Here is a 53612-nt window from a genome sequence, read left to right on the forward strand (position 1 = left end):
CCATTGGTGGGACATCACCGATCACCAAAACTGAGGAGTAGGGAAGCTTATTTAAATCCTTCGACAGGTTGGGCTGTCCATTGGCCTCTAAAAGGCACGAGGTCATCAATTTATTCAAAAACCGCCCAAAATTCTTCAGTTTCTAGTCATTATAACAAACAAATATCCAAAAACGTTATCTGGTGATGTAAAATGCACGCCGGTGATATGGCAGGGAGTATCGGTGGAGCCGTTGCAAGGGCCCTGAGTGAGGCGGGGCACGAGGTCATAGCGACGCGCAGAAACATCAAAAAGGCGGTGGTTTGAGGATGTAAACGGCTGGGTCCCTAACGACGGCCGAGACGTGCAGGCCCGCCTTGTGGGTGAACGCGTTTTCACCGACTATCGGCCAGTTCGGTGGGTTCTCACGCCGGTTATCTCCTCCACGAGCCTGCTGAGGGGGTAGAGCTTCTCGACCTCGTAGTGGTAGTGGAGAACCCTAAGAGTTGCGCGAGGTCAGCTATCCAGTCCACTCCCCGATGCCGTTCACGGTCGCATCGACGAGGGTCACGCCGACCTCGTCGAGGGCACCCCTATCTTCAGCCTGTTCTCAGGCGAAAAGTTCACTCCCGGTGTCTGCTCCCCTTCCCTCAGCGTTGAGTCGAGCACCATTATTTTCACGCTTAATAGGCATCACCCATCACCGCGGGTGTTATATAAATTTTTCAATGATTTACCTTGTTTATCGAATAAACCTTTAAAATCAAGAAATTTTAAAAATATTTTTTAGTTTGTTACTAATTTTTTCGAATAATTCTGGAGGGATGTAAAAAAAGTGGGGGCCGGGTAAAGGACGACCTTTCCAAATAGAAAGGTTCAGGAGAGGAGCCCGGCGAGAAGCTTTACGCCCTCGCGTATCCTGTCAATCTGCTCAAACGTGAAGTTCAGCCTCATCTCGTCCCTCCTCGGGTCGAGGGCATAGAACGCGCTCCCCGGGACGTAGGCCACTCCCCGCTTTACCGCCTCCTCGAGGAGCTCGTCCGTGTTCTTCCCCGTCCTCAGCCACACGAACATCCCACCCTCGGGCTCCGTCCACTCGACGTTTTCGGGCATGAACTCCTCGAGCGCTTCGAGCATCGCCTCCATCTTGGGCCCGTAGGCCTCCCTCAGCCTCTCTATCTGCCGCTCGAGGAGGCCCTTCTTCATGAAGAGGAGCGTCACGTACTGGCCGAAGCTGTTGGTGCAGACGTCGGCGGTCTGCTTGGCCACTTCGAGGCGCTCCATGAGCTCTTCCGGCGCGTTCAGCCACGCTATCCTGAAGCCGGGCACGAAGACCTTGGAGAAGCTCCCGAGGTAGACGGTCCTGTCGGGCGCAAATGCCCTAACGGCTTTGACGGCCTTTCCTCTGTATCTCAGCTCACCGTAGGGGTTGTCCTCCACGATGAGGAAGTCGTAAGCTTCGGCGAGCTCGGCAAGGGCCTTTCTGCGCTCCTCGCTCATCGTAACCCCGGCAGGGTTCTGGAACGTCGGCACCGTGTAGAGGAGCTTAACGGTTTTTCCTTCGGCCTTCAGCCTTCTCAGCAGGTCTTCAAGCCTTTCAACGTCAATCCCCTCCCCGTCGAGCGGCACCTGCTGGAAGGCCGGCTCGTAAATCTGGAACGTGTTGAGAGCCACGAAGTAGGTCGGCGCCTCAACTATAACCACGTCGCCCTGGTTCACGAAGGCCCTCGCGACGGTGTCAATCCCCTGCTGGGAGCCGTGGGTCACCATGATTTCATTCGCGGAGGTTCTGACGCCCCACCGCTCCATGTAGCGCGCTATCTCGTCCCTGAGCTCCCTTAGCCCGAGGGCGGAGCCGTACTGGAAGGCGAGGGGATTTTCACTCGCCTCTGCCACGAGCTCCCTCAGCTCCTCCATTGGGAACAGCTCCGCGCTCGGCACTCCACCGGCGAAGGATATGGCTTCCCCGCCGCTTACAAGCGACAGAACCCTCCTGAGGGCGCTCGTATCAACATTTTGAATTCTCTGTGAGAACATAGCATCACCTAAAACCCGAATTTATACCTTAAAATGATAAACCTTTTCGGCATTCCTCTGTCGTTTTGACAAACTACTGTCGGAATCACGTGAAAAATTAGTCAAAACATCAGAACTCGTTGAAGCTCACGACCTCCTCAAGCTTTTTCCTCTCGTACTTTGGCTTCGGGTCCGCAGGGTAGCCGACGGGCAGAATCGTCTGGAGCTTGTAATCTTTCGGGACGTTCAGGAGCTCTTCGACCGGCTTGGGATTAGGGGGAGTATAGGTTACCGTTCCGAGGCCGAGCTCTTCGAGGGCGAGGAGTAGGTATCCGACGGCAATCCAGGTCGATTGGAGCCAGTACGGCGCTTTGGTGTGGCCGAAGACGAGGATTAAGTAGGGCGCCTCGCTCAGGAACGGCTTCTCCGGTTTGAAGCCCTTGGCGTTGAGCCACGCCATCAGGTCGCCTTTCGTTCGGGAGTAAAACTTCTCCTCTTCCCTCTCGCAGAGCTCCCGTATTTTCCCCTTCAGCCAGTCATCGTCGATAACAACAAACCTCCAGGGCTGGGCGTTCATTCCGCTCGGCGCTTCCTTTGCAGCCTTTAGGGCCTTTAGGATGTCTTCCCTCGGCGGTTTATCCGGAAGAAAACTCCTCACGGTCTTCCTTCGCCTCGCCAGCTCAAGGACGTGCATGGCATCACCGGGATAAAATAGGGGTCGGCAGTTTTAGGGGTTTGGGTGTCCTGGCAGAATTCAATTCAAGGTGCCTTTCCCTCGGCCTCACCGGGATTTTAATCGGCCTTCACTACTCGGACTCCCCTCCTCCCGGCGATACTCCTCAGACACAGGTAGAGCACCGCTAGGGGGTAGAGGGGTTTTGGAACAGCGTAAAAGATAACACCCTCCGGAGTCCTTCGAGAGATGAGCTTGTAAAACCTCGGGTCGAGCCCTTTCGCCCGCAGGAGCTCCTTTTCGTACTTCAGGTGAACCTCGATGACGGTATCGAGGGCGTTCTCCGAGGCCTCGCGGCGTTTCCTCAGGGTCTCAACGAACTCCTCACAGGTCTCCGCGTTCTCGTCTTCGAAGAGAAAGTCCTCGAATACGAGCCGTCTCTCCCGCCATCTTATCTTTCTGCAGAGCTCTAGCATCAGGTCGTAGTATTCGAGGTCGTGAACCCTATAGAGAACCTCTGAAAGAGTGTACGTTCTCCAAGAGCGTCCCCTAACTCGAAGGGCCCATCCGAACGCTTCAGCGAGAACCTTCCTCCTCTCTTCTTCGCCATCCAGACAGTCCAAAACTCTCAGCAGAATCTCGACCTTCCTTCTAGGCTCGGGAATAATGTATGCCCTTCTCCACACTCTGCGGGCGCGCTCGGATGTGCACTCCCCTAGGTATTCCTCAAAAATCCGCTCGAGTCCCCATGAAATGTCATCGGGGGCATCGATGAGTGATAGAACCGTATTGACTGCCCTGTTAAGCCCGTCCCTCTGAAGGAAAGCGAGTGCAAGCTCCACAACGTTATGGGTGTAGTTGAGCAGCTTCATTTCATCAAGCCCCGTTCGGTTCACGCTCCGGAGCATTGTCTCCGCATCTTCGAGCCTTCCTGCGGTTATAAGCTCCCCAACCCCCATCCTCGTCACCCGGATTTTGTGGATTCCCCGTAGTACTTTAAAAAGTGTTATTCACACATAGTTCTGCGGTAGTTAATAACCTTTTGGTCGTGGTGTAAAGTCAGCGACCGCAAGCCCTATATTCTCCCACCCCAAGTGCCTTTGATGACCCGGAAGCTTGCTCTGCTCGCGCTCTTATTCATCCTCCTCGTTGCCATCCCCCTAATCGAGCCCCCAGCCCGAGCTCCCACTCCCGATGCCTCCGCGATGAGGGCCTTCCTCCAGTCCCAGTACGTCCCCGAGGCGGGCCTCCTGAGGGCTTCCGTGACCTCCTATCCGGATAACGAGACGATATGGCTCGCCAACGACAACATTCTGGCCGTTAGGGCGCTGAAACTCCTCAACTCAAGCCTCTGGAGGAACGTGAGCCGCTCGCTCGCGGCCTACGGCGTCTCTTACAATGGCAGGGTTGACCCTCTCCTCGGCAGACCGCTCGACGGCTTTTACTGCCCCGAGGTCAAAACGCTCGGCAGGGTTAATTCGAAGAGGTTCAACGCGACCTTCACGTTGAAGCTCGAAACCGCGAACCGCTCGTGCGTTATGCGTGACTGGCGCTCCTACGCCGATTTGGTCGTTTACGGTGCCTTGAGCGACCTCCTTCGGGGGAAGAGGGATGAAGCGTTTCGCCTCTACTCCCGTCTGCTCTCCATGTGGGACGGCAACGGTTTCAGGGACAAAGCCTTCTCCGGCGTCTACCAGTCCTACAAGTGCGCCCTCTTCGTCTACCTCTACCGGGCCCTTGGAGAGCCGGGGGAGGGAAGAAGCGTTTACCTATCCTGCTCCCGGATTCTGACGGCGCTCCAGTCGAAGGACGGCGGGATTGTGACGGGCTACGAGGTCAAAGATGGGAGAATAATTCCCGTCGGAGACCCGAACACCGAGACGACTTCCATGACTGTAATAGCCTTCTGGGCACCGTTCCCGGAGGGTTAGCTAAACGTAGAAGACCATACCATCGTAGGCGACGAGAACTTTGTTCCCCCATCTCTTCCGCACGTAGTCGGTTAGCTCAAGGAACGGCAGGTTCTTGTGGGAGATGTGGCTCAGAACGGTTCTTTCAGCTAATCTAAGCCCGAGCTCGGCCGCTTCGTCAACGTTGTTGTGATAGGGGTCATCGAAGCCGGGTGGATAGGTGGCATCCACAATCGCCAGCCTGAGCGGGGCTTTCTTTTCTAAGAACTCCCGTGTCTCCGCAGGAAGGCCCTTGGTGTCATAGAGCAGAGCCACGCCCTTCCCGTCCTCCTCGATGAGGTAGCCGAGGGTTTCAACGCCGTGGTTCAACTTCAGTGCCGTAATCCTCAGCGTGTCGAGCTCGACCGTTTCGAAGGGCCTGAGCGTTCTCGGGCGGAGGTTCTTGGGGTCCTGCAGGATTAGCGCGTCGGCGCTTCCCTCCGGCGCATAAAGGACGGTCTCCCTCGCCATCCAGCGGAGCTTGTAGAGCCCGTAGATGTGGTCGTGGTGCCAGTGGGTCAGGAAGATGGCCTCCAGCGGGACGTTGAGGAAGTCCCTTATATCGGTCCCGACGTCGAAGAGAACGGCTTTCCTGTTGTCAGTAATGACGGCGAGCGTTGAGGGCCTTCTCTGGGTGAAGCCGAACTTTCTCGCCTCGCTGCAGGTCGGGCAGGTGCAGAGGTGGGCCGGAATCCCTTCGCTTCCGCCGGTGCCGATGAAGTAGACGAGCATAAGGACCACCAAAGTATTTTACAGGCATAAAATAGAGGCTCCTTTTATAAACGTTCCTCGACTTTAACCGGTTTCACCTTCAGAACCTCAACGTACCGTTTAAAGCCGGCCTCGTCAACGATGTGAAACTCGAAGGGATGATAATCCGGGAGGCCAGCGAGCTCCTCGATTCTGACCTCGAGCTCAGCCCTCTCGCGCAGGTTCCGGGGGGCTTCCTTCACCTTTATGAGCAAATCGACGTCGCTTCCGGCCGTGAACTTGCCTGTAAGGACGCTTCCGAAAACGTAGAGCTCGCACTCTCCGAAGACTTCCTCGCAGGCCCGTTTTATGGCTGGAAGATACCTGCGGTAGTTTTTAATCATGAGGTAACGCCTTCTCCCCATTCTGATGAGACTACTTTGAACTTCCTCTTTCGAACGCATCCACGAGCCCCTCCACGAAATCCATAACCTCAAGAACGAATCCCATCAACTCCTCGGCGTCTTCCCGGTGATAAGCCCTCGGCTCGTAGCGGGCGCCCGTGTAAGCTTCCTCCAGTTCCCGTAGAATTCTCCGATTCTGCCTCACGAACTCCGCAACCTCATCCTCCGCGCCCAGTGCATCCCCTACCCCCTTGAGCAGCTCCCTCACTGAGTGGGTTCTCAGCCTCACGTCGGAGTATTTTACTATAAGTGCCTTGAGGTAAAGCTGGAGGGCCTGCTCGGCCAAGAAAACGGCGGTGTCGTACTTTTCACGCTCGAACGCCTCATTGGCCAGTTCAAGATAATCTTCCGAGCGCCTCAAAAGGGTCTCGACTTCCTCGTAGTGCATCCCACCACCGGAACTACTTTAACGGTTCCGCCTTAATACCTTTCGTTATGAGGTTCATCGCCGACATGATGCTCGGAAGACTCGCCCGCTGGCTCAGGCTCTACGGCTACGACACGCTCTACGGAATCGAGGACGACGACGAGATAATCGAGGTTGCCCGGAAAGAGGGTAGGGTAATCCTCACCAAGGACGTCGCCCTCGCAAAGAAAGCTGAAAGGCTCGGCGTCAAAGCTTTCCTCCTTCGCTCCAACTCGCTTGAGGGGCAGGTTGGAGAACTGAAGCGCCTCGGCGTCCAGTTTGAAGAGCTCTTTCCAGCTAACGCGCGCTGTCCAAAGTGCAACGGACCCATAAAAGCGGTTCCAAGGGAAGCCGTTAAGGGCAAGGTCCCGCCGGGGGTCTATGAGAGCTACGACGAGTTCTACGTCTGCCAGAACTGTGGACAAATCTACTGGCCGGGAAAGCAGTGGAGGGAAATGCTGAAAATGGATAAAAAGCTGAGGGGATTAAAATGAGGTGGGAGGACTGGAAGCCCTTCTACCTTCGCATCGTGAGGGAGATGGGCTACTCAATCGAGGAAGACCGGAAGTCAGCCGAGCTACTACGCTCGCTCCTCCTTGAGAATGATGAGTACCTCCTCCGAGAGGAGTTTGAGGTGGTAATCGGTCGGAAGGTTTACGTTTTCGGTGCGGGTCCAAGCCTTGAAAAGGCCTTGAAGGAGTTCGAATTCTCGGACGGAACGCTCGTATCTGCCGACGGCGCGACGACTGCTCTGCTCGACTTTGACCTCGTCCCGGACGTAATCGTTACCGACCTCGATGGAAGGATTTCGGACATAAAGCTCGCCAACGACAAAGGTTCCTTCCTCGTCGTCCACGCCCACGGGGACAACAGGGATAAGCTCGTCTCCTACGTCCCGTTCCTGTCGAGAATCCTCGGCACCTGTCAGACCGAGCCCCTTGACATAGTTTACAACTTCGGGGGCTTCACAGACGGCGACAGGGCGGTCTTTCTGGCTGAAGAGCTCGGGGCCAGGGAAATACTCCTGGTCGGCTTCGACTTCGGCGAGACCGTTGGAAGGTGGAGCAAACCCTCGCTGAGGGAGCACTCGCCGGTTTGGGAGAGCAAGCGCAAGAAGTTCGAGTTCGCGAAGGAACTGCTGGAGTGGCTGGAGAAAAACGGGAGGGCGAGGATTGAGTATCTTTTCCCCGAGGTTGGGGATTAAAATCCTGCCACAAACATCTGCCAGGGATAAAACGCTATCCTATCGCCCACATCATACTTGCTACCCAATACGATGCCTTTCTTTGCCTTTAGCCGCTCCATACTTCTTTCAACTTGGTCTTTCCTGACCTTGCCGAGGCCAACTTCAACGACGACCCTTTCCCCGCCCAGCTCGAGAACGAAGTCTGCCCCGCCCTTGCCGGGTTCGTAGCAGAGTTTGCCGTTTCTGGACTTTGCGAGGAGGAACAGATAGAATGCCACGACATCTTCGAGCAACGAGGCAAAGACTTCCTTCTTCCCGAGACTGAAGCCGGAGCCAAAGAGCAGGGCCGACTTTATTGGGACCGCTGTAAACTTTATTTTCGGGCTTTTCCGTCTTGCTTTTGAGAGCGAACCGCAAGGGGGAATCCTCTGCACGAGACCGGCCTTCTCAAGGGCATCAATCAGCTTCATAACGGTTCCTTTGGCCAGACCGAGGGTCTTTGAGAGCCTCTCGTAGCTGAAGCGTTCCCCTTTTGGCGTTGCAAGCAGGTGGAGGAGGTCAAGGGTTTTATCAAGTGTTTCTGCATCGAACTCGTGCACGTCCCTGAGGTCACGGTAGATAACCCTGTCGAGCATCGCGGTCAGGCGTTCGTAGACTTCCCACTCCTCCATTTCGAGAATCAATGGCATCGAGCCGGCCCTTACGTAGAGCTCCACATCTTCCGTTATTGGGGGCATTGAAACACCCTGCCCCTGAAGGATTCTCCCAATTAGTTCGGGAAGTTTGTGACCGGTTTTGAGGAGGTGGTATTCCCTGAACGTCATCGGGAAGAGCTCCCTGTGCAGTGCCCGTCTCGCGAGGTCGGGGCTTTCTCTGAGCTTTATCGCCGATGAACCGGTGGCAATTATGAGAAACCGCCTCTCATCGTGGAGGAGTTTGAGCTTTAAATCCCAGTCCCTTTCGTATTGGACCTCATCAAGCAGGAGCACCGCGTTCTTGGGTTGAACAAGACGCCGGTAAGCTTCAATTACCTCCAACAGTTCCAGACCAAGGGCCTTCAACCTGTCGAGCGAGAGGTAAAGGACGTTGTTCGGGCTCGTTCTCTTCAGGGCCTCAAAGTACAGCTGGGCGAGAAGGGTCGTTTTCCCAACTCCCCGTATGCCGAGCAGAAGAACAGTGTCTGGAGTTCCCTTTTCAAGATACGCGTTCAGTTTTGAGGAGAGCCAGCGATACAACTCCCTTTTGTGGGGCTTGTTGTACGGAGCGAGCAGGTTTTGGGTGTTGAGGAAGTGCTCTAAAATAAAGTCATCAGGTTGAACCATAACATCACCATTTTGGTTATTTGAATGACCAAATTTATAAAGGTTGCCCAAGGGAACAAACGTCGGAGTGCTGAAACAGGGGCAAAAACGGGAGAGGACGTGGTTTTACTCTAAAATCGGAAATGGGAGAATCAGCTCAAATCCTTGAGCTTCCTGACCTTTCCGCCCTTTATCTCGACGTAGCCGAGCCTCTTGAGGAGCCTGAGAGTCTCCTCGAAGGAGTCGCGCGAGTAGTTGATGACGAGCGTCCCCTTTGGTGTTGGCACCGCTATCGGCGAGGCCCTTAGGAAGCCCCTGACGAGCTCCTCCTCAGGGATTTTCTTGTCGCCGAGGGCCTTTAGGATTTCTTCAGCGAGGATTGCCCTACCGACGAGGGCGAAGTAGACCTTCAGCAGGTAGTCCTCTGGGAAGTACTTGCTCGCTATCTTTCCGAGGGCGTTCACCTTGGCGATGTTCAGCTCAAGGATTTCGAACTCGTGCTCTATGACGAGGTCAACGAAGGCGAACTGCTTCACCTGTTTTTCCACGGCCTCTGGATTGTGGACGAGGTTGAAGGGGAACTTGAACTCGAACTTCAGTTCATCGACGCTGATTCCCTCCTTGAGCCTGACGTTGACGCCGTCGTACTCTATCGCTCCGTTGCGGTAGAGCTGGTCGAGAAGCTCAGCCACCCAGAGGCCCTCCTTGAGGAGCTCGTCGGCCTTCTCGCCGGCCTTGAGGTGCTCAAGGACGTGGTTGAGGCTCTCCCTGAACGAGAGGAAGCCCTCTTTTATCGCCTCGACGTCGGCCCCCTCAAGGTTCTCAATCTTCTCCTCGATTTCCCTGAGCGTTCCCTCGATGAGGTAGCCGACGAAGGCCTCGTAGCCCTCCCTTGAGCGGACCTCGAAGCGTATCCCCTCCTTCCTGAGCTCTTCGATGAGCGACCTTCTGATGGCTTCGTTCTTCGTGACGAGTCTCATACAACCACCTGAAGGGGGAACGGTGGTTTGTTTATATCCTTTTTGAAACCTGTCTTTCACGGTAGAAATGGCAGGGAAAAGAAAGGGGAGGCGGGTGACGGTACCTGGCCGCGGCCTTTAGTATCACTGACAGTGATACCATATTATTGGCGACCATTGAAGTTAATAAACTTTTCCGTTCTTCTCTCGTCATAGTGTCTTGTTACCGTGTCTGGCACCCGGGAAAGTATTAAAAGCCCCCAACATAGCAACGGCGGGGGTGGCTATGAGCGAGAAGCAGTACCTGCTCGACAAGACGCTGGAGCGCTGGAAGGGTAAGAGAGTAGCGGTCGGCGTTGGGAGCGAGACCAGCTTTTCGGGAATCCTTGAGGATTTTGACGAGGAGGTAATCCTCCTGAGGGACGTCAACGACTACGCCGGCAACAGGGCCAAGGAGCTGATAGTCAAGATAGACGACCTCAACTGGATAACCCTGCTGTGAGGTGGGAGCATGAGGGGAGTTGCCTTCGTCGGCTTCAAGAAGAGCGGGAAGACAACGACGGTTGAGGCCGTCGCGAGGGTTTTGAAGGAACGTGGCTACCGCGTTGCGATAGCGAAGAGCATGCACGCCGACTTTGACAGGGAAGAGAGTGACACCTGGCGATTCTCGAAGGTGGCCGATGTGGTTCTCGTCAGGGCCAACGACACCGACGCGCTCCTGTTTAAGGCCAAGGACATAAACGCGCTCTTCTCAATGGTTTCGGCAGACTTCCTCCTGCTTGAGGGATTCAAATCGATACAGCACGTCCCCAAGGTGATATGCGCGAGGAGCGAGGAGGACGTTAGGGAGCTCACCGACGGCCTCGCCATAGCGGTGAGCGGGGTTATATCCTCGACGGGTGTTGAGGAAATTGACGGCCTCCCCGTCATTGACGCGACGAAGGAACCCGAGAAGCTCGCCGACCTCGTCGAGAAAAGGGCCTTCATGCTCCCCAACATAGACTGCGGCCTCTGCGGCTTCAAGTGCGCTGAGATGGCGAGGATGATAATTAGGGGCGAGAAAACGCTCAAGGACTGCGTTGTGCTGAGCTCGAAGCCCAAAGTCACGGTCAAGATAGACGGGCAAATTCTGCCGATGAAGGACTGGGTGCAGGAGCTGGTAGAGAAGACGATAAAGGGCATGCTTTCGGCCATGAAGGGCTACCGCGAGGGTAGGAAGATAGAGATAGTGATTAGGGACGAGTGAGCTCGATTTATGATTCTAAGTGACCTCAATCTCAACCTCCTCCACATCTCCCTCCCCCAGAATCCACGCCCTAACGTCCCCTCCCGGGGTGACGATAAGCCAGGGAACTCGCCAGTTCCTCATTCCCTCCAAGTCACGCTCACTCGGCACGGGCGGGCATTTGAGATGGGAGTGGAAGATTCCGACAACTTCGAGGCCCCTCGCTTCGGCCTCGTCGAGAACTTTAACCATCTCCTCCGGTTCCATCTCGAAGGCGCTCGGTGAGTCGAGCCGGTTCCTCACCTGCTTGGCCTCAAGGACCAAAAAGTTTATTTTCTCTGGCCCCTCCTTTCGTCCAAGCAGGAAGCCGCAGACCTCAACGTTGGTGTTTTTGGCCATCTTGATGAGCATTTTGATAATCTCACGCCTTATGATGAGCCTCATGTGACAAATCTGACCCCAATAAACTTATAAAGTTTGACAATATGACAAACCTTGCGGTGATACCATGAGGTGGGCCCTCACCCTCCACGGCGGGGAGGAGAGCGGGAAGACGATAGTGTTCGAGGCCGAAACGGCCGACGAGGCGAGGAGAATAGCCGTTCGGGAACTCAAGCGGAAGGACGCTGTGGTTTACGAGCTTGAGAAGCTCGAGTGACTTCTATTTCTTAACTTCCCTGCATACCTCAGCACATTGGTTCTCATGTTTTTAAATGTTCTCTGATGCACTTTTTTGTTCGCACTATTATGTTCACTAATGTTTTATTATGGTCAATAATGTTTTTAAAACCATGCATCAACTCCTCACTGTCAGTGATACATAGGGGTGATGGCATGCTTGTGAGGATTGTCTACTACATGAACAACACCCTGCCCAAGGAAAAGATAGTCGTCACCAACGACATAAAGAAGGCCGAGAGAATAGCGAGGGAAGAGATGGTAAAGCTCCGCGCGAGGGGCTACGAGCTCGAGTGGGTTGCTTAATCAACCTGTTGAACCGGCCGTCCTTCATGCCCCTTGGTCTAGCCAAAACTTTTCCCGTTCTCTTTCCTGGATTGCCCAAAAAGAAAACGAGCGCAATAAAAAGTAGGGAGCAAATCAGCTCTCGCCCTCAATCTCAATGACCTTGACGTTTATCGGCAGTTCCTTGAGCTCGTTTACAACCCTCTCTGCGGCCCTGTTGGAGCGGGCGAGCATCACGAAGGCGACGTCGCCCTTGTAGCGGGCCTCGGTGAAGCTTATTATGTCGCCCCTCGCTATGCCATAGCCGATGGTCTTCCTGACCTCGTCCTCGTACTTGGTCACGAACTTCTCGGGTATGCTCAAGAGCACTCCGTAAATCATCCTATCACCTCCTTTCTCTTTTCAAGACCGAGCAGGAACAGGAGCAACCCGGTCCACGTGAGGATGAAGTAGAGCTTGAGGCTGAGCAGGTGGAGCGGGACGGCAATCAGCATTACGAGCCCACCGGTTCTCGCGTAGTCGCCCAGCCCCTTTCCAACGCGGTAGACGTAGTAAACTGCCAGCGTTTGGAGCGCCGTGAAGGCCAGATAAACCGCCCACCAGACCGCCGGCGAAACGTGAACCGGCGTTATTCCAAGGGTTTTGGCCCAGCCGGAGATGCCGAGGGCAATCTTCGCCCCGTAGAGCGGTATCGAGAGCCCTATGAAAAGGGCCGACCTCCTCCACTCCTCCCGGAATTCCTCCCACTCCCTCGCGAGGAGCAGGAGCGGGACTATCGAGAGGGGGTAGAGGTACATCATCAAAATTAGAGTGAGTATAAAAAGAAATTCGAGTCTTCTGATGCTCATAAAGTATCACCTTTTAGCAAAAGAACTTCTCTATTATTTTTATTTGTGATATGAAAGGCGAAAAATACAACTCATCATATCTACGCTGAGCATCTGCATAGTTATCATAAATTTCCTGCTTAATATCGCCAAATTCAGTTTCATATACGATAATCCAACACACCATCAAAACCTAGTCCCCTTGGAAATTTATAAAGATTGGGGCGGAGAGCCCCCCAGTTCAAATATTCGTTCGCTGGGTCTCGCGGTCACCCACGAGACTGCTTGAACTGCTCCTGTATCTTTCTGTAGTACTCCATCGTCTCCTTGCTGACGCTCGGTCCAATCTTCTTGAGGGCCTCCTCGAAGTCCTTCATGGTGACCTTGACCTTCCTCCTGATTTCGTCGGCCTTCATGCCGGGCTTGATGATGCCCTCCTGGAGCGCCCTCCTCATGGCGAGCATCGCGGCCTCTCTGACGATGGCCTCTATGTCGGCACCGGTGTAGCCCTCTGTTCTCTTGGCGAGCTCCTCGAGGTCAACGTCCTCGGCCAGCGGGACCTTCCTGGTGTGCACCTTGAATATCTCCAGCCTGGCCTTCTCGTCCGGAGCTGGCACGAGTATCAGCCTGTCGAACCTTCCTGGCCTCAGCAGGGCCGGGTCGATGATGTCCGGCCTGTTGGTGGCACCGATGACGACGACACCGCTGTTCTCCTGGATTCCGTCCATCTCGGTGAGGAGCTGGTTGATGAGCCTGTCGGTGACGCGGTTGACGTCGGTTCCCCTGCGCGGAGCTATTGCGTCAATCTCGTCGATGAATATCACCGTTGGAGCCGCCTGGCGAGCCTTCCTGAATATCTCCCTGATGTTCTTCTCGCTCTCGCCGACCCACTTGCTGAGCACCTCTGGGCCCTTGATGGCGATGAAGTTTGCCTCGCTCTCGTTCGCTACAGCCTTGGCGAGTAGCGTTTTACCCGTTCCAGGCGGGCCGTAGAGCAGGATTCCCTTTGGTGGGGTGATTCCAAGTCCCATGAAGGCCTCCGGGTACTTGAGTGGCCACTCCACAGCCTCGCGGAGCTCCTGCTTGACGTCCTCAAGGCCTCCGATGTCCTCCCAGCGGACGTTCGGCACCTCGAGGAGAACCTCCCTGAGTGCTGACGGCTCGACCATCTTGAGGGCCTCATAGAAGTCCTTCCTGGTGACCTTGAGCTCCTCGAGGACTTCCCTGGGTATGTGCTCGGCCTCGAAGTCAATCTTGCCCTCCTTGATGAGCCTCCTGAGCGCCGCCATCGCCGCCTCCCTGGCCAATGCCGCGAGGTCCGCTCCGACGAAGCCGTGGGTGACCTCGGCCAGCTCCTCCAGCAGGGCGTCGATGAGCCTCGCCTTGACCTCATCGTAGAGCCTCTCGTCGAGCTCCCTGAGGGCCCTCTTTATCTCCTCCTCGTCCTTCGCCTTCTCTACCTTCTCAATGGCCCTGTCTATAACGTCCCTGAACCTCTCGTCACCGCGGAGCTTCTCGAGTATCTCCAGCACCTTGTCCCTCCTGAAGTCGGGCTCGATGGGCATTCCCCTGGTGTGTATCTGGAGTATCTCCTTCCTGCCCTGCTTGTCGGGAACGCCGACCTCAAGCTCCCTGTCAAACCTTCCGGGCCTCCTGAGGGCCGGGTCTATAGCGTCTGGCCTGTTGGTGGCACCTATGACTATGACCTTGCCCCTGCTCTTCAGACCGTCCATCAGCGTCAGGAGCTGGCTGACGACGCGCTTCTCAACCTCGCCGTGGGTTTCCTCTCTCTTCGGTGCTATCGCGTCAATCTCATCGATGAAGATTATCGCCGGCGCGTTCTCCTCGGCCTCCTTGAAGACCTCCCTGAGTCTCTCCTCGCTCTCGCCGTAGTACTTGCTCATAATCTCCGGGCCGTTGATGGCTATGAAGTGGGCGTTTGCCTCGTTGGCGACGGCTTTGGCGAGTAGGGTCTTACCGGTTCCCGGCGGACCGTAGAGCAGGACACCCTTCGGGGGCTCGATGCCGAGCTTCTCGAATATCTCCGGGTGCTTGAGCGGGAGCTCAATCATCTCCCTGACCTTCTGGATGACGTCCTTCAGGCCACCGATGTCCTCGTAGGTAACGCCGAGCGTGGCGGTCTTGGCGACCTCCTTGACGGGCTTCTCGCTGACCTGGAAGTCGGTGAACTCGGTTATCTGGACTATTCCGGCTGGAGTCGTCGCGGTAACGACGAAGGTGAGCTCCTGACCGAGGATTCCTATCTTGATGTAGTCTCCCCTGACGACAGGCCTGCCGACGAGCCTGCTGTGGAGCCACTCGACGAAGTCTCTTCCAAACCTAATCGGCTCGGTTGGAGCAACAATGACTTTTTTCGCCTCCTTGACGTCGGCCTTCCTAACCGTAACCTCGTCGCCGAGTCCGACGCCGGCGTTCTTCCTTATGGTTCCGTCCATTCTGATGATGTTGAGTCCCTCGTCCTCTGGATAGGCGGGCCAGACGACCGCGGCCGTGTTCTTGGTTCCGATAATCTCGACTATGTCGCCGGGCTGGACGTTGAGCTCGCGCATGGCCTTCCTGTCAATCCTAACGATTCCCCTTCCAACGTCCCTCTGATAAGCGGACGCGACCTTAAGCTTGATTTCCTTCCTCTCGCTCATATACATCACCTCCGTTTGTGAGCGATGATTGTGACGGGCTTTATTTTACCTGAAGGGCAGAGCCCATTCAAATGAAAAACAACGAAAGAGTCAATATTCACTCAATCTTGACCTCAAAGCCCTCGCCCTCGGGCTTCTTCGGGGCCTTCTTGGGGAGCTCGATTTCGAGGACACCGTTGTTGTATCTCGCTTTCGCCTTCTCGGGAATGACCTCCTCTGGAAGCCTGATGACCCTCCTGTAGCCGCTGTAGTAGCGCTCGATTCTTATCGCGCCCTCCTCCTCGAGCTCCTTCTCGCGCTTTATCTGGGCCTCGATGTAGACGGTGTCCTCGGTAACCCTGAGCTTGATGTCCTCCTTCCTGACTCCGGGGAGCTCGACGGTGATGACGAACCTGTCTCCCCTGTCGAAGATGTCCACGAAGGGCTCTCTCCAGGTCTCGCTGATTTCAATGCGCTCCGGCTCGCGGTAGCTCCAGAGCCTTGGGCCCCTCATGAAGTCGCGGAATATGGCGTCAATCTCCTCCTGGATTTCCCTCATTATGTCAAACGGGTCCCAGTAGCGGTCCCTCCTCCAGACCATCGGGCATCACCTCCCGACGGTCTTTATTTTGGTTACCGATAGTTACTAAAAAGTCAACCCTTTATAAACTTTTCGATTTTAGTTCCATGAGGTTAGTTAAACTGTGAGCTCTGATGTTCTTTCCGCGGGTTCGGCATCGTAGCCGAGCCCCCGGAGGATTCCCGCGAACTCCCTGGCAAAGCCGTAGACGGTGAAGATTCTCTCAGGCTTGACCCTCTCGACTATCCTCACCAGCTCCCAGAAGTCGGCGTGGTTGCTGAGTCTCAGCCTCCCGAAGCCGGAAACAGTCAGCTCCCAGGGGCTTAAAGAGTTCTCGACCCTCGGCGAGCGGTAGGAGCGGAGGATTACCTCACCGTCCCTCTCGATGTTGCCAAAGCGAACTCCGAACTTGGAGTAAATCCGGGCAACCTTCAGCATCTCGCGCGAGGGCCTTACGGTTATCTCGTGGACGTCGAGTATCTTCATGACCTCCTGCGCCTTCCCAGTCTGGTTCACGTAGAGAACCGGCCTCTTTCCCCTGTCAATGGCTTCCTCGACGAAGGCGACCAGTTTCTTCTCCGCTTCCCTCGGCGAGGGGAACGTGAAAGCTGGAACGCCGAAGGTGGCCTCGATTATCAGGAAGTCCGCCTTCGGGAAGCGACTCTTCTCTGCCGTTCTCAGCTTGAACCACTTGGTGTCGCCGGTGTAGAAGAGCGTCCCGGCCTCGAGCCAGAGCTTTATTCCGGCCGAACCGAGCATATGTCCAGCTGGATAGAGCTTCGCCTTAACGTCGCCGATGTAGAACCTCTTCCCGAACCCGACCTCGTGGTAGAACCCGCCCTTGCGGAGGTGGCTGAGGAACTTAGTTGCCCTGGTCGCGAATATAACTTCCCCGCTAACGAAGTGGTCGCTGTGGGCGTGGCTCTGGAAGGTGAAGCGAGCCGAGCTGTCGAGGCCGATACCTTTGACGAGCATCAGAAAAACTTGGGGAGGGAGCTTAAAGCTTTAGACCCTGTTGAGCATGCCCATCAGGGGGTAGTAGACGTCGTCAAGACTCTCCCCCTTCTCCACGGGGAACTTGAACGTCACGATTCTACCCGAGACCTCGAAGGACGGCCCCTCGGGCTTTCCTGGGACGAGCTTTATCTCAACGACCTCCAGCATGTCGAGCCCCTTAAGCTCGGCCCTTCCGATGAGGGTCCCTTCGAAGGCCCCGCGCGAAAAGGCTTCCTCCAGTCGGGGTCTCAGCCCCGTGACCCACTTGGAGCTGGCCCCCCTTGCCACGGTCTGCACGCCACCACCTCCGCAAAGTTTTTCGAAATTTGAGGTAGTACTCGAAGATTATTAGAATTTCGGGAGGGTTTTTGTAAAATGTTCAAGAGAGGAAGTGCCTTCAGCTGGCTCTTCGTCAAAATGCTAAGCAAACCCGTTAATTTTGTCGGGACGTCGGCACAAAGCTTATTAGCATCGCTTCGATTTCAATTTAGGTGTTAAGATGGCCGACTACGCCATTGAGACCCTCGGGCTCACCAAGTTCTTCGGAAAGCGCAACGTCGTCTACAACCTCAACCTCAGGGTTCCGAAGGGGGTCGTTTACGGCTTCCTCGGGCCGAACGGGGCAGGAAAGACGACGACAATCAAGATGCTCACCGGCGCGCTGAAGCCGACCTACGGCGAGATTAGGATTCTGGGCCTTGAGATGCCCCGAGAGAGGGTTGAAATCATGAGGAAAGTCGGCTACATGCCCGAGAAGCCCTTGGCCTACGAGGACATGACTGTTTTCGAGTTTCTGGTTTATATGGGCAGGCTCTCCGGCCTTGGGCGAGAGGAAGCGAGAGCGCGGGCGAGGGAGCTGATGGCCTACACCGGCGTCGGAAGGCTCGCCTTCAACAGGGTGAGGGAGCTCTCGAGCGGGCAGAGGCAGAGGGTTTCCTTCGCGTCCGCCCTAATCGGCGACCCCGAACTGCTCATCCTCGACGAGCCGACCAGCAACCTCGACCCCATCGGCAGGATAGAGTTCATAGGAAAGGTCCTCGAGCTGGCGAAGGCCGGGAAGACGGTCTTCCTGTCGAGCCACATAGTCAGCGAAATCGAGAGGACGTGCAACTACGTGGGCATAATCAAGGACGGCCAGATGATAGAGCAGGGGCGCGTCAAAGACCTGACGAGGTTCGAGAGCAACGACTACGACGTGGTCGTCTCGGACAACGCCCTGCTGATGGAGTTCCTGCGCGACAAGGTTTACGTGCGTGAGGTCTGGGAAGAAGAGGGAATCCTGAGGGTTCGCCTCGACGAGCGCTTCGCGGAGAGGTTCTTCACGGAGGTCCCGCGGTTCATAGGTGAGAACGGCCTCGCACTGAAGCTCTTCAAGCCCCACACGAGCCCGCTGGAGAGAATCCTCATGAAGCGCTTCAACGCGGGGTGGGAGAAATGACGCCGGTTTTCGAGACCGAGTTTCTAAGGCTAATCCGCTCGCGGAAGTTCAAGCTGCTCTTCCTTGTCACGATTTTCCCGGCGGTAATCTACCTGCTCAGCCCCAACGCGAGCGGGACGGGGGTTGAGGAACTTAAGAAGGGCTTTGAGGACCTCTTCGCAGACCTGCTTCCAAACTACTGGCTCGGGATAATCGGCCAGCTCATAGCGGTCATAATAATGAGCGACCTAATCGCTGGAGAGATTGACAGGGGCACGATAAGGCTAATCCTCGCGAGGCCCATCGGAATCGGCGAGTTCCTTGCCGGGAAGTTCCTCGCGGGTTTATCGGCGCTCCTCGTGCTCTTCGGAGTTCCTTACGCAGTAATCTGGCTCTACGCCCCCCTTCCCTACCATACGGACTTGGCCGGAGTTAAGGCCCTCGCCGTTGACTTTGGAGCGGTCCTCGCTTCGACCGCCGTAATCCTGGCCTTCCTCGGGGCGCTCTCGATGTTTTTGGCGGTCCTCGTCAGAAGGCCCCTCTACGCAACCCTCGCCACGTTCGGGATACTCTTCCTCGGCCAGTTCCTCCTTCCCCAGGTTCCCTACTTCGAGCACCCTGAGAGGCTGACCCTCGGCTACCAGGCCCTCGTGATGTTGAAGATGGGCTTTGAAAGCCTGAGCGTGGCAGGGACGCCCTGGAAGACTGCGGTGGCCTTTGCAGTCGCCTCCGCCGGCCTGCTCTCTGCCACGTGGCTCCTCCTCGTCAAAGGGGAGTTCCCGGACTGATGGACTTTTTATCCAATGCCAAATGCTTCCTTTCGCTATGTAAAAGGTTTTTATAGTTCCCCGCCCTACCCTAAGCGGTGGTTGATATGACCTTCGATAAGGAGAAGCTCGCCAAGATTCGCGAGGAGGAGAAGCGCTGGGAGGAGACCACCGTCAAGAAGTTCATCGAGAAGAGGCCCGAGAGAAAGGAAAAGTTCATGACGGATGACGGTTTCGAGATTAAGCGCCTTTACACTCCCGCTGACCTCGGCGAGGACTGGGACTACCTTGAGAAGCTCGGATTCCCCGGCGAGTATCCCTTCACGCGCGGCGTCTACGCAACGATGTACCGTGGCAGATTCTGGACTATGAGGCAGTACGCGGGCTACGCCACCGCCGAGGAAAGCAACAAGCGCTACAAGTACCTCCTCGAGCAGGGGCAGACCGGTTTGAGCGTCGCCTTTGACCTGCCGACCCAGCTCGGCTACGACTCCGACCACCCGATGGCCGAAGGTGAAGTCGGAAAGGTCGGCGTTGCCATTGATTCGCTCTGGGACATGAGGATTCTCTTCGACGGCATTCCGCTCGACAAGGTCTCAACGAGCATGACGATTAACTCGACCGCCGCTAATTTACTCGCGATGTACATTCTGGTTGCCGAAGAGCAGGGCGTTCCGCAGGAGAAGCTCCGCGGAACGGTTCAGAACGACATCCTGAAGGAGTACATAGCGAGGGGAACCTACATCTTCCCGCCCGGGCCGAGCATGCGCCTTACAACGGACATCATAATGTACTGCGCCGAGAACATACCGAAGTGGAACTCGATAAGCATAAGCGGCTACCACATCAGAGAGGCTGGAGCCAACGCGATCCAGGAGGTTGCCTTCACCCTGGCCGACGGTATAGAGTACGTCAAGGCCGTCATCGAGCGCGGTATGGACGTTGACAAGTTCGCCGGAAGGCTGAGCTTCTTCTTCAACGCCCACAACAACTTCCTCGAGGAAATTGCTAAGTTTAGAGCCGCGAGAAGGCTTTGGGCCTACATCATGAAGGAGTGGTTCAACGCCAAGAACCCGCGCTCCATGATGCTCCGCTTCCACACCCAGACGGCAGGTTCAACCCTTACGGCTCAACAGCCGGAGAACAACATCATCCGCGTTGCCATTCAGGCCCTCGCGGCGGTTCTCGGAGGAACCCAGAGCCTGCACACCAACTCCTACGACGAGGCCCTTTCACTCCCGACCGAGAAGAGCGTGAGAATAGCCTTGAGAACCCAGCAGATTATCGCCTACGAGAGCGGTGTCGTTGACACCGTTGACCCGCTCGGAGGTGCCTACTACATCGAGTGGCTCACCGACCACATCTACGAGGAGGCCCTGAAGTACATCGAGAAGATTCAGAAGATGGGCGGAATGATGAGGGCTATAGAGCGCGGTTACATACAGAAGGAGATTGCCGATGCCGCCTACAAGTACCAGAAGGAAATCGAAGAAGGAAAGAGGATAATCGTCGGCGTCAACAAGTTCCAGACCGACGAGCCCCTCGAGGTCGAGATACTCAAGGTCGACCCGAGCATCCGCGAGAAGCAGATTGAGCGCCTCAAGAAGCTCCGCTCCGAGAGGGACAACAAGAAGGTCGAAGAAGCCCTCGACAAGCTCAGGAACGCGGCCGAAACAGACGATGAGAATCTCATGCCCTACATCATCGAGGCCCACAGGCACCTCGCGACCCTCGGCGAGGTCACCGACGTCCTTCGCGAGGTCTGGGGCGAGTACAGGGCGCCGTTGATATTCTGATTTCCTTTCCTTTTGGTCTCTTTCTATTCTGCGCTGGAATGCCTATGTGATGTCCAACAATCGATGTTAAACGTGATTATCCCCCGGCAACGTTTTTAAATCCCTCATCCAACTGGAACTCGATGGTTGATTACCACTCCTCCGGGCCACTCTGTGTTAATCTATCCTTCCAATACGAGGGGAGATGGGAGAATGCGGAAGGCGATTCCACTCATCGCGCTCCTGCTGCTCGCGGTTCCCGTCTCGGCGTATCACGTGACGGTCTGCAGAAGCGCCAGCGTTAAGTTCCCCCATCACGGCGATTCAGGTGGACGACGTTTACAGGGGAGGAAAAGGCGTTATCCTCGTGGTCGATTACGAGGTTCTCAGTCCGGGAATGTGTCCGGGAAATCCGCTCAACTGCACCCTCGTTCCCGACATGGTTTCCAGCTACCTCTTCTACGTCTCCTCCAGCGGACCGTACTTCCTCGGCGCCTATCCAGAAGAGCCGGTGGTGAAGTTTGAAGACGGCCTCTGAAGGTTTAAGCTCTACCCCTGGAACGGTAGCGTTGAGAACGCGACCTTTAATCCTGCCTGTCTCAACGACTCCAACGTGAGTCCCGTTGAAGTGCCGAACGTTCCCATTGAGTGGACTTCCGTGAAGGTGGGGAACCTCACGGTGAGCTATCCAGCGGAATTTCTGGGTTTTTCGAACAACCACACGGTCATAATCCTGAACGGGAAAATTTCAAAGGTCCTTCCCCACGTTCCCTTTGCCGTAAAAGTGAACGGAAAGTTCTACCCCCTGTTCCGTTCCGTCAACGGCACGCTCCTTCCGGTTCCGCCGAAGGTTGGCCCCGACCTTAACTGCACTTCTCTAACTCCTTCGGAAACGTCTACAGCGAGGGGAGAAAACCGGGAAATCTGCGGTCCCGGAGCCGTTCTGCTTCTGTCTGTGTTGGCCCTTATTTTTTGGAAATCTAGCAGGAGATGACCTTTCCAAACCCCGCCGTTTTCCCGATTTTTCTCGAAAAACCTTCGAAAGAGTCCATCTTCATCCGACCGGCATGGAAGGGTTTTTAAACCGTTGCTTTGAGCGTCCCTTGGTGATGGGGGTGAAGTTCAAAGGCAAGGCCTTCGGAGACGTCGTGAGGATTGAGTTCGACATACTCACCCTCGGCGAGCTTAAGATTGATGATTTGAGAGACTTTGACGTTGATTCCCTCAAGATTGAGCTCAAGCCGACCTCATCCGGTATAAAGGTCATCGGCATATGGGAGGGGCCCGTTGAGAAGGCTGGGGAGGGCATAAAGAAGGCCCTGGAGGAGAGCTACAAACTCCGCGAGAGGATACTCAACAGGATTAGGAGCAAGACCGAGGCGATACGCTCGACCATGCTCCAGCTCGGCTTCAAAGAGGCCGTCGAGGGCTACGGAAGCGTCCTCCGCTTCGTCAAGAAAGTCGGCCCCTACGAGATTGTCGTGGTAGCTTCAACGACCGACGATGTGGTTCGCGTCGAGGTCTACGGCAACGAGGGCAAAATCCTTAGTCCAGAGCTTGAGAGCATCTTCGAGGACGTGGAAGTCGAGGAGCTTGAAATTTACGACTTCGACGACGGCAAGGAGGAGAGGCTCGTCATAAACCTCGAAATACCGCGCAACGAGGACAAACCGGAGAAAAAGATAGTGGAAGCAATAAAGATGATAGAGAACATGCTGATGGCCTAATCACTTGTACTTGCTCTCCAGCTGAAGCTGTTTGAGCTTCGCCGTCAGGCCCTTCGCCGGGGCCCTGTCCTCGCTTATTATCTTCCCCGTTCTCGTGTCAATCCTCGCGTAGTAGAGGTAATCCCTCCCGGCGACCTTTATGTGAATGTAGTTCTGCTCCTTGTAGTGGGTCAGCCTCTCGGTCCTCAGCTCGGTTTCGCCGTAAATCTTCCGTATGTGCTCGTGGAAGCTGTTCTCGAGGGCAACTTCTGTGAAGCGGACGTCCTCTTCCTTGACCTCCCCGGTCTTCCTGTCGAGGATTAGCTTTCCAACCTTCGTTCCGCCCTGGAACTCCGCGACCCAGTCGTTTTCAAGCTTTAACGACTTGAGCTCCGCCGTCTCGTCGATTCCCTTTATCCGCTCAACCGCTATCTCCCTCGCAACGTCCTCGAGCAGAACGCGGTCGGTTTCCTCTATCAGCTTGCCGTCCTTGCTGACCTTGACCTTTATCGCGTGCCTCCCGTTCTCGGCGGTGACGAGGTAGGAAGCCTCTTTCTCCTCAACGCTCTTTACCTCGAAGTCGGGATACTTCTCCTTCACCAGCTCTTTAGCCTTCTCCGGGGTTATCTCGACGATGTAGTCCAGAACGTCCCTCGTCGCGCCGTCGACCTTTACGAGGGCCTTTCCTCCCTCGCCCTCAAGTTCCAGTTCAAGGAACTTGTGCTCTATGACCCTGCTTCCCTTCATCTCAAGGTTTCTCAGCGGGAAGTTCTCCTCGATAATCCTCTTCGCGTTGTCGAGGGCCTCCTCGGGCGAGGGGAGCTTTCTGACCTCCCTCAGGCTCCCGTCCTCAAGGTTGACCTCGACGACCGCTATCCCGTCCTTGAGCTTGACGTCGGCAACTGCCACCTTCTTGCCCTTCTCAAGGCTCAGGATTTCGCCTTCCGGATATGTCCTTTCGAGGAGCTCCCTGAGGGCCTCGTCGGTCATTACAGTCTCGGCCATCAGGGCCTTCCCTGTGTAGGCGTTGAACTTGAACTCGAAGGTGAAGCGCCTGGTTCTTCCTGTTACCTTTACCTTCCAGCCGTCGCGGGTGAGGTTTATCTCCTCTGGCCTCTCTCCGAGGCGCTTTTCCACGATTTCCCTTACCTTTTCTCTGAAGAACTCCTCCGGCAGGGGCTCCATCTCGAACTCCACTTCGCCCGTTACCGGGTTCACCCTCGCTTTTCCCTCGTTCTCTCCAATCTGAAGCTCTACCTCAACGCTCTCCGGGACGTAGACCTTCTTCCTCTCCTGTATCCTGACGTCCCCCTCTGGAACGCCGAGTTCCTTCGCGAGCCTCTCCTTGAGGACTATCACGGATTCGCTCGGGCTTATCCTGTTGATTACCTCCCGCTCGGTGGCCTTTATCCTTGAGCTGTCGTTGAGAAGGGCCTTCTTAACAGGGGTGGCGAGCTCACCCGAGAGTGCCTTTGGAACGACCTTTTCCTTCGAGAACACAACCGCCTTATCGCGCTCGCCCTTCTCGTCAACACTCCAGGAGAGTATGTAAGCGCTCGTGAGAACGACCTTCATTGATTTTATCCTCAGCTCTGCCGGCTTGACGGGGTACTCTGCGCTGGCTTTCTTGGCTATGAGCCTCGTTATCTCCTCGGGCGAGAACTCGTAGAGAAGGGGCGCGTCGAGCTCGAACTCTTCGAGAGGGCTTTTCTCTTCTTCCTCCTTCTCCTCTTCAATCTTCGGAGCCTCTAGGCCGTAGTTTGAGAATGTAACAGCTAGCTTGTCGGCGTCCCACATGACGATTCTCCCGCGGTACTCCTTCGCAACGGTGCTCCTCGCGTCCTTCGTAAAGCCTATTGGGGCCACCAGGATTCCTCTGTCGGCTTTGTACTTGTCAAGGAGGTCGCCGAAGACGTTGATGTCCTTGGCAGAGGCAAGGGAATCCGTGTGGACCTTTATGATGAGCTTTTCCATCCCCGCTATGGGGTCGTCTCTAATTGCGACTATGTCTATACCCCACCGTCCTCGGTCGCTGACGCGTTCGTAGTTCTTGAAGCCCATCCTCCCTAGAACTTCGATTATGTAGTCGATGAGCGTCTCGCGGGGAAGCTTTCTCACGAGTTCAGCCGTCCAAGTCATAGCGTTCACCTTCCCATACCGAATAAGGGGTTCCCCTTAAGAACTTACTTGAGCCCTATTATTCACTGTGAGTGTCCAAATAAGCTTTATTAATGGCCATATTTAACATTTTCCCGGTGATGCAATGTTCAGGCTCACCGACTTCAACTTTCACGGCAAAACGGTGTTTCTGAGGGTGGATTTGAACTCTCCGGTTGAGAACGGACGGATTACAAGCGATGCCCGCTTCAGGGCAGTTCTTCCGACGGTGAAGCGCCTCGTCGAAGACGGGGCGAAGGTCGTAATAGGAACCCACCAGAGCAGGCCCTACAAGGGCGACTACATAACAACGGAGCAGCACGCTCAAATCCTCGGCGAGCTTCTCGGGGTGAACGTTGAGTACGTCGAGGACATCTTTGGGAAGCTCGCGAGGGAGAGAATAAGGGCCATGAAACCCGGAGAAGTTCTAATGCTTGAAAACCTCCGCTTCTCGGCAGAGGAGGTCTTCTACAGGCCCCTTGAGGAGTGTGAGAAAACCTTCTTCGTGAGAAAACTTGCCCCGCTCATAGACTACGTCGTTAACGACGCCTTCGCCGCGGCACACAGGAGTCAACCCTCGCTCGTTGGCTTCGCCCGGCTGAAGCCTATGGTGATGGGCCACCTCATGGAGAATGAAATAAACGCCCTCAGCAGGGCCTACGAGAGCGACGAGAGGCCGAGGGTTTACGTGCTCGGCGGTGCCAAGGTTGACGACTCGCTCAGAGTGGCGGAAAACGTCCTGAGAAAGGGTAAGGCCGACTTAATACTCACCGGCGGTCTCGTCGGCCACGTCTTCACCCTCGCGAAGGGCTTCAACCTCGGCGATGCCAACCTTGAGTTCATGGAAAAGAAGGGCCTCCTTGAGCTTGTTGACTGGGCCGAGAGAATACTCGACGAGTTCTACCCCTACGTGAGAACCCCCGTTGACTTCGCCGTTGACCACGACGGAGAGCGCGTTGAGGTTGACCTGCTGAGCGACGAGAAATGGCTCTTCGACCGCTACTCAATCCTCGACATAGGCTCCCGGACGGTGGAGAAATACCGCGAGATTCTCCTGAACGCGAAAATCATAGTTGCCAACGGTCCGATGGGCGTCTTCGAAAGAGAGGAGTTCGCGGTTGGAACCGTCGGCGTCTTCAGGGCGATAGCCGAGAGTCCTGCTTTCAGCGTTGTCGGGGGTGGCCACTCGATAGCGAGCATCTACCGCTACGGTATAACGGGCATAAGCCACGTCTCGACCGGCGGTGGGGCGATGCTCAGCTTCTTCGCAGGGGAGAAGCTACCGGTCCTTGAGGCCTTCAGGATAAGCTACGAGCTCTTTTTCTGACCTTTTGTTTCCCCGAGGAGAATCAGCCTGACCCTCTTGGTAAAGTCCATGAACTCTCCTGCGAGGGCCCTCTTCTGCTCCTCGCTCAGCTCGTTAATAGAGTTGAAGACGTCTTTTAGGGCGCGGGCAAGCTCGACCCCACCTATTTTCCTGAACTCGATGAACCTCTCGGTTAGCTCAAGAACGCCTCTGAGTTCCTCCTCGTGCTCCCGCAGGTATTCCTTTCCCTTCTCAGTGGTCCTGTAAAGCTTCTTTTCCCTCTTGCCCGAGCCGACGGTCTCGATTAGCCCGGCTCTCTTAAGCGATGCGAGTATTGGATAAACGGTTCCGGGGCTGGGGTGGGGGACGCCGTATCGGCTCTCCAGTTCGGCCATTATCCCGTAGCCGTGCATCGGCTTCTCGTCGAGCATCTTAAGGATTAGGAGCTTGAGCTGACCCCTGAAGCTGGGCCTCTCCATCTAATTCACCGATATATCGTTCGACATATTGGTTTAAAAGCTTTCAGTTGTTCTTCCTGAACCTTTCTCCGTGCTCCTTCCGGAACACGAACTTGACGCCGTACTTCTTCTTGAAAGGCAGTTTTAGGGTGTTGTAGAGCAGAACGAGGGCTGGATGCCTTACAGGCTTTTCGACGGGCCTCAGCGCTCCCGTTGGGCAGGCCTGAACGCAGATGTAGCACTTCCTGCAGTTCTCGGGGTTGCTCATGAACGGCCTTAGACGAACTTTGTACTTGAAGCCGAATAGACTTACCTTCATCGGGACGACTTCCCAGATTTTATCGCCGAACGGACATACGAAGATGCATTCCTCTCCCCCACCGCAGATTGGGTAGTGTATCACGAGCGGGGCAGTTTCCTTCATCCTCTCATAGTACTCCTTCCAGTCCGGTGCGTTCTCGGGTTTGCCTTTCTCCATGGCCTCAACCTCCAGATATTCATTTTTTGGACATGTTTAATTTCGACATATCGGATGATATGTTGTTTAAAAGCATTGTGGTTCCCCCTTCATGAGGCCATTGGGAACTTTTCTCATTGAGCGATTTTGCCTTCAACCCGTTGAGATTATGTCCACAAATCTAAGAAAATTTCCAAGTTTTGACAAGATTACAAAAACCGGGAAATTTATAAAGTGTACGTTGTTGATAAATAATGAGCACCCATGGGGAGGTGACCACATTTGAACCGGAGGCAGTTTTTGAGCATGGCCGTCGTGGCCGTTATGCTGTTGGCGGTGGTGCCTGCAGTTGTGCCCTTCTTTGGGTTTGTTTCGGCATCGTCTCAAATCCAGCTGAGCGGAAAAGCGATTGCTTGGGATGTGGTTAACCTAACTTGGACACCGGCTGAGAATGCCAAGGCTTATGAAATCTACCGCTCCACGGACCCGACGAACATCATCAGCCCTGACAACCTCCTCGTTGTCGTCAACTGGAGTAGCTACCCTCCATATGAGCCGGGTAAGACTTATCTCCAGGGTGACATGGTTGAGTACAACGGTAAAATCTGGCGCGCCAAGTACTGGACCCAGAGCGCTCCGGGCGGGGATGCATGGGAGCTCGTTGGCAATGCAACTCCCACGACCCACTACCTTGACCAGTACCACCTTAAGGCCAATACAACGTACTTCTACGCGGTCGTTCCGGTACTCAAAGATGGTTCCACTGGAACCCCCTCCGGCGTGCTCCAGCTAAGAACTCCCGAGCAACCGTACCGCGTCGTAGTTTACTACATCTCCTGGGGTCGCTACGCGAGGAAGTTCTACGTGAGCGACATCCCCTGGACCAAGGTTACCGACGTTCTCTACGCCTTTCTGAAGCCGAACGAGAACGGTAGCGTCACATTCTACGACACCTACGCTGACCCGCTCAACCTTGAGGAGCTGAAGAAGTACAAGCAAAAATACCCAGCGGTTAAAGTCCTCGTCAGCGTTGGCGGCTGGACGCTAAGCAAGTACTTCTCCGACATAGCCGCAGACCCTGCGAAGAGGCTCCGTTTTGCCGAGAGTGTCCTTAAGATAATCCGCCAGTACGACCTTGACGGAGTTGACATCGATTGGGAGTACCCCGGTGGGGGCGGGCTTACCGGCAACCACGTCAGGCCCGACGACGGGAAGAACTTCGTTCTCCTCCTCAAGACCATAAGGGAGGTCTTTAACAACGCCAGCAAGCACGACCACAAGGATTATCTTGTCACCGTCGCGGCCCCCGCGGACCCAGTCAAAGCGGCCCGCATTAACTGGACCGAGGCCAGCAAGTACCTTGACTTCATAGACATAATGACCTACGACTACCACGGTGCATGGGACAACGTTACCGGGTTCCTCGCCCCGCTCTACGCCGACCCGAACGCCCCTTACAAGGACCCCGTCGTAAAATGGGAGTTCAACGTCAACTACACCGTCCACTGGTACCTCAAGCACGTTCCCGACAGGACAAAGCTCGTAATCGGCCTGCCCTTCTATGGTAGGAGCTTCGCCAACGTTCCGTCCACCAACAATGGACTGTACCAGCCCTTCAAAGGTACTCCCGACGGTACCTGGGGACCTGCGAGCGAGACCTACGGCGTCATGGACTACTGGGACATAGCCGACAAGATAGCGAGCGGAAGCTGCCATCTCTACTGGGACAACGTTACAATGGAGCCCTACGCGTACTGTCCCTCAAGCAAGGTCTTCATAACCTTTGACAATCCCAAGAGCATCGGGATAAAAGTCGATTACATGCTGAAGAACCGCCTTGGGGGCGTCATGGTCTGGGAAATCACCGCGGACAGGAAGCCAGGAACCAGCAACCACCCGCTTCTCGACACAATCCTCGAGCACCTGGGGGAGAAGCCGCCGGCATGGATTCCCGACACGTACTACATAGGCTCAAACGTTCCGTCAAACCTCACCGTTCCCGTTCCAGTTTACAACGGGACAACTCCAGGCAACAACCAGACGAACACTACACCGAGCAATGAAACCCCCTCTCAGGGCAACCAGACCAACTCGACACCTTCCCAAAACCAGACGAATCCCGCTCCCTCCCAGAATCAAACAAACACCACCCCGACTCCTGCTCCCTCAAACGGCACCAACGCCACCCCTCTGAAGCCGGGCGCAATCGAGGTTCACCACTCCAGCTGGGGAACTGGCGGCGAGTACGACATTACGCTCAACCTTGGAGGCCAGTACGACTGGAAGCTCTACGTTAAGCTTGACGGGGCAACGGTCGCCAGCTACTGGAGCGCCTACAAATCAGCCAACGGAAGCTGGGTGGTCTTCACACCGCGGAGCTGGAACAGGGGACCAACGGCGAGCTTTGGGTTCACGTACACCGGAAGCGTTAAGAGCGCCGTCATGGTTCTCGTCGTCAACAACGCCGTTTGGGACGTTTGGCCCAAGGGGACCCCCGTCCCATCCGAGTTCCGCGGATTGGCCGGTGGTTCGACCGACAACTCCCCAACAACACCGACGAACTCCAAGGTTGCCGTTGCCTCGAAGGTTCAGTGGCCGAACCGTGTATTCTCGCCCTACGTGGACATAACCCTCTGGCCAACGCCCTCGATAAGTGAAATGATGAAGAAGACAGGTGTAAGGTTCTTCAACCTCGCCTTTATCATTGCCTCGAACAACGGCACCTGCACGCCGGCTTGGGCGGGTGCTTACCCGGTTAGCAGTGGCTTCTACGTTGATGAAATCAACAAGGTTCGCGAGATGGGCGGCGACGTCGAGATAGCATTCGGCGGTGCCAACGGGCCGTACCTCGCGGAGAAGTGTTCAACCCCAGAGGAGCTCGCGAAGGCCATAGAGGAAGTCATCAAGACGTACAACGCCACGTGGCTCACCTTCGACGTCGAGGGTGCCTACCTCCAGAACGCCCAGGAGAACGACAGGCGTGCCAAGGCTCTGGCGATAGTTCAGAAGGATTTTCCGAACGTCCACATAGGTTTTACCCTTCCCGTTCTCCCGAGCGGTCTTACCCAGCCTGGAATAGACCTCCTCAAGGACGCCATCAAGAACGGCGTCAGGATTGACAGGGTTGATATAATGGCCATGGACTACGGCGACTGGGCGGCTCCAAATCCGGACGGCAAGATGGGCGACTACGCCATTCAAGCCGCTCAAAACACCTTCAAACAGCTCAAGGAGCTGTTCCCCAACAAGAGCGACGCCGAGATTTGGGAAATGATTAGTATAACGCCGATGATTGGCGTTAACGACGTCACCAGCGAGGTCTTCTACCCAAGTGATGCCTGGAAGCTCCTCACGTGGGCGAACAAAACCGGGGTCGGAATGCTTTCAATGTGGTCAATGACCAGGGACCACCCGGGAAGCGGTGGCGTTTCACCCCATCACTCGAGCCTGCCCAACATCCAGGACTACGAGTTCAGCAGGATATTCAACAGGTACACAAACCAGAGCGGCCTTCCGCCCTTGAACTTCACGCCCGAGCTCGGCCCGATTCCGATGCCCAGCAACGTTACGAACCCGGGCGTTGGCAATCAGACAAACTCGACCCCCTCTCAGAACCAAACGGCCCCGAGCAACGGAACCGCTCCCACCCCGGGTAACCAGACCAACACCACTCCAACACCCGCTCCGTCTCCGAGCAACGGTAGCGTGCTGAAGCCCGGTGCGATAAGCGTTCGCGTTACGGATTGGGGAAGCACCGAGTACGATGTTACCCTGAATCTCGGCGGTCAGTACGACTGGGTCGTCAAGGTTAAGCTCAGGGATGGCTCCAGAATAACAAGCATATGGAGTGTGAATAAAGCCGAGAAAGACGGCTGGATAGTCCTGACACCCGTGAGCTGGAACCGCGGTCCTACAGCGACCTTCGGCTTCATAGCAAGTGGGAGCAAGCCCGTTGAGCAGATGGTCCTCGAGGTAAACGGCAAGGTCTGGGACGTCTGGCCAGAGGGGAGTTCCGTTCCGGCGCAGAACCAGAGCAACTCAACCCCCGCACCATCACCAGGAAACGGCACGCCGAGCAACAACACGACTCCGACCCCTGCTCCGGGCAACAACACCTACGTTCCTGCAGGTCCTGGACTTCCGGAGCACTTCTTTGCGCCCTACATAGACATGACCCTCACCGGCGTCCACAAGCCGCTGGTCGAGTATTACAAGCTCACGGGAACTCCATACTTCACCCTCGCATTCGTCCTTTACGGCTCCGCGTACAACGGTCCGAGCTGGGGAGGAAAGCTACCGCTTGACAAGTACGTTGACGAGGTCAAACAGCTCAGGAAGGCCGGTGGCGACGTGATAATAAGCTTCGGCGGTGCCGTTGGTCCCTACCTCTGTCAGCAGGCCCAGAGTGCCGAACAGCTCGCAAAGTGGTACCTCCAGGTGATTGACACTTACAACGTCAGCTACATTGATTTTGACATTGAATCCTCGATAAACGCGGACCTCCTCGCGGATGCACTGCTCATCGTTCAGCGCGAGAGGCCGGGGATAAGGATAAGCTTCACCCTACCCACAGACCCCGGAGCTGGTCTCGTTGGAAGCGGCTACTCAATAATCCAGACGATGGTTGAGAAAGGCGTCAGAATTGACCGGGTGAACGCCATGACCATGGATTACTACTGGACCCCATCGAACGCAGACAATGCCATAAAGGTGGCCGAGCACCTGTTCAGCCAGCTTAAGAAGCTCTATCCAAACAAGAGCGACTCGGAGATTTGGGGCATGATTGGCCTCACCCCGATGATAGGAACAAACGACGACCACAGCGTCTTCACTCTCAGCGACGCTAGGAAGCTCGTGGAGTGGGCCATAGAGCACAAGATACGCTCCCTCTCCTTCTGGAGCGTCGACCGTGACCATCCCGGGCAGGAAGGGCAGGTTTCGCCGACCAACAGCGGTACCAGCAACCCGGACTGGGCTTACAGCCACGTCTTCGTGGAGTTCATGAACGCCTTTGTCAAAGTTCACTCGGGAGCCGCAGAGGCGGCCGTGGTTCCCGTTTGAGTCCTTTTCTTTTATCCTCTCCTCGAGGTGAGATTCATGAGGCGGATTCTCGTGCCCTTTCTCGTTATCCTCCTCATCGGCGTTCTTCCCATGACCAACCGTCCTGTCTATGCCGGGTCGGGTCCCTCCCTGAAGGCTGGGATACTCGGTTGGGATGCAGTGAACCTCACGTGGAGTCCTGTTAAAGGTGCAATAGCGTACCGCGTTTACCGGAGCACTTCCCGAGACAACGTAACTGATAGTCCCATAGTGACCGTGAACTGGAGCAACTACTCAAGCTTTACGCCGGGCGAGGCGTACCTTAAGGGTGAGGTCGTTCAGTACAACGGCTCACTCTGGAGGGCCAAGCGCGTCACGTCCAGTCCTCCTGGGAGCGGAGACTGGGAGAGGCTCGGTCCGATAATCCCGGCCACTAATTTCGTTGATGACTCCCTCCACGGAAACACGACCTACTACTACTTCATCCGGCCGGTTTTCGAGGGTGGCAAGCTTGGAAAGCCCTCCAACATCCTCGTTGTTCGAACCCCACCTCAGCCGTACCGCATCGTCGTCTACTACATCTCCTGGGGCATCTATGCGAGGGCGTTCTCACCCTATGACATTCCCTTCGAGAACGTCACCCACGTGCTCTACGCCTTCCTGAAGCCCCTTCCGAACGGAACAGTTACTTGGGCCGACCCGTATGCGGACCCAATGAACTTTGAGGCCTTTAAGAGACTCAAAAAGGAGTATCCGGCCGTCAAAATCCTTGTCTCCGTCGGTGGCTGGACTCTGAGCAAGTACTTCTCCGACATAGCCGCCGACCCCGTCAAGCGTGAGAACTTCGCGAGGAGCGTCGTAGGGATACTCAAAAAGTACGGCTTCGACGGCGTTGATATCGACTGGGAGTACCCTGGAGGTGGAGGTAAGGAGGGTAACCACGTCAGACCCGACGACGGAAAGAACTTCGTCCTCCTCCTCAAAACCATCAGGAAAGCCCTTGACAACGCGAGCACGTGGAAGCATTACCTCCTAACGGTCGCCGCCCCTGCCAACACGACCATAGCGTCCCGGGTGAACTGGGAGGAGGTTTCCAAAATCGTTGATTTCATAGACGTCATGGCCTACGACTACGCGGGACCCTGGCTGAACGTTACCTACTTCAACGCGCCCCTTTACCAGGACCCCAACGGGCCCGGGCTCGGGAGCGTCAATGAAACGATAAGCTGGTACCTGAAGAGGGTTCCCGGCGAGAAGCTCGTCCTCGGAGTTCCCTTCTACGGTAGGGCCTTTGCCAACGTTCCGCCGGCAAATCACGGCCTCTACCAGAGGTTCAGCGGCACCCCCGCCGGAACTTGGGGACCCGCGAGCGAGACGCACGGCGTCATGGACTACTGGGACATAGCCGACAAGATAACGAGCGGAAAGTGCACCCGTTACTGGAGCAACGTCTCAAAGGTACCCTGGGCCTACTGCAATGGCGTTTTCATAACATACGACGACCCTAAGAGCATAGCCATAAAAGTGAGCTACGCCCTCAACCACACTCTGGGGGGTGTTATGGTCTGGGAAATCACCGCGGACAGGAAGCCTAAGACCAAGAGCCATCCCCTTCTCGCCGCGATTCTCAGAACGCTCGGCGAGAAACCTCCGGCGTGGATTCCGGATGAGCATGTCCTTGGGGTCAGCGGGCAGGTTCACGTCGAGGTTCAGCGGCCGACGACGGCCTCGCCGCCAGAGACGTCCAGCGGAATCTGCGGACCCGGTGCAGTTCTGCTCCTTGCCCTTGCAGTCCTTCCGCTAACCACGCGGAGGCGCTAATCTTTTTTCCTCCCTTCCCAATCCCTTTTTGGTGGTTCCATGAAGGTCGTTCTAAAGCCGCTCTTCGAGGCTGAACTTCCAGCCGGTTTCGAGGAGATAGTTCGGGAGAAGCTCAGGGGCAGGGAGCTGAAGGCGGGCGAGACAGTTGAGGTTGAACTCCTCGGAAAGCCCCTACCGTTTAAGGTCCTCTTAGCGGAGCCGAGCCCCCTGAAGGTGAGCAAGGGAACCAAAATCGAGTTCTCAACGGGAGAAGTTGGGGAGTTCACGCTTGAGTTCGAGGGGGAGGTAGATGATGCAATTCCATTCGAGAAGGGACTCGTTCTCATCATCGGAAGCGAGGTTCGAATCTACAACTGGAGCGGGCAAAAGGTTTATAGCAGAGAGTTCGAGAACCTGAAAAGAGTTAGAGTGGCCGAGGGAAAGGTGGTGGTAGTGCATGGCAGGAAAGTCGCGGTTGTTGAGCCTTGAGGGTTTCACTTTCAAGGAGAGCTGGGAGGAGAAGAGAAAGAGGGCCGAGAAAATCGTCGAAATCCTGATGAAGGCCCACCCGAGGGAGAAGCTCCTAATCGGCGACCCCTACAGGACGCTGGTTCACTGCATAATCTCGCAGCGCATGAGGGACGAGGTTACCTACCGTGTCTGGGAGGAGCTTTTTGAGAAGTACCGGGACATCGAGACGATAGCGAGCACATCGGTTGACGAGATGCGCGAGTTCCTCAGGAAGAGGGGCGTCGGCCTCTGGAAGACGAAGGGCGAGTGGATTGTGAAGGCATCGCGGATAATCCTCGAGAAGTATAACGGAAAAGTGCCCGACGATATCAACGAGCTGATGAAACTGCCGGGCATAGGCCGGAAGTGCGCCAACATCGTTCTGGCTTACGGCTTTGGAAGGCAGGCCATTCCCGTTGACACTCACGTGAACAGGATAAGCAAGCGCCTCGGCTTAGCTCCGCCGAGGGTTCCTCCTGAGAAGGTCGAGGAGTACTTGATGGAGCTGATTCCGAGGGACAAGTGGATTTACGTGAACCACGCGATGGTTGACCACGGGAGGAGCATATGCAAGCCGATAAGGCCGAAGTGCGATGAATGTCCTTTGAGGGAGCTCTGTCCCTACGCGAAGGGACTCGTCAGGGACGAGGATATAAAATGAGAAACGGGGTTACTCCTCCTCTTCCACTTCCTCGCCCGCCAGCTTTCTCAGCTTGTCCATGTCCGAGCTGACCGCTATGAGGACGTCACCTTCTTCAATCGTGTCCTTCCTTCCAGGGTTGTAGATGTAGCGCTCGCCGCGCTTTATTGCCAGAATCCTCGTGCCTATCTTGCTCGGTAGCTTGAGCTGTTCGAGGGTCTTGCCGATGAGAACCGAACCGGGCCTGACGGTTACCCTTCCCAGCTCCTCCTCGGTGTCCTCCATTATCTTCTGAATAATCGGGTGGGGCTCGATGTCGCGGAGGATTATGTCCGCTATTCCGTAGGCGGCATCGCTTATGCGCTCGTTGATGTCCGCCAAATCTATTATGCTCAGCAGGCTCTCGGGGTCCTCCTCCTTCTTGGCGAGTCTCAGGGCGAGCTTCTTGACCTTCAGCGTGAGGTCGTCCATCTTCTCCTCCAGGAGATAGACTTCCTCCGCTATGTCCTCGCTGTTGTACATGACTGACGAGAAAGCCAAATCAATCATGAGGGCGGATAGGTCCTTCATCTCAACGAGACAGTTGCGGATTTCTTCCTCACTCATTGGGCATCACCTTGATGTTGCCCCTCGCTATCTCCTTCAGGTAGTCCAGGGCCGTCCTCGTTCCCCTGCCGATGAGGATGTCGTTTGGAAGTATCTTTGTGTCCTCGTCGGGGTCGAAAATCCACCGCTTGCCACGCCTTATCGCTATCACCCAGACCCCAGTGTTGGTTGCAAGGTCAAGTTCTTCAAGGGTCTTTCCAACGAGGGCGGACTCGGGCGAAACAACGATTTTGCCTATCGTCTCCTCACTCTCGAGGATTACCTCGGTAATCAGCGGGTGGAGCTTCTCCTCAAGTACCATCTTAGCCAAATCGCCCGCCGCGTTTGAGATGTCATCTATGGAGCGGGCCATCTGGAGGATGGAAGTTATCTGCTCCGCCTCCCTCATGTTTCTCGCAGCTAAAACAGCCCTCACCGCGAGGTTGTAGTTGAGTATGTCGAGATACTCTTCGAGTTCGAGAACCTCCTCAGCCATCTCTTTCTCCTTGAAGAGAACGGCTGAATAGGCCAAATCAACCATCAGCTCTGCAGTGTTCTTCATTTCGATGAATATGTCCTTGACGTTGTCTGGAACCTCTACCTCATCCCACTCCTCCACCTCAGCGTCACCGTTTAAAGCTTTGAAGAAAGCCTATTTAATTTTTCGGCCAAAGCATTTAAGTAGAGTTGCCTTTTGGTGTGGTGGATACCACTGCAGTGGTGGGAACATGATAGGGCTCTCGATGACGTCTTACATGGGTAGGACTCCTGAGGAGTTCGAACGCTGGCTTGAGGAAGCGGAGGGGCTCGGCTTCGACTTCGTCGAGCTGGTTAGCGAGTGGCCCAACTTCCTAACGAGGGAGACGTGGAAAACCTACGCCGACGTTCTCGGGAGCTTTGGACTTGGGGTCACCGTCCACGCCCCGTTCAGCGACGTCAACATCGGCTCGCTCAACGAGAGGCTCAGGAGGGCTTCCATAGAAGTCTTGGAGGAGACGCTTGACGTCGCCTCCCGTCTGAACGCGCTCGTGGTTACGGTTCACCCCGGCCACTGCTCGCCGGCGAGCAGGAAGTACCGGGAGGACTACAACAGAGTTCACCGCGGTTCCCTTCGCGAGCTTGAAAAACTCTCCTGGGAGTTCGGCGTTAAGGTTGGCGTTGAGAACATGCCGAGCTTTCCGATACTCGACGCCCAAACGCCTGAGAGGCTGGCCGAGCTTTTAGAGGGGACGGAACTGGGTGTTACCCTCGACGTCGGTCACCTCAACACCGTCGGCTTCCCCTTCGAGCGCTTTACGGAGCTCCTCGGAGACCGAATCGTTCACGTCCACCTCCACGACAACTCTGGGAAGAGCGACGAGCACCTGCCCCTCGGAAAGGGAACCGTTCCCTGGCGGAAGGTTCTGCCCCGGCTTATGAAGTTCAGCCGGGCCCTGGAGGTCTCGAGCCTCGACGACGCCCGGGTTAGTCTGGCCTTTCTCAGAGACATTGGTGAGCTTTGAAGTTCATTGAGGCCCACTTTTACAAAACGCAACCCTTTTATACATCCCCACCTAAAGAACTCTCGGATAACTTCTGGAGGGACGAGCATGGCTGAGAAGATAGTGGAGGAACTTAAACCCTTCTTCGACCCGAAGGCGGTCGCTATCATCGGTGCAACCAACAAGAAGGGGAAGGTTGGTAACGTCATCTTCGAGAACTTCAAGATGAACAAGGAGAGGGGCATTTTCAAGGGTAACATCTACCCCGTGAACCCCAAGCTCGATGAGATTGACGGATACAAGGTTTACCACACTGTCAAGGAGCTTCCCGATGACACTGATTTGGCCGTCATATCGATTCCAGCTCCCTACGTCCCGGCCACGATGAGGGACATAGCGGAGAAGGGCATAAAGGCAGTCATCATCATCACCGGCGGTTTTGGAGAGCTTGGCGAGGAAGGAAAGAAGCTCGAAAGGGAAATCTACGAGATAGCCAAGGCCAACGGCATACGCGTCATCGGCCCGAACTGTGTTGGCGTTTACGTTCCAGACACCGGCGTTGACACCGTCTTCCTGCCGGAGAGCAAGATGGACAGGCCCGAGAGCGGGCCGATAGCGTTCGTCAGCCAGAGCGGTGCCTTCGCGGCAGCTATGCTCGACTGGGCGGCAGGAGCGGGCATAGGAATCGGCAAGATGGTCAGCTACGGAAACAAGCTCGACGTCGACGACGCCGATTTGATGGACTACTTCCTCCACGACGACGAGATAAACGTCGTCACCTTCTACATCGAGGGCGTCAAGGACGGAAGGAAGTTCATGGAGAGCGCCAAGAGAATAACGAGGGTCAAGCCCGTTATCGCTCTCAAGAGCGGAAGGACCGAGTACGGAGCCAAAGCGGCATCGAGCCACACCGGTTCTCTTGCCGGGGCGGACACGATTTACGACGCCGTCTTCAAGCAGACCGGCATAATAAGGGCCGAGGACTTCGAGCACATGTTCGACCTGGCCAAGGCCTTCGCCCAGCTCAAGGACAAGCTTCCAAAGGGCGACAGGATAGGCATCATCACCGACGGCGGTGGCGCTGGGGTTATGGCCAGCGACGCGGTAGCGAAGTTCGGCCTTAGGATGGCCGACCTCAGCGAGGAAACCGTCAAGTTCCTCAAGGAGAAGTTCCCACCGCACGCGGTCGTTGGCAACCCCACTGACGTCGTGGGAGACACCGACGCGGAGCGCTACAGGCTTGCCCTCGAAGCCTTCACCAAGGACCCGAACGTTGACGCGATACTCGTCATAGTGCTCTTCCAGGTTCCGCTCCTCGAGGAGAAGAAGGTCATCGACATCATAGCGGACTACCAGAAGAAGAGCGACAAGCCGATTGTGGCCGTTGCGATGGGTGGTAAGAAGACCGACCGCTACGCCAAAATGCTGGAGGAGAAGGGCGTTCCAGTTTACCCGACCCCGGAGAGGGGAGTTCGTGCCCTGGCAGGCCTCGTTAGGTACGCCCAATACGTGAAAAAAGTTAAAGAGGAATGATGTTTACTCACCGGTGGTGATACCATGAAGGAGGAAGCCCTCAAAGTTATTGAGTCCGTCCTGTCCCAGGGCAGGACGGCCATGGTTGAGTTCGAGGCCAAGCAGGTTTTAAAAGCTTACGGCCTCCCAGTGCCGGAGGAGAAGCTCGCCAAGACTCTCGATGAGGCTTTGAAGTACGCGGAGGAGATAGGCTACCCCGTTGCCCTGAAACTGATGTCGCCTCAGATACTCCACAAGAGCGACGCGAAGGTCGTCATGCTGAACATAAAGAGCCCCGAGGAGCTCAAGCAGAAGTGGGAGGAGATACACGAGAACGCAAGGAGATACCGCCCCGATGCAGAAATCCTCGGCGTCCTGGTCGCCCCGATGCTCAGGCCCGGCAGGGAGATAATCATAGGCGTCACCGAGGACCCGCAGTTCGGCCACGCGATAATGTTCGGTCTCGGCGGAATCTTCGTCGAGGTCCTCAAGGACGTGACCTTCCGCATTATCCCGATAACCGAGCGCGACGCGAGGAAGATGATTAGAGAAATCAAGAGCTACCCGATTTTAGCTGGGGCGCGCGGAGAGGAGCCGGCAGATATAGACGCCATCGTTGACCTGCTCCTCAAGGTCAGCCAGCTGGTTGACGAGCTCAGGGACTACATCAAGGAGATGGACCTCAACCCCGTCTTCGTCTACGAGAAGGGTAAGGGCGCGGTTGTGGTCGATGCGAGGATAATCCTCAAGGAGCCGAAGGAGAAGAAGTCCTAAATAAGCTCGGAGTAAAAGGAGAGGTGCGCTTAATCGTTTTCTGCCTTCTCTTCTCTTTCCTCGGCCTCTTCTTCCTCCTTGTAGACGAGCTCGATGTAGCTCAGTATGTCGTGCATTATGAAGAAGCTTATTGCCGCGTCCACCGCCGAGTATATGTCGCCAGAGATGAGGTAAAACAGCGCGAGGAAGAATTCTATCGCTATGTAGACCAGCGCAACCTTTATCGCCCTCCTGTTCTCCCGCCCGACGCCGTAAGCCAAGACGAGGTTGAGCAGGCCGAAGAACAGGTATGTAACCGAGCCCCAGTAGTAGGCGTATCCGAGGAGGAGTATTCCGTTTATCGTGAGCAGGTACGTGGCGAGCCTCGGTGGCTTGAGATTGAGCATGGAAAAAGTTGGAGGGGGCCTTTAAAGCCTTTCCTCCCTCAGGAAAACCTCTCAAAAATCTCGACGTACTTGAAGCCATCGTCCGGGAAGATTAGGACCGTCGTTCCTTCCGGCTTTAGCTTCTTCATCGCCCGATAAACTGCGCCGGAGCTCAGCCCCACGAGGATTCCGTTGAGCCTTGCCACTTCCCTGACCCCTGCAACCGCTTCCTCGAGGGTTACCTCGACGACCTCGTCAACATAGCTTATCCATTTCGGGCCGGTGTCGAGGCCCTTTATCCCGGGAATCCTCTCGCCCTTCGCAGGAACGACGCCCACAACCCTCGTTCCGTAGCGCTCCTTCAGGTAGCTCCCAATCCCGGCGATGTGTCCGGAAGTGCCAACCCCTGCTATTAGCAATTCTGGCATCTTCCCGATGCTCTCCAGTTGCTCTGCTATCTCCCTTCCCGTTTCCCTGTGGGCCAGGAAGTTGTTCTCGTTCTCGTACTGGTTCAGATTCAAGGCCCCACTTCTCCCGGCCTCTTCCCTGACGGACTCCACCATTTCCCGGTCTATCGTCTCGAAGTCCGTTAAGACAACCTCCGCCCCGAGAACGCCGAGCAGAACGCGCGTGGCTTTCGGCGTTGGCCTCGGCAGGTAGGCCCTGAACTTTACACCGAGCACGTTGCTCAGCGAGGCGAGTGCTATTGCCGTGTTGCCGGAGCTTGCCTCAAAAACGCTTCCAACGTTTCCTTTTTCAAGGGCCGAGAAGAGCAGTTTGTGGGCCGTTCTGTCCTTTATGCTCCTGCTGAACGGGTTAAAGAACTCCAGCTTGGCAAAAGACATCCCCCCTCGTCCTCAGTCTGAGGAGGGGCGTCGGCTTGTACCTCTCGAACAGCTCGATACTGTTCTCGAACACGTTCATGGCCGTCACCGGTGAGAGTTTGGGAGTTTTCCTTAAAAACCTTCCTAAAACGTTCAGTTGTGGACAAAAATGGGTAATCACAGCAGGCCCCTAATCCTCTCAAACTCGCCCGGCGAGCCCCTCACTATCGGATACCTCGGCGTGAAGGGACAGCCAGGCTCCTCGCGGGCGCTTATCTCGAAGGTCCCTATCTCCCTGGCTATTCTGACGATTTCCTCCTTGTCGAGTCCAATCAGGGGCCTTAGAACCGGTAGGTCGCTGGCAGAGCTTATTATGAGCAGGTTGTCGAGCGTTTGTGAAGCGACCTGTCCGAGGGAGTCGCCGGTTATTATCGCGCTCGCCCCGACCTCGTGCCCAATCCTGCAGGCCCTTCTAAGCATCAGCCACTTGCAGAAGACGCAGGTCCAGCGCTCCTTCTTGAGCTCCTTCAGCCTCTCAAACACCGGGACATGCTCCTCCGTGAAGTCCACCGTGATTAACTCGTCGAGCTTGCCATACCCTCTCAGAACCTCCCAGAGCTCGTGAACCTTCTCCTCCTTGATGGAATCCTGCCTGAAGTGAACCGGAACTACCTCGACTCCCTTCCGGAGCATAAGGTAGATTGCCACGGGTGAGTCGATGCCCGAGCTGAGCAGTGCGACGGCCTTCATGACCGGAACTTCGGGCGGGCTTTTATGAGGCTTTCTTCAACTCAGGGTTTCAAACCTTTGAGGAGAAGACCGATGTAAACGAACCACGCGAGGATTAGCGATGCCCCTATGAGTTCTGGAATCGCCAGCCCCTTGAAGACCCTCGCCCTAATCAGGTAGAGCATCGTGAGGAACACGACAACCGCGAGAACGCTCCAGACGTAGTTGATAGGGGTTTTCCGCCCGAGCTTTATCCCGACGAGCGCTATATCGGCTAAAGCCAGAACGTAGAACAGAATCGCCGAGGGGGTGTGGTAAGGAAGCTCCTCGGGAAAAACTCCGACGAGGAACAGGAAGACCAGCGCGAGGGGCATCAGGTAGGAGAAGCCGTGCTTGAAGGCTACAACGGACGGAACCATCGCCACGACCGCGAAGAGCATCAGGAATCCGTTGAAGAGCCAGCGGTTGGGGTTCTTGAGCGAGCCCATGTCGCTCAGCGCGTTGTTCGTGAAGGAGAACCATGGGTTGGCGTGGATGACTATTGCAAGGCCCACGATGAAGATTATTGGGAGTGAAAGGGCCACGTAGGAGGCGAAGCGTTCGAGTTCCACCGCGACCACCTCAGCACTCCCTCTTCCTCGGCTCCTCTCCAAAGACCACCCTGTAGAGCTTCCTGAACTCTTCCCACGAGCCCCTGATTATCGGGTGCTTCGGAATGAAGGGTATCTCGTCCTCCGGAAGCGTTGAAAGCTCGAAGGTGCCGATTCTCTTCGCTATGCTAACTATCTCCTCCTTGTCCATGCCTATCAGCGGTCTGTAAATCGGTAAATCGCTCGCCTGGCTGACGATGTACATGTTCTCAAGCGTCTGACTCGCCACCTGCCCGAGGGAGTCGCCCATCACGATGCCCTTCGCGCCGAAGTCCCTGGCTATCTTATCGGCGTGCCTCACCATCATGAACTTGCAGAACACGCAGGTGTACTTCTCCTTCTTAAGTTCCTTCAGCTTCTCGAGGATTCTCTCGCGCTCCTTCGGCTTAACAACGATTAGCTCTGCCTTTCCGCCGTAGTGGTACTTCTTCAGCTGGTTCCAGATTTTCCTGACCTTTTCGAGGGTCTTCTTACCCATGTAGATGTGAACCGGAACCACCTCGACACCGCGCTTCATCATAAGGAAAGCGGCAACCGGTGAGTCTATGCCCCCGCTTAGCAAAGCGACGACCTTGCCCTGCGTGCCTATCGGCAGTCCTCCCCAGGCTCTAACCTTGTCGACGAAGACGTAGGCTTTACCCTCCATCAGCTCGACGCCGACCTCGATATCGTAGTCGTGCAGATTAACCTCGCTCTCCTCGTTCTCGAGTATGTATTCCCCGACTTTGGCCTGAACCTCGGGGCTCTTCAGCGGGAACTCCTTGGTGATTCTCCTCGCCGTGACCCTAAAGCGTGGCCTCTCAAGGCCAAGCTCCCTCTTCTTCCTCCTAAAGAGCTTTAGGGCAGTTTTGTTTATTTTCTCAAGGTTCGCCTCGACCTCCATCGCAGGTGAGAGCGAGACTATGCCAAAAACCCTCGTTAGGACCTCAACGGCCTCTTTGGCTTTGTTCGTTCTCACGAGAATCCTCCCGTGCTTGGCCTCGACCTTCTTGAAGTCGATTCCTTCGCTCACCAGGGCCTCGCGTATGTTGTTCATGAGTATGTTCTCGAACCATCTCCTCGTCTGCCTCGACTTCGTTCCAATCTCACCGTAGCGGACTATGACGACGTTCATGGAATCACCTCGCCACCGGGAACTTGACAACAATCTCTATGTACTTCTGGATAACCGTGTAGAGCACGAGGGACATCAGGTAAGACGAGAGCAGGATAAGCTCGTTCATCTCAAAGATGTGCCTCGCCAGTTCCTTCGCCCTCGGGGTGGCGTCAACTATTGCGCGCATGTAGCGGACCTTCCAGTTCTGGTTCATAATGATAAACCCGACCAGAAAGAGCACCCCGACTAAGCCCATCATCTTGCCGAAGGCCAGCATTAGGAAGAGCGTTGACGTCATCACGAGCCAGCCACCGATGACCCCGAGGAGGATTACGAACTCTATCATGGCTATCGTCCTTGCTTGGATAAAGGGGATAAAAAAGTTTAGATGAACATCGTCACGTCATCGACGCCCTTCTTCCTCTTCCTCGGCTTGGGCTCGTTCCTCGGGTAGCCGACGGGAATGACCCCCACGAGGTAGTGGTTCTCGTCGAGACCCGCGAGCTCCCTAACTTTCTCCTCGATTCCCCTGAAGCTCGTCACGCCGATGTAGACCGTGCCGAGGCCGAGCTCCACCGCCTTGAGCATGAGGTTCTGAATGGCCATCGATGCGCTCTCGACGCTCCAGATGAACTCAACCTCGTCGAACTCCTTCCCCGGCAGGAAGCGAACGCGCCTGTCTATGAGGACCGCTATGTAAACCGGCGCCCTGAACATGCCCTCCTCGTACATCCTCTTCCTGAGCTTCTCTATCTTCTCCTCCGGCAGGTTGACGGCGCGGTAATAAACCTCCATACCCTCCGCTATGAGCTCGTAGAGCTTCTCCCTCGCCTCATCGCTCCTGAAAACCACGAAAATCCAGTTCTCAAGCCCACTCGCGGTTGGGGCCCTTATTGCGCTCTCGATGAGCTTTCTTACGTCTTCCTCCGGCACGGGCTTTTCGAGGAAGTAGCGCACGGAGGTCCTTTTCATTATCGCCTCGTCCAGTTCCATGTTCCCACCGGTCACCGTTGGGGATTCCTTTATTAATCCCTTTTCGAAACCAAAGGTTTAATAGAAGCGCCGAGAAACCCCGGAGGGTGAAAGCATGTACGGATGGAGAGGAAGGCTCGGCCTTATAGTTCCCTCCTCGAACACCACGATGGAGATGGAGCTTCACGATTACCTGCCGGAGGGCGTTTCGCTTCACACCGCCAGGGTTCCGCTCAGGAACGTCAATGAAGAGGAGCTAGTGAAGATGAACACTTTGGCAGTCGAGAGCGCCAGACTGCTCAGGGACGCGGGCGTTGAGCTAATCCTTTACGGATGCACGAGCGGTTCCTTCATCGGCGGAAAGGACTACGAGAAAAAGCTTGAGATGGAAATCGAAGACGAGGTGAACGTCCCGGTGATAAGCACGAGCACCGCGGTGATAGAGGCCCTAAAGATGCTCGACGCGAGAGAAATACTCGTGGTAACGCCCTACACCGACGAGATTAACCAGCGCGAGAAGGAGTTCCTTGAGGCCAACGAGTTCACGGTTCTCGACATCAGGGGCCTCGGCCTCGAGGACAACCAGGCAATCGGAAAGCTCGAGCCCTACACCGCTTACCGCCTCGCGAAGGCGAGCTTCACCGACGAGGCGGAGGCGATTTTCATAAGCTGCACCAACTGGAGAACCTTCGAAATCATCGAGACCCTCGAGAACGACCTTGGCGTGCCCGTGGTTACCAGCAACCAGGCCTCCCTCTGGCTGGCTCTAAGAGAAATGGACGTCATGGAGCGGATTCCGAGCCTCGGAAGGCTCTTCACCGAGTACTGACCCGGCTTTCCCTAACTCTTTTTTGCTTTCCTAATTTAAAACGAAATCCTTTTAAGAGTCCTCTCTCAACTCCTACATAGTTAGTCACTGAGGGTGATACAAATGATGGAGCTCCTCGACGAGGCAAGGAAGCTGTCGATTTTCACGGCCTACAACGCGAACGTTGACGCGATAGTCTACCTCAAGGGCGAGACCGTTCAGAGGCTCATAGACGAGTTCGGCGCCGATGCAGTCAGGAGGAGGATGGAAGAGTTCCCCAGGCAGATTGAGGAACCGATAGATTTCGTTGCGAGGCTCGTTCACGCTCTTAAGACCGGAAAGCCGATGGCCGTTCCCCTCGTCAACGAGGAGCTCCAGGGCTGGTTCGATGACCACTTCAAGTACGACGTTGAGAGGATTGGAGGTCAGGCGGGAATAATAGCGAACCTCTTGGCCAACCTCGACTTCAGGAAGGTAATCGTCTACACCCCACACCTCGCGAAGAGGCAGGCCGAGATGTTCGTTTCAAAGAAGAACCTCTTCTACCCCGTCGTTGAGAACGGAAAGCTCGTTCTGAAGCACCCCCGCGAGGCCTACCGCGAGAACGACCCGGTCAAGGTGAACAGGATTTTCGAGTTCCGCGCCGGAACGACCTTCAGGCTGGGCGACGAGACGATTACCGTCCCCTACTCCGGCCGCTTCATCGTCTCGGCCCGCTTCGAGAGCATACGCATCTACACAGAGGAGGTCCTCAAACCCTTCCTCCCCGAGATTGGCCTCCAGGTTGACGGCGCTATCCTCTCGGGCTATCAGGGGATAAGGCTCCGCTATTCCGATGGGAAGGATGCCAACTACTACCTCAGGGAGGCGAAGAAGGATATCCTTCTCCTCAAGCGCGAGAAGGACGTCAAGGTCCACCTCGAGTTCGCCTCGATACAGAGCAGAGAACTCAGGAAGAAGGTCATCTACAACCTCTTCCCGCTCGTCGACAGCGTTGGCATGGACGAGTCGGAGATAGCCTACGTCCTGAGCGCTTTGGGATACTCCAAGCTCGCCGACAGGATATTCACCTACAACCGCATCGAGGACACTGTCTTGGGCGGGAAAATCCTCATCGACGAGATGAACCTCGAGGTTCTCCAAATCCACACGATTTACTACCTCATGTACATCACCCACGCCGACAACCCGCTGAGCGAGGACGAACTCAGGAAGAGCCTTGAGCTGGCGACGACCTTAGCGGCGGCGAGGGCCTCGCTCGGCGACATCCGCTCGCCCGAGGACTTCAAGGTCGGTCTGAGCGTTCCCTACAACGAGCGCGGGGAGTACGTAAAACTACGCTTTGAGGAGGCCAAGAGAAGGCTCCGCACGAGGGAGTACAAGGTCGTGATAATCCCGACGAGGCTCGTTAAGAACCCGGTTTCGACGGTCGGCCTCGGCGATACAATATCAACGGGAGCCTTCACGAGCTACCTCGCGTTGCTGAGGGAGAAGGGCGCGCTCTGATGTTTTCTCAATGTCTCCCTATTATCTAGGGGACCGTTATGCTTGCCTTTGACTGGTACTGTGCTATGTACCAAGAAAAGCTGTTTTTGGTACGATAAAGCGTACCAAACCTTTTTAAGTATTGGTACAGTGTATAGTACCATGAACCCCGAGGACGTCAAGCGATACATTAGGCTCTTCCACGAGCGTGAACTTCCCGAGGTAATTGAGAGAGAACTCGAGCTCACGTTCATTCCGGGCAAAGCAACCGCGATTGTCGGCCCGAGGCGCTCAGGGAAGACGTACCTCCTCTACTCGCTGATAGGTGAAGAACGGGAGCGCTACGTTTACCTGAACTTTGAAAACCCCTTTCTCTTTGGAATAACCGGACGTGACTTTCCAAAACTCGTTGATGCTTACTTCGACCTCTACCCCGAAAACATCGGGAAGAAGGTTCACTTTTTGCTCGACGAGGTTCAAAACGTCCCGGACTGGGAAATCGGCGTTAGATACCTCCTCGATGAGGGTTTCCTCGTGGCGGTTACCGGCTCTTCGTCGCGGTTGCTGTCGAGGGAAGTCACCACCCAGCTCAGGGGGCGAGGGATGGCGTACACTCTGCTTCCCCTATCCTTCAGGGAGTTCCTGCGGTTCAAGGGTCTATCCTTTGAGCGGAAGGACCTCTACGGCAGAACCGCCAATCGAGTGCGGAAACTGCTCGATGAGTACCTCTACTACGGTGCTTTTCCGGAAGTTGCTCTGTTCGAGGACAGGGTTAGAATCCTTGAAGAGTATCTCTCGGTGATGATAACGAGGGACGTCGTTGAGAGGCACGGGATAAGGAACGTGGCCCTCGTTGAGGCCATGGTCAAGCTTCTCCTGGCGAGCTACGCCAAGTACACGTCGTACAGCGCGATACACCGCTTCCTCAAGTCGGAGTTCGGGACGTCGAAGACGACCGTTCTTGAGTACCTCAGGGCTTTGGAAGACTCGTTCTTCGTTTTCTTCCTCCCCAAGTTCGCCCGCTCCGAGAAGGAATCCCTCAGGGCGCCGAAGAAGGTCTACCTCGTGGACACTGGCCTTGCCCTCTTCTCGCGTAAAGACACCGGAAGGGACATGGAAAACGCGGTCTTCCTTGAGCTACTCAGGAGGAAGCACTACTTTAACCCTCTCCTGGAGATTCACTACTATGGCGGTTCCGGTGAGAAGGAGGTTGATTTCGTGGTTTCTGAATCCGGGAGAGTCGTTGAACTGATTCAGGTCACCCTAAGCCTTGAAGATGCCAGGGAACGCGAGATTTCAGCCCTTATCCGCGCGTCCAAAACGCTCAACTGCAAGAACCTCACGGTCGTTACTCTCGACGAAGAAGACGTGCTGGAGCTTGAGGGTCGGAAGATAAGGGTCGCCCCCCTCTGGAAGTTCCTGCTTGGGCTTACTCAACCAGCCCCTCCATGAGCCTCGCCTTTTCCTGGGCTTTCCTGAGGTGCTCGACTGTGACCTTCGTGTAAATCTGGGTCGTGGAGAGGTTGGAGTGGCCGAGAAGTTCCTGAATGGCCCTTATATCCACTCCCCGCTCGAGCATGTGCGTCGCGAAGCTGTGGCGGAGCCTGTGGGGCGTGACTTCAACACCTGCCTTCTTTCCGTACTTCTTCAGTAGGTACCAGACGGTCTTCGTCGAGAGTCTGTCCTTGTTCTTCCTCCGCTCCTCGACGAGTAAATACTCGCTCGAATCGGAGCGCGTTTCGAGGTAGGAACGGATTTCTTTCACCAGGAACTCCGGAATCGGCACGACCCTGTCCTTGGCCCCTTTTCCACCGCGAACCATTATTATGCCCCTCTCCAAATCAACTTCGCTCTTCTTCAGGTTGCAGAGCTCGCTGACACGAAGACCCGCCCCGTAGAGCAGGAAAACTATCAGCCTGTCCCTCTTTCTCGTTGGAGGGATGACGGAGAGGAGCCTCTTGACCTCTTCGCGCGTCAAAGCCTTCGGCAGGCTCCTCGGTACCTTCGGCGGCTTCAGCTTCTCCGCTTCCTCATCGTAGCCCTCAAAGCGGAAGTAGGCCCTCAAAGCCTGGACGACGAGGTTTAAGCTCCTGTTGGAGTAACCTTCCCTTCTAAGCCTCGCCAGGAAGCGGAGGGCGGAGCGCGCGTTCAAAGCCCCGCCCCATTCAAGGTATCGCCGAACGTAGTAGGAGTACATCCTAATCGTGTTCGGGCTCTTGCCCTCGAGGTCAAGGTATGTCTCGAACTCCTCTATAACCTCGTCCATCGCTCAGCCCTTAGAGCAGTTCGTCCGGTTTGAGCTCGGCCTCGATGATTTCGATTCCTTCCCCGGCTTTCTCTGGGGTTTCGGGCTTCTCCTCCTTCTGCTCAACGGTTTCCTCGCTCTCGGCTTTCTCTTCAAGGCCCTCCTTTATGGCAAGGCTCAGGTAAACGGTCTTCATGAGCTCCTCCACGAGCTCCTTCTCCTCTGCGAAGACGTAGCCCTGGCCGACCACGACCTTTCCTGCAAGGCCGAGCTTCTCAACCGCTATGGCGAAAATCCTTTCGTCCGGAACGGGCTCGGCCGGGAAGAGGTTCGTCCACGCTTCCTCAATCTTGACCGGCCTGCTCTTCTTGTCGAGGAGCTCCCTCAGGCCCTCGTTCTCGTTCCTCAGCCTGACGTACTCGGCGTGAAGCTCTTCATACTTCTTCTGAAGCTCCTCGTGCTCCTTGTAAAGGCTTTCGTACTCGTTCGCGAGCTGGTCGTACTTGCCCTTCACGTCGAGGAGCTGTTTCCTGAGCTCCATGTACTCCGGAAGGACCTGCAGGCTCTTCAACCCGGCCCTGACGAGGGTGTTCTTCAGTTCTTTCCTGACGAGCTCGACGTCGACGTGCTCAAGGTCGTGGCCGAGGGGGAGCTTCATCCTCTCGATGTGCCCGACCATCTCTCCGAGCTCGTTGAAGAGCCTCTCCGCGAGCTCCCTTCCCACGCGGTCGGCGTCTGTCGCTATGATGAGAAGGTCGGCGCCTGCCGCGGCACTCTTGGCTATGTCCACGTTGGTCGTCGGGATTATGGCGGAGATTGTGATGTTGTACTCGCTCCCCAACGCGAGCCCCTGCAGGGCCTTGCTGACGACCTCAACGTCGCTCGCCCCTTCAACGAGAATCCTAACGTCAACTATCGCCATGCTCACCACCGTCAATAATTCTCGCCCCGGTTTAAAACCGTTCTCATAGCTCGACCTTTAGCTCGGGCCTCTCGAGGATTACCCTTCCGTCGGACAGGAGCGAAATCGAGAGTCCCTCGATTCTAACCCCGGCCCTCTTCGCCTCCCTCAAAAGTTTCGCGAGTTCCGGATCGCCCTTCTTGTAGGGCCTGAACTTCTCGACGCCGGGCATCGCCCCGATGAAAAAGATTATCGCGTCCTTTCCGGCTTTGACCAGTTCAATCAGCTCCCTAACGTGCCTCTGTCCGCGTAAAGTCGGGCAGTCGGGATACATGGCGTATTCACCTTTCTCTCCTCCCCTCAGGACGGCGCTCTTCATCTCGCCGTAGAGCTCTCCACCGGGACACTCGAAGAGGTAGTCGAGGCGGGAGTTGCCGACGCGAACTTCCTTCCGCTTTATCGAGCAGTCCTTCAGCCAGGGGACGAGGCCGAGCTCAACGGCCCTTTCAAAGGCCTTGGCCTGAGTCCACGTGTCCACTATCGCTCCCTTCCCCTCCAAATCCTCGAAGGCTATCAGAACGAAATCCGTCTTTCCCCCGCTTTTAGGCGTGCAGAAGACCTTTCGCCCCGGAATCATGAACTCCTCCAGGCGACCGGTGTTGGTGAGAAGGGCCCTTCTGATTTCGCCGTTCACCTCGACCAGAGCCACGAAACGGTTGAGCCTCTCCACGAACTTGCAGGGAACCACGTTGAGCTTCAGCAGGACTTCCTTCATGCTTCACCCTTTGAGGGGCGGGATATAAACCTTAACCGCTACATTTTTATCCAGAAACAGGATAATCTAGTTGGTGGATAATAATGAGGTTCTACGACAGGGCCAGCGAGATGGAAACGTTGAGGAAAGTCCTTGCGCTTTCGGAGTCACGGCTCGTTCTCGTCGTCCTCACGGGCAGGAGAAGGGTTGGAAAGACGAGGCTCGTGAGGGAGTTCTTCAGACGGGAGGGGATTGATTTCCTTGACCTGTTCGTTGGCGTCAAGAGCGAAAAGCTCCTTATGGAGGACTTTGCCGGTGAAGTCGAGCGACTAACTGGTTATTCACCGAGGTTTGAGAACTTTGGGGAGTTTCTGAGGTATCTGGAGCGCCTCGATGTGAAAGCGGTGTTCTTCGATGAGTTTCAGAACGTTCTCAGGGTGAACCCGGCGATGGCCTTCGACCTCCAGAGGTTCACAGACCGCAACGAGTCCAAGCCGTTACTCATGGTGGTTTCTGGTTCGTACATCGGCATGATGAAGCGCCTTTTTGCATCGAGGAAGGCGCCCCTCTACGGGAGGAGCACCGTTTTCATGGAACTGAAGCCCCTTCGACCGCGCCACGTTTTCCAGATGCTCGGCGACCTCGGCGTTGAAGATTCGGGGGAGAAGGTGGCGTTCTACTCTGTCTTCGGTGGGGTTCCCAAATATTACGAGCTCGTTGAGCTCCTCGGAAAGAAGACCCTTCGGGAGCTTCTCCTTGAGGCGGTTCGGTACTCCACGTTTCTTGTTTCGGAGGGCGAAGGCCTTCTAATGGACGAGTTCGGGCGGGCGTACAGGACCTACTACTCGATACTCCGGGCGATAGCGAGCGGAAAGAACAGGCTCGTGGAGATTGCAAACGTTCTCGGGACAAAACCGGGTAGCCTCTCGAAGTACCTCGATTCTCTCATCGGCTACTACGGCATCGTTGCCCGCGAGGTTCCGGTGCTGGGGGGCAGGCGTTCGAGATACGTGATTAGAGACAACTTCCTTAACTTCTGGTTCAGCATGATTGAGCCCCAGCTCAAGAACATTGAAGCCGGCGACATCGGTTCCTTCGAACGCTTTCTCGATGAGAACTTGACATCTTTCCTTGGAAGGGCCTTCGAGAGGGCGGTTGCCGACGTCCTGTGGGATTTGAACGGAGAGTTCCTGACCTTCGACGAGCTCGGTCCCCAGTGGGGAAGGAACTACGAGATTGACCTCGTGGCAATCAATAGAGCGGAGAAGAGGGCAACTTTCATAGAGACCAAGTGGGGAACAGCTGTCGACGGTCCGAGGGAGCTTGGCAGGTTAATCGCCAAGGCCGCCTCAGTTCCCTGGAAGGGTGAGAGGAATTATCTGCTAATCGCGAGGGGCTTCCGGCGCAGGTGCGAGGACTGCGTAACGGTTGAGGAACTGCTCACCCACCTAAACCCTTAAAAGCTCATTACGATGACTATCTAAACGGTGGTGCCGATGGTGGACTTCGAACTGCTCAAGAAGATTGTTGAAGCCCCTGGAGTTTCGGGCTTTGAGTTTCTCGGCGTCAGGGACGTTGTAATCGAGGCCTTCAAGCCCTACGTCGACGAGATTAGGGTCGACAAGCTTGGAAACGTCATAGCGCACAAGGAAGGAAAGGGCCCGAAGGTCATGCTCGCCGGGCATATGGACCAGATTGGCCTCATGGTGACCCACATCGAGAAGAACGGGTTCTTGAGGGTGGCACCGGTCGGCGGTGTTGACCCGAGGACGCTCATTGCCCAGCGCTTCAAGGTCTGGATTGGCCCAAACGAGTTCATCTACGGCGTCGGTGGAAGCGTTCCGCCCCACATCCAGAAGCCGGAGCAGAGGAACAAGGCCCCGACCTGGGACCAGATTTTCATCGACATCGGTGCCGAGAGCAAGGAAGAGGCCGAGGAGATGGGTGTAAAGATAGGCACCGTCATCACCTGGGACGGCAGGCTCGAGAGGCTCGGAAAGCACAGGCTCGTCAGCATCGCCCACGACGACAGGATAGCGGTTTACACCCTCGTTGAGGCGGCGAGACAGCTGAGCGAGACCGACGCGGATGTTTACTTCGTCGCAACTGCTCAGGAGGAGGTCGGACTCAGGGGAGCGAAGGTTTCGGCGTTTGGCATTGACCCGGACTACGGCTTCGCCCTCGATGTCACCATAGCGGCTGACGTTCCGGGAACGCCGGAGCACAAGCAGATAAGCCAGCTCGGAAAGGGCGTCGCGATTAAGATAATGGACCGCTCCATCATCTGTCACCCGACGATTGTCAGGTGGATGGAAGACCTTGCGAAGAAGTACGAGATACCCTACCAGTGGGACATCTTAACTGGCGGAGGAACCGACGCGGGAGCCATACACCTCAACAAGGCCGGCGTTCCGAGCGGTGGCATAAGCATCCCGGCGCGCTACATACACTCCAACACCGAGGTCGTTGACGAGCGCGACGTCGATGCCGCGGTCAAGCTGACGACCAAGGTCATCGAGGAGATTCCGAACCTGAAGCTCTGATTCTCCCTTAAATTTTATAAAAGCCTCCCTCCAAATTTTCTCAGCACTGCTCAAGGGTGTCCAGCGATGGAATCAAGGACGGCAGAGATGCCTTTCTCGGCGGACTGGGAGGCCGTTAGGTGGGTGGCATCGAAGCCGAGGGAACTCTTCAAGTCCCTGCCCTTCGAGGCCGAGGTATCGGGGGAAGAGCCGTTTGACGTTCAAATACGAATCAGGAGGAGATTATTTAAGTTTGAGTTCTCCGGCCGAATGAACATGGCATTTGCAGATTCAACGGCCACCTACGTGATGAAGGGCCCGAAGGGACTGCTGATTCTCTCCGCTTCCGTTAATGGGGATGTCCTCCTGTCGAGGGCCTCTGCGGACCTCGTCGAGCGCTTTCTCGGCCGAAAGCTGGAAGCCCTCGTCAACGGCTTCGCCCTGGCGGTCTGTCGTTTCTCGGAAAGCTACCGGAGAATCGTCGGAAAAATCCTTCCGACGGGGGAGGGGGAGTTTTACGTGAGGAATATGGCCCAGGATGACTTTCCCCACCTTCTCAGGTACCTCCGCTTCAGCCTTGGGAATGGGACGTTCTCCCTCCACGGAAAGGGCAACGGCGAGGAGTTCAGGATAACCGTCGAGAACGACGTGGTGAAAAGCATCGAGCACGAGAGCTCGGGTGGAAGCGCGATAGTCGAAGTTAACAAGCCCCTGCTTGGCGTCGGTGAAGATGACTTTTCAGGCCTCGAGCTCGGAGGAGAGTACTTCCTCAGTGTTCTCCGTCGGTGACCTCTTTTCAAGCTTCCACAGCTCGTAGACCAGAAAAGCCAGCCCGATTGCTATTCCCCCCAAGACGAAGGGCCACTTGCTCGGCAGTGGGAGCCCGCGATGCCACTCGTGGAGCAGGTAGTTCTGGTAGAGGAACAGGTAGCCGAGCCACGCTATAACAACCGCCTCGATGCCGTATTCGACCAGCTTCTTCTCTCGCTCCTCCATCTTCACCACGGGAAAGGTTAAAAGCGA

60 protein-coding genes (1 of these 60 running past the window's edge) are annotated in these 53612 nt (G+C 55.8%); 27 read left to right on the forward strand and 33 right to left on the reverse strand.

The genetic code is table 11. The features are described 5' to 3' along the window. The 5 genes from tar to ACYQ04_RS01615 all read right to left on the reverse strand — a co-directional run. A protein-coding gene (gene tar, locus ACYQ04_RS01595) for a TK0271 family transcriptional activator (RefSeq protein WP_460126970.1) crosses the window boundary here: on the reverse strand, nucleotides 1-4 show its start. Its footprint begins 311 nt before the window's first position; only the first 4 of its 315 coding nucleotides appear in the window; the start codon lies at nucleotides 2-4; the stop codon falls past the left edge of the window. 282 nt (nucleotides 5-286) lie between these two features. Next, nucleotides 287-385: a homocitrate synthase/isopropylmalate synthase family protein gene (locus tag ACYQ04_RS01600; RefSeq protein WP_460127256.1), complete on the reverse strand. Its 99-nt coding sequence runs from the start codon at nucleotides 383-385 to the stop codon at nucleotides 287-289. Nucleotides 386-855: 470 nt separating this feature from the next. Beyond that, nucleotides 856-2016: an aminotransferase-like domain-containing protein gene (locus ACYQ04_RS01605; protein WP_460126971.1), complete on the reverse strand. Its 1161-nt coding sequence runs from the start codon at nucleotides 2014-2016 to the stop codon at nucleotides 856-858. 109 nt (nucleotides 2017-2125) lie between these two features. Beyond that, nucleotides 2126-2689 carry a nitroreductase family protein gene (locus tag ACYQ04_RS01610; protein ID WP_460126972.1) on the reverse strand — a complete coding sequence of 188 codons (564 nt, stop codon included), beginning with the start codon at nucleotides 2687-2689 and terminating at the stop codon, nucleotides 2126-2128. A gap of 98 nt (nucleotides 2690-2787) precedes the next feature. Continuing rightward, nucleotides 2788-3636 (reverse strand): hypothetical protein, encoded by an 849-nt coding sequence (locus ACYQ04_RS01615; RefSeq protein ID WP_460126973.1) that lies wholly within the window; start codon nucleotides 3634-3636, stop codon nucleotides 2788-2790. A gap of 135 nt (nucleotides 3637-3771) precedes the next feature. On the opposite strand from ACYQ04_RS01615, the gene ACYQ04_RS01620 reads away from it, so the two are divergent. Further along, nucleotides 3772-4599, forward strand: coding sequence for a hypothetical protein (locus tag ACYQ04_RS01620; RefSeq protein WP_460126974.1), 828 nt, complete (start codon nucleotides 3772-3774; stop codon nucleotides 4597-4599). On the opposite strand, the gene ACYQ04_RS01625 is transcribed toward ACYQ04_RS01620, so the two are convergent. The 3 genes from ACYQ04_RS01625 to ACYQ04_RS01635 are packed head-to-tail and all read right to left on the reverse strand — an operon-like array spanning nucleotide 4600 to nucleotide 6159. After that, on the reverse strand, nucleotides 4600-5349 hold the full coding sequence (locus ACYQ04_RS01625; RefSeq protein WP_460126975.1) for an MBL fold metallo-hydrolase: 750 nt from the start codon (nucleotides 5347-5349) through the stop codon (nucleotides 4600-4602). A gap of 44 nt (nucleotides 5350-5393) precedes the next feature. Continuing rightward, entirely contained in the window at nucleotides 5394-5771 is a 378-nt protein-coding gene (locus tag ACYQ04_RS01630) for a nucleotidyltransferase domain-containing protein (RefSeq protein ID WP_460126976.1), read from the reverse strand. Beyond that, entirely contained in the window at nucleotides 5743-6159 is a 417-nt protein-coding gene (locus ACYQ04_RS01635; protein ID WP_460126977.1) for a HEPN domain-containing protein, read from the reverse strand. The genes ACYQ04_RS01630 and ACYQ04_RS01635 overlap by 29 nt, the downstream gene beginning before the upstream one ends. 47 nt (nucleotides 6160-6206) lie before the next feature. On the opposite strand from ACYQ04_RS01635, the gene ACYQ04_RS01640 reads away from it, so the two are divergent. Further along, nucleotides 6207-6671, forward strand: coding sequence for a Mut7-C RNAse domain-containing protein (locus ACYQ04_RS01640; RefSeq protein WP_460126978.1), 465 nt, complete (start codon nucleotides 6207-6209; stop codon nucleotides 6669-6671). Then, the gene (locus ACYQ04_RS01645) at nucleotides 6668-7381 is read left to right on the forward strand and encodes a 6-hydroxymethylpterin diphosphokinase MptE-like protein (protein WP_460126979.1); all 714 of its coding nucleotides are present in this window, start codon (nucleotides 6668-6670) and stop codon (nucleotides 7379-7381) included. Before ACYQ04_RS01640 ends, ACYQ04_RS01645 begins: the two co-directional genes overlap by 4 nt. On the opposite strand, the gene ACYQ04_RS01650 is transcribed toward ACYQ04_RS01645, so the two are convergent. Beyond that, nucleotides 7378-8685: an ATP-binding protein gene (locus ACYQ04_RS01650; protein ID WP_460126980.1), complete on the reverse strand. Its 1308-nt coding sequence runs from the start codon at nucleotides 8683-8685 to the stop codon at nucleotides 7378-7380. The two genes, ACYQ04_RS01645 and ACYQ04_RS01650, sit on opposite strands and share 4 nt — an antisense overlap. A gap of 131 nt (nucleotides 8686-8816) precedes the next feature. Beyond that, nucleotides 8817-9644, reverse strand: a complete 828-nt coding sequence (locus ACYQ04_RS01655) for a hypothetical protein (protein WP_460126981.1) — start codon at nucleotides 9642-9644, stop codon at nucleotides 8817-8819. Between the two features lie 265 nt (nucleotides 9645-9909). Here ACYQ04_RS01655 and ACYQ04_RS01660 point away from each other — a divergent pair, with 265 nt between their 5' ends. Both ACYQ04_RS01660 and mobB read left to right on the forward strand, forming a co-directional pair. Further along, a complete protein-coding gene (locus tag ACYQ04_RS01660) occupies nucleotides 9910-10125 on the forward strand; it encodes an LSm family protein (RefSeq protein ID WP_099211901.1) in 216 nt (71 codons plus the stop codon). Between the two features lie 9 nt (nucleotides 10126-10134). Further along, nucleotides 10135-10869 (forward strand): molybdopterin-guanine dinucleotide biosynthesis protein B, encoded by a 735-nt coding sequence (mobB, locus tag ACYQ04_RS01665; protein ID WP_460126982.1) that lies wholly within the window; start codon nucleotides 10135-10137, stop codon nucleotides 10867-10869. A gap of 15 nt (nucleotides 10870-10884) precedes the next feature. Here the strand turns inward: mobB and ACYQ04_RS01670 are convergent, their stop codons facing one another. Then, nucleotides 10885-11292, reverse strand: a complete 408-nt coding sequence (locus ACYQ04_RS01670; protein ID WP_460126983.1) for a M67 family metallopeptidase — start codon at nucleotides 11290-11292, stop codon at nucleotides 10885-10887. Between the two features lie 64 nt (nucleotides 11293-11356). Between ACYQ04_RS01670 and ACYQ04_RS01675 the strand changes: the two genes are divergently transcribed. Both ACYQ04_RS01675 and ACYQ04_RS01680 read left to right on the forward strand, forming a co-directional pair. After that, the gene (locus ACYQ04_RS01675; protein WP_173866255.1) at nucleotides 11357-11506 is read left to right on the forward strand and encodes a hypothetical protein; all 150 of its coding nucleotides are present in this window, start codon (nucleotides 11357-11359) and stop codon (nucleotides 11504-11506) included. Nucleotides 11507-11682: 176 nt separating this feature from the next. Beyond that, a complete protein-coding gene (locus ACYQ04_RS01680; protein WP_167728081.1) occupies nucleotides 11683-11832 on the forward strand; it encodes a hypothetical protein in 150 nt (49 codons plus the stop codon). Nucleotides 11833-11946: 114 nt separating this feature from the next. On the opposite strand, the gene ACYQ04_RS01685 is transcribed toward ACYQ04_RS01680, so the two are convergent. From ACYQ04_RS01685 to ACYQ04_RS01710, 6 genes are all read right to left on the reverse strand, one after another. Next, nucleotides 11947-12192: a hypothetical protein gene (locus ACYQ04_RS01685; RefSeq protein ID WP_042690755.1), complete on the reverse strand. Its 246-nt coding sequence runs from the start codon at nucleotides 12190-12192 to the stop codon at nucleotides 11947-11949. Further along, complete coding sequence (locus tag ACYQ04_RS01690; protein ID WP_460126984.1) at nucleotides 12189-12659, reverse strand: transposase; 471 nt, start codon at nucleotides 12657-12659, stop codon at nucleotides 12189-12191. The genes ACYQ04_RS01685 and ACYQ04_RS01690 overlap by 4 nt, the downstream gene beginning before the upstream one ends. Before the next feature lie 248 nt (nucleotides 12660-12907). Continuing rightward, nucleotides 12908-15298, reverse strand: a complete 2391-nt coding sequence (locus ACYQ04_RS01695) for a CDC48 family AAA ATPase (RefSeq protein WP_460127257.1) — start codon at nucleotides 15296-15298, stop codon at nucleotides 12908-12910. A gap of 97 nt (nucleotides 15299-15395) precedes the next feature. Further along, nucleotides 15396-15878 carry an Hsp20/alpha crystallin family protein gene (locus ACYQ04_RS01700; RefSeq protein WP_460126985.1) on the reverse strand — a complete coding sequence of 161 codons (483 nt, stop codon included), beginning with the start codon at nucleotides 15876-15878 and terminating at the stop codon, nucleotides 15396-15398. Between the two features lie 96 nt (nucleotides 15879-15974). After that, nucleotides 15975-16832: an MBL fold metallo-hydrolase gene (locus tag ACYQ04_RS01705; protein ID WP_460126986.1), complete on the reverse strand. Its 858-nt coding sequence runs from the start codon at nucleotides 16830-16832 to the stop codon at nucleotides 15975-15977. 30 nt (nucleotides 16833-16862) lie between these two features. After that, nucleotides 16863-17150, reverse strand: coding sequence for a hypothetical protein (locus ACYQ04_RS01710; protein WP_460126987.1), 288 nt, complete (start codon nucleotides 17148-17150; stop codon nucleotides 16863-16865). Between the two features lie 202 nt (nucleotides 17151-17352). On the opposite strand from ACYQ04_RS01710, the gene ACYQ04_RS01715 reads away from it, so the two are divergent. The 6 genes from ACYQ04_RS01715 to ACYQ04_RS01740 all read left to right on the forward strand — a co-directional run bounded on the left by ACYQ04_RS01715 (nucleotide 17353) and on the right by ACYQ04_RS01740 (nucleotide 22539). Continuing rightward, nucleotides 17353-18291, forward strand: coding sequence for an ABC transporter ATP-binding protein (locus ACYQ04_RS01715; protein WP_460126988.1), 939 nt, complete (start codon nucleotides 17353-17355; stop codon nucleotides 18289-18291). Further along, nucleotides 18288-19058 (forward strand): ABC transporter permease, encoded by a 771-nt coding sequence (locus ACYQ04_RS01720; protein ID WP_460126989.1) that lies wholly within the window; start codon nucleotides 18288-18290, stop codon nucleotides 19056-19058. The genes ACYQ04_RS01715 and ACYQ04_RS01720 overlap by 4 nt, the downstream gene beginning before the upstream one ends. 86 nt (nucleotides 19059-19144) lie before the next feature. After that, the gene (locus tag ACYQ04_RS01725; RefSeq protein ID WP_460127258.1) at nucleotides 19145-20833 is read left to right on the forward strand and encodes an acyl-CoA mutase large subunit family protein; all 1689 of its coding nucleotides are present in this window, start codon (nucleotides 19145-19147) and stop codon (nucleotides 20831-20833) included. A gap of 307 nt (nucleotides 20834-21140) precedes the next feature. Further along, on the forward strand, nucleotides 21141-21350 hold the full coding sequence (locus tag ACYQ04_RS01730) for a hypothetical protein (RefSeq protein WP_460126990.1): 210 nt from the start codon (nucleotides 21141-21143) through the stop codon (nucleotides 21348-21350). Nucleotides 21351-21425: 75 nt separating this feature from the next. After that, nucleotides 21426-21806, forward strand: coding sequence for a CGP-CTERM sorting domain-containing protein (locus ACYQ04_RS01735; RefSeq protein ID WP_460126991.1), 381 nt, complete (start codon nucleotides 21426-21428; stop codon nucleotides 21804-21806). Between the two features lie 121 nt (nucleotides 21807-21927). Next, entirely contained in the window at nucleotides 21928-22539 is a 612-nt protein-coding gene (locus ACYQ04_RS01740) for a hypothetical protein (protein WP_460127259.1), read from the forward strand. Here the strand turns inward: ACYQ04_RS01740 and ACYQ04_RS01745 are convergent, their stop codons facing one another. Next, entirely contained in the window at nucleotides 22540-24657 is a 2118-nt protein-coding gene (locus ACYQ04_RS01745; protein ID WP_460127260.1) for a restriction endonuclease, read from the reverse strand. A 124-nt stretch (nucleotides 24658-24781) separates the two neighbouring features. Here ACYQ04_RS01745 and ACYQ04_RS01750 point away from each other — a divergent pair, with 124 nt between their 5' ends. Continuing rightward, nucleotides 24782-26002: a phosphoglycerate kinase gene (locus tag ACYQ04_RS01750; protein ID WP_460126992.1), complete on the forward strand. Its 1221-nt coding sequence runs from the start codon at nucleotides 24782-24784 to the stop codon at nucleotides 26000-26002. Here the strand turns inward: ACYQ04_RS01750 and ACYQ04_RS01755 are convergent. Next, complete coding sequence (locus ACYQ04_RS01755) at nucleotides 25984-26460, reverse strand: PadR family transcriptional regulator (RefSeq protein WP_460126993.1); 477 nt, start codon at nucleotides 26458-26460, stop codon at nucleotides 25984-25986. The two genes, ACYQ04_RS01750 and ACYQ04_RS01755, sit on opposite strands and share 19 nt — an antisense overlap. 43 nt (nucleotides 26461-26503) lie before the next feature. Beyond that, nucleotides 26504-26917 (reverse strand): 4Fe-4S dicluster domain-containing protein, encoded by a 414-nt coding sequence (locus ACYQ04_RS01760; protein ID WP_460126994.1) that lies wholly within the window; start codon nucleotides 26915-26917, stop codon nucleotides 26504-26506. Nucleotides 26918-27178: 261 nt separating this feature from the next. On the opposite strand from ACYQ04_RS01760, the gene ACYQ04_RS01765 reads away from it, so the two are divergent. Genes ACYQ04_RS01765 through ACYQ04_RS01780 form a run of 4 tightly spaced genes read left to right on the forward strand, consistent with a single transcriptional unit; the run spans nucleotide 27179 to nucleotide 34907 of the window. Continuing rightward, nucleotides 27179-31957 carry a glycosyl hydrolase family 18 protein gene (locus tag ACYQ04_RS01765; protein ID WP_460126995.1) on the forward strand — a complete coding sequence of 1593 codons (4779 nt, stop codon included), beginning with the start codon at nucleotides 27179-27181 and terminating at the stop codon, nucleotides 31955-31957. 36 nt (nucleotides 31958-31993) lie between these two features. Continuing rightward, nucleotides 31994-33757, forward strand: a complete 1764-nt coding sequence (locus ACYQ04_RS01770; protein WP_460126996.1) for a glycosyl hydrolase family 18 protein — start codon at nucleotides 31994-31996, stop codon at nucleotides 33755-33757. Between the two features lie 39 nt (nucleotides 33758-33796). Beyond that, complete coding sequence (locus ACYQ04_RS01775) at nucleotides 33797-34225, forward strand: DUF6849 domain-containing protein (protein ID WP_460126997.1); 429 nt, start codon at nucleotides 33797-33799, stop codon at nucleotides 34223-34225. Further along, nucleotides 34194-34907, forward strand: coding sequence for an endonuclease III domain-containing protein (locus ACYQ04_RS01780; protein WP_460126998.1), 714 nt, complete (start codon nucleotides 34194-34196; stop codon nucleotides 34905-34907). Before ACYQ04_RS01775 ends, ACYQ04_RS01780 begins: the two co-directional genes overlap by 32 nt. A 9-nt stretch (nucleotides 34908-34916) precedes the next feature. On the opposite strand, the gene ACYQ04_RS01785 is transcribed toward ACYQ04_RS01780, so the two are convergent. Together ACYQ04_RS01785 and ACYQ04_RS01790 are read right to left on the reverse strand one after the other, a co-directional pair. Next, nucleotides 34917-35492 (reverse strand): potassium channel family protein, encoded by a 576-nt coding sequence (locus ACYQ04_RS01785; protein ID WP_460126999.1) that lies wholly within the window; start codon nucleotides 35490-35492, stop codon nucleotides 34917-34919. Then, entirely contained in the window at nucleotides 35485-36090 is a 606-nt protein-coding gene (locus ACYQ04_RS01790; protein ID WP_099211859.1) for a potassium channel family protein, read from the reverse strand. The genes ACYQ04_RS01785 and ACYQ04_RS01790 overlap by 8 nt, the downstream gene beginning before the upstream one ends. 109 nt (nucleotides 36091-36199) lie before the next feature. On the opposite strand from ACYQ04_RS01790, the gene ACYQ04_RS01795 reads away from it, so the two are divergent. The 3 genes from ACYQ04_RS01795 (at nucleotide 36200) to ACYQ04_RS01805 (ending at nucleotide 39238) form a co-directional block, all read left to right on the forward strand. Beyond that, on the forward strand, nucleotides 36200-36973 hold the full coding sequence (locus ACYQ04_RS01795; RefSeq protein WP_460127000.1) for a sugar phosphate isomerase/epimerase family protein: 774 nt from the start codon (nucleotides 36200-36202) through the stop codon (nucleotides 36971-36973). Nucleotides 36974-37060: 87 nt separating this feature from the next. Beyond that, nucleotides 37061-38485: an acetate--CoA ligase family protein gene (locus ACYQ04_RS01800; RefSeq protein WP_460127001.1), complete on the forward strand. Its 1425-nt coding sequence runs from the start codon at nucleotides 37061-37063 to the stop codon at nucleotides 38483-38485. Nucleotides 38486-38509: 24 nt separating this feature from the next. Further along, nucleotides 38510-39238 (forward strand): acetate--CoA ligase family protein, encoded by a 729-nt coding sequence (locus ACYQ04_RS01805; protein ID WP_460127002.1) that lies wholly within the window; start codon nucleotides 38510-38512, stop codon nucleotides 39236-39238. Between the two features lie 29 nt (nucleotides 39239-39267). On the opposite strand, the gene ACYQ04_RS01810 is transcribed toward ACYQ04_RS01805, so the two are convergent. The 7 genes from ACYQ04_RS01810 to ACYQ04_RS01840 all read right to left on the reverse strand — a co-directional run bounded on the left by ACYQ04_RS01810 (nucleotide 39268) and on the right by ACYQ04_RS01840 (nucleotide 43895). Next, nucleotides 39268-39624: a hypothetical protein gene (locus ACYQ04_RS01810; protein WP_460127003.1), complete on the reverse strand. Its 357-nt coding sequence runs from the start codon at nucleotides 39622-39624 to the stop codon at nucleotides 39268-39270. Nucleotides 39625-39662: 38 nt separating this feature from the next. Then, nucleotides 39663-40448 carry a PLP-dependent cysteine synthase family protein gene (locus tag ACYQ04_RS01815; protein WP_460127004.1) on the reverse strand — a complete coding sequence of 262 codons (786 nt, stop codon included), beginning with the start codon at nucleotides 40446-40448 and terminating at the stop codon, nucleotides 39663-39665. Nucleotides 40449-40604: 156 nt separating this feature from the next. Then, nucleotides 40605-41177 (reverse strand): 7-cyano-7-deazaguanine synthase, encoded by a 573-nt coding sequence (locus ACYQ04_RS01820; RefSeq protein WP_460127005.1) that lies wholly within the window; start codon nucleotides 41175-41177, stop codon nucleotides 40605-40607. 41 nt (nucleotides 41178-41218) lie between these two features. Continuing rightward, on the reverse strand, nucleotides 41219-41767 hold the full coding sequence (locus ACYQ04_RS01825; protein WP_460127261.1) for a DUF998 domain-containing protein: 549 nt from the start codon (nucleotides 41765-41767) through the stop codon (nucleotides 41219-41221). A 10-nt stretch (nucleotides 41768-41777) separates the two neighbouring features. After that, complete coding sequence (gene thiI, locus ACYQ04_RS01830; protein WP_460127006.1) at nucleotides 41778-42920, reverse strand: tRNA uracil 4-sulfurtransferase ThiI; 1143 nt, start codon at nucleotides 42918-42920, stop codon at nucleotides 41778-41780. Between the two features lie 4 nt (nucleotides 42921-42924). Next, on the reverse strand, nucleotides 42925-43248 hold the full coding sequence (locus ACYQ04_RS01835) for a hypothetical protein (RefSeq protein WP_167915079.1): 324 nt from the start codon (nucleotides 43246-43248) through the stop codon (nucleotides 42925-42927). A 38-nt stretch (nucleotides 43249-43286) separates the two neighbouring features. Further along, on the reverse strand, nucleotides 43287-43895 hold the full coding sequence (locus tag ACYQ04_RS01840) for a nitroreductase family protein (RefSeq protein ID WP_460127007.1): 609 nt from the start codon (nucleotides 43893-43895) through the stop codon (nucleotides 43287-43289). A 94-nt stretch (nucleotides 43896-43989) separates the two neighbouring features. On the opposite strand from ACYQ04_RS01840, the gene ACYQ04_RS01845 reads away from it, so the two are divergent. From ACYQ04_RS01845 to ACYQ04_RS01855, 3 genes are all read left to right on the forward strand, one after another. Further along, nucleotides 43990-44703 carry a maleate cis-trans isomerase family protein gene (locus ACYQ04_RS01845; protein ID WP_460127008.1) on the forward strand — a complete coding sequence of 238 codons (714 nt, stop codon included), beginning with the start codon at nucleotides 43990-43992 and terminating at the stop codon, nucleotides 44701-44703. Between the two features lie 102 nt (nucleotides 44704-44805). Next, complete coding sequence (gene pfkC / locus ACYQ04_RS01850; protein WP_460127009.1) at nucleotides 44806-46188, forward strand: ADP-specific phosphofructokinase; 1383 nt, start codon at nucleotides 44806-44808, stop codon at nucleotides 46186-46188. Between the two features lie 141 nt (nucleotides 46189-46329). Beyond that, nucleotides 46330-47619: an ATP-binding protein gene (locus ACYQ04_RS01855; RefSeq protein WP_460127010.1), complete on the forward strand. Its 1290-nt coding sequence runs from the start codon at nucleotides 46330-46332 to the stop codon at nucleotides 47617-47619. Here ACYQ04_RS01855 and xerA read toward each other — a convergent pair. From xerA to sfsA, 3 genes are read right to left on the reverse strand one after another with little or no spacing between them, the layout of a single operon-like run. Beyond that, entirely contained in the window at nucleotides 47597-48433 is an 837-nt protein-coding gene (gene xerA, locus ACYQ04_RS01860; protein ID WP_460127011.1) for a site-specific tyrosine recombinase/integron integrase, read from the reverse strand. The genes ACYQ04_RS01855 and xerA overlap by 23 nt on opposite strands. 10 nt (nucleotides 48434-48443) lie before the next feature. Beyond that, the gene (locus ACYQ04_RS01865) at nucleotides 48444-49334 is read right to left on the reverse strand and encodes a toprim domain-containing protein (protein WP_460127262.1); all 891 of its coding nucleotides are present in this window, start codon (nucleotides 49332-49334) and stop codon (nucleotides 48444-48446) included. A 43-nt stretch (nucleotides 49335-49377) separates the two neighbouring features. Further along, nucleotides 49378-50088, reverse strand: coding sequence for a DNA/RNA nuclease SfsA (gene sfsA, locus ACYQ04_RS01870; RefSeq protein ID WP_460127012.1), 711 nt, complete (start codon nucleotides 50086-50088; stop codon nucleotides 49378-49380). Nucleotides 50089-50171: 83 nt separating this feature from the next. Between sfsA and ACYQ04_RS01875 the strand changes: the two genes are divergently transcribed. The 3 genes from ACYQ04_RS01875 to ACYQ04_RS01885 all read left to right on the forward strand — a co-directional run bounded on the left by ACYQ04_RS01875 (nucleotide 50172) and on the right by ACYQ04_RS01885 (nucleotide 53378). Beyond that, nucleotides 50172-51527, forward strand: coding sequence for an ATP-binding protein (locus ACYQ04_RS01875; RefSeq protein WP_460127013.1), 1356 nt, complete (start codon nucleotides 50172-50174; stop codon nucleotides 51525-51527). A 36-nt stretch (nucleotides 51528-51563) separates the two neighbouring features. Then, complete coding sequence (locus ACYQ04_RS01880; RefSeq protein WP_460127263.1) at nucleotides 51564-52610, forward strand: M42 family metallopeptidase; 1047 nt, start codon at nucleotides 51564-51566, stop codon at nucleotides 52608-52610. A 66-nt stretch (nucleotides 52611-52676) separates the two neighbouring features. Continuing rightward, nucleotides 52677-53378, forward strand: coding sequence for a hypothetical protein (locus ACYQ04_RS01885; protein ID WP_460127014.1), 702 nt, complete (start codon nucleotides 52677-52679; stop codon nucleotides 53376-53378). Here the strand turns inward: ACYQ04_RS01885 and ACYQ04_RS01890 are convergent. Then, on the reverse strand, nucleotides 53328-53585 hold the full coding sequence (locus ACYQ04_RS01890; protein WP_460127264.1) for a hypothetical protein: 258 nt from the start codon (nucleotides 53583-53585) through the stop codon (nucleotides 53328-53330). The genes ACYQ04_RS01885 and ACYQ04_RS01890 overlap by 51 nt on opposite strands. Between the last annotated feature and the right edge of the window lie 27 nt (nucleotides 53586-53612).

The organism is Thermococcus prieurii (assembly GCF_054657655.1).

Excerpts from the sequence above, each read along its gene's own strand:
- ACYQ04_RS01605 (WP_460126971.1), bottom strand. The coding sequence starts at position 2,016 with ATGTTCTCACAGAGAATTCAAAATGTTGATACGAGCGCCCTCAGGAGG.
- ACYQ04_RS01610 (WP_460126972.1), bottom strand. The coding sequence starts at position 2,689 with ATGCACGTCCTTGAGCTGGCGAGGCGAAGGAAGACCGTGAGGAGTTTT.
- ACYQ04_RS01620 (WP_460126974.1), top strand. The coding sequence starts at position 3,772 with ATGACCCGGAAGCTTGCTCTGCTCGCGCTCTTATTCATCCTCCTCGTT.
- ACYQ04_RS01625 (WP_460126975.1), bottom strand. The coding sequence starts at position 5,349 with ATGCTCGTCTACTTCATCGGCACCGGCGGAAGCGAAGGGATTCCGGCC.
- ACYQ04_RS01630 (WP_460126976.1), bottom strand. The coding sequence starts at position 5,771 with ATGCGTTCGAAAGAGGAAGTTCAAAGTAGTCTCATCAGAATGGGGAGA.
- ACYQ04_RS01635 (WP_460126977.1), bottom strand. The coding sequence starts at position 6,159 with ATGCACTACGAGGAAGTCGAGACCCTTTTGAGGCGCTCGGAAGATTAT.
- ACYQ04_RS01640 (WP_460126978.1), top strand. The coding sequence starts at position 6,207 with ATGAGGTTCATCGCCGACATGATGCTCGGAAGACTCGCCCGCTGGCTC.
- ACYQ04_RS01645 (WP_460126979.1), top strand. The coding sequence starts at position 6,668 with ATGAGGTGGGAGGACTGGAAGCCCTTCTACCTTCGCATCGTGAGGGAG.
- ACYQ04_RS01650 (WP_460126980.1), bottom strand. The coding sequence starts at position 8,685 with ATGGTTCAACCTGATGACTTTATTTTAGAGCACTTCCTCAACACCCAA.
- ACYQ04_RS01655 (WP_460126981.1), bottom strand. The coding sequence starts at position 9,644 with ATGAGACTCGTCACGAAGAACGAAGCCATCAGAAGGTCGCTCATCGAA.
- ACYQ04_RS01660 (WP_099211901.1), top strand. The coding sequence starts at position 9,910 with ATGAGCGAGAAGCAGTACCTGCTCGACAAGACGCTGGAGCGCTGGAAG.
- mobB (WP_460126982.1), top strand. The coding sequence starts at position 10,135 with ATGAGGGGAGTTGCCTTCGTCGGCTTCAAGAAGAGCGGGAAGACAACG.
- ACYQ04_RS01670 (WP_460126983.1), bottom strand. The coding sequence starts at position 11,292 with ATGAGGCTCATCATAAGGCGTGAGATTATCAAAATGCTCATCAAGATG.
- ACYQ04_RS01675 (WP_173866255.1), top strand. The coding sequence starts at position 11,357 with ATGAGGTGGGCCCTCACCCTCCACGGCGGGGAGGAGAGCGGGAAGACG.
- ACYQ04_RS01680 (WP_167728081.1), top strand. The coding sequence starts at position 11,683 with ATGCTTGTGAGGATTGTCTACTACATGAACAACACCCTGCCCAAGGAA.
- ACYQ04_RS01685 (WP_042690755.1), bottom strand. The coding sequence starts at position 12,192 with ATGATTTACGGAGTGCTCTTGAGCATACCCGAGAAGTTCGTGACCAAG.
- ACYQ04_RS01690 (WP_460126984.1), bottom strand. The coding sequence starts at position 12,659 with ATGAGCATCAGAAGACTCGAATTTCTTTTTATACTCACTCTAATTTTG.
- ACYQ04_RS01695 (WP_460127257.1), bottom strand. The coding sequence starts at position 15,298 with ATGAGCGAGAGGAAGGAAATCAAGCTTAAGGTCGCGTCCGCTTATCAG.
- ACYQ04_RS01700 (WP_460126985.1), bottom strand. The coding sequence starts at position 15,878 with ATGGTCTGGAGGAGGGACCGCTACTGGGACCCGTTTGACATAATGAGG.
- ACYQ04_RS01705 (WP_460126986.1), bottom strand. The coding sequence starts at position 16,832 with ATGCTCGTCAAAGGTATCGGCCTCGACAGCTCGGCTCGCTTCACCTTC.
- ACYQ04_RS01715 (WP_460126988.1), top strand. The coding sequence starts at position 17,353 with ATGGCCGACTACGCCATTGAGACCCTCGGGCTCACCAAGTTCTTCGGA.
- ACYQ04_RS01720 (WP_460126989.1), top strand. The coding sequence starts at position 18,288 with ATGACGCCGGTTTTCGAGACCGAGTTTCTAAGGCTAATCCGCTCGCGG.
- ACYQ04_RS01725 (WP_460127258.1), top strand. The coding sequence starts at position 19,145 with ATGACCTTCGATAAGGAGAAGCTCGCCAAGATTCGCGAGGAGGAGAAG.
- ACYQ04_RS01745 (WP_460127260.1), bottom strand. The coding sequence starts at position 24,657 with ATGACTTGGACGGCTGAACTCGTGAGAAAGCTTCCCCGCGAGACGCTC.
- ACYQ04_RS01750 (WP_460126992.1), top strand. The coding sequence starts at position 24,782 with ATGTTCAGGCTCACCGACTTCAACTTTCACGGCAAAACGGTGTTTCTG.
- ACYQ04_RS01755 (WP_460126993.1), bottom strand. The coding sequence starts at position 26,460 with ATGGAGAGGCCCAGCTTCAGGGGTCAGCTCAAGCTCCTAATCCTTAAG.
- ACYQ04_RS01760 (WP_460126994.1), bottom strand. The coding sequence starts at position 26,917 with ATGGAGAAAGGCAAACCCGAGAACGCACCGGACTGGAAGGAGTACTAT.
- ACYQ04_RS01770 (WP_460126996.1), top strand. The coding sequence starts at position 31,994 with ATGAGGCGGATTCTCGTGCCCTTTCTCGTTATCCTCCTCATCGGCGTT.
- ACYQ04_RS01775 (WP_460126997.1), top strand. The coding sequence starts at position 33,797 with ATGAAGGTCGTTCTAAAGCCGCTCTTCGAGGCTGAACTTCCAGCCGGT.
- ACYQ04_RS01780 (WP_460126998.1), top strand. The coding sequence starts at position 34,194 with ATGGCAGGAAAGTCGCGGTTGTTGAGCCTTGAGGGTTTCACTTTCAAG.
- ACYQ04_RS01785 (WP_460126999.1), bottom strand. The coding sequence starts at position 35,492 with ATGAGTGAGGAAGAAATCCGCAACTGTCTCGTTGAGATGAAGGACCTA.
- ACYQ04_RS01795 (WP_460127000.1), top strand. The coding sequence starts at position 36,200 with ATGATAGGGCTCTCGATGACGTCTTACATGGGTAGGACTCCTGAGGAG.
- ACYQ04_RS01800 (WP_460127001.1), top strand. The coding sequence starts at position 37,061 with ATGGCTGAGAAGATAGTGGAGGAACTTAAACCCTTCTTCGACCCGAAG.
- ACYQ04_RS01805 (WP_460127002.1), top strand. The coding sequence starts at position 38,510 with ATGAAGGAGGAAGCCCTCAAAGTTATTGAGTCCGTCCTGTCCCAGGGC.
- ACYQ04_RS01810 (WP_460127003.1), bottom strand. The coding sequence starts at position 39,624 with ATGCTCAATCTCAAGCCACCGAGGCTCGCCACGTACCTGCTCACGATA.
- ACYQ04_RS01815 (WP_460127004.1), bottom strand. The coding sequence starts at position 40,448 with ATGTCTTTTGCCAAGCTGGAGTTCTTTAACCCGTTCAGCAGGAGCATA.
- ACYQ04_RS01820 (WP_460127005.1), bottom strand. The coding sequence starts at position 41,177 with ATGAAGGCCGTCGCACTGCTCAGCTCGGGCATCGACTCACCCGTGGCA.
- thiI (WP_460127006.1), bottom strand. The coding sequence starts at position 42,920 with ATGAACGTCGTCATAGTCCGCTACGGTGAGATTGGAACGAAGTCGAGG.
- ACYQ04_RS01835 (WP_167915079.1), bottom strand. The coding sequence starts at position 43,248 with ATGATAGAGTTCGTAATCCTCCTCGGGGTCATCGGTGGCTGGCTCGTG.
- ACYQ04_RS01840 (WP_460127007.1), bottom strand. The coding sequence starts at position 43,895 with ATGGAACTGGACGAGGCGATAATGAAAAGGACCTCCGTGCGCTACTTC.
- ACYQ04_RS01845 (WP_460127008.1), top strand. The coding sequence starts at position 43,990 with ATGTACGGATGGAGAGGAAGGCTCGGCCTTATAGTTCCCTCCTCGAAC.
- pfkC (WP_460127009.1), top strand. The coding sequence starts at position 44,806 with ATGATGGAGCTCCTCGACGAGGCAAGGAAGCTGTCGATTTTCACGGCC.
- ACYQ04_RS01855 (WP_460127010.1), top strand. The coding sequence starts at position 46,330 with ATGAACCCCGAGGACGTCAAGCGATACATTAGGCTCTTCCACGAGCGT.
- xerA (WP_460127011.1), bottom strand. The coding sequence starts at position 48,433 with ATGGACGAGGTTATAGAGGAGTTCGAGACATACCTTGACCTCGAGGGC.
- ACYQ04_RS01865 (WP_460127262.1), bottom strand. The coding sequence starts at position 49,334 with ATGGCGATAGTTGACGTTAGGATTCTCGTTGAAGGGGCGAGCGACGTT.
- sfsA (WP_460127012.1), bottom strand. The coding sequence starts at position 50,088 with ATGAAGGAAGTCCTGCTGAAGCTCAACGTGGTTCCCTGCAAGTTCGTG.
- ACYQ04_RS01875 (WP_460127013.1), top strand. The coding sequence starts at position 50,172 with ATGAGGTTCTACGACAGGGCCAGCGAGATGGAAACGTTGAGGAAAGTC.
- ACYQ04_RS01880 (WP_460127263.1), top strand. The coding sequence starts at position 51,564 with ATGGTGGACTTCGAACTGCTCAAGAAGATTGTTGAAGCCCCTGGAGTT.
- ACYQ04_RS01885 (WP_460127014.1), top strand. The coding sequence starts at position 52,677 with ATGGAATCAAGGACGGCAGAGATGCCTTTCTCGGCGGACTGGGAGGCC.
- ACYQ04_RS01890 (WP_460127264.1), bottom strand. The coding sequence starts at position 53,585 with ATGGAGGAGCGAGAGAAGAAGCTGGTCGAATACGGCATCGAGGCGGTT.